The sequence below is a fragment of the Aeromonas taiwanensis genome, from assembly GCF_000820165.1.
Lineage (GTDB): Bacteria > Pseudomonadota > Gammaproteobacteria > Enterobacterales > Aeromonadaceae > Aeromonas > Aeromonas taiwanensis.
Genome location: NZ_CDDD01000096.1, coordinates 1 through 56383, shown reverse-complemented (window position 1 = coordinate 56383; position 56383 = coordinate 1). Strand labels below are relative to the sequence as shown.

The window sequence follows — 56383 nt, the reverse complement described above, 5'->3', positions numbered from 1 at the left end:
CATCAGGCCGAGGACTACGTGCACCGCATCGGGCGCACCGGCCGCGCCGGCAACAAGGGGCTGGCCGTGACCCTGTTCAGCCCGGAGGACACGCCACTGCTGGAGAAGGTGGAGGCGGTGCTCGACACCCGGCTGCCCCAGCAGTGGTTCCCGGGCTTCGAACCGGATCTCACCCGCGAGGCCCCCGTCTCGCGTCGCAACAGCAAGGGCGCCCAGAAGCAGAAGGCCAGGCAGCAGGCCCTCGGTGCCAGGGGCAAGCGACGCTGAGACCCGCCTGCCCCCTGCTCCGCCGGGGGGCTTTCAGGGGGCCAGCCCCTTGTTTCCTCCCGTCCCGCCCTTGCCACAATCTGCTACAAAAGAGGTAGTGCAAGGGCACACTTTCGCCACAAAGCGGGTGTGCAATAGGGACATGGACAAGGAGGACACCATGAAACCCGCCACCCTCGCCTGGACCCTGCCCCTGATCCTCACCCTGCTCTGGCTGTTTGGCCTTGCGCAGTGGCCCACCGGCATCTGGCCCTGGCGCCATGAACTGTTGATCCTGACCGGCGTGCTTGGCCTCGGCGCCATGACCCTCTCCCTGCTGTTGGCCCTGCGCCTGCCCAGGCTCGAAGCCTGGTGCGGGGGGCTGGATCGCATGCTGCGCCTGCACCGGACCAGCGCCCTCTGGGCCACCGGCACCCTGGTGGCCCACTGGCTGCTGGTCGAAGCGCCCAAATGGGCCGTCTCCGCAGGCTGGCTGGCCCGGCCAGCGCGCCGCGGAGCCGGAGCCGGAGCCGGAGCCGGAGCCGGAGCCGGCCACGATGCCCTCTGGCACGAACTCGGCAATACCCTGGGCGAGTGGGGCTTCTATCTGCTGCTGGCCCTGGTGGTGGTGAGCCTGCTGGCGGTGGTGCGCTACGAGCGCTTCAAGGTGGTTCACCGGCTGGCCCCGGTCATCTATCTGATGGGCTGGGTGCACGGGCTCTGCCTGCTGCCGGGCATAGGCGCCCTGACCCCGGTCGGCCTGACCCTGCTTGTCGGCGGCGGGGTGGGAGCCCTGGGGGCGCTCTACTCCCTCTCTGGCCGGGTGGGGCGCGACCAGCGCCACCACGGGACCGTGAGCGCCCTCTCCCCTCTGGACGATCGCACCCTGGAGATCCGGGTCGACCTGGCCACCCCTCTCGCTCACTACCGCCCGGGGCAGTTCGCCTTCTTCGACTTCGCCGGGCGCGGCGAGCCCCACCCCTACACCCTGGTGGACGTCTCGGCGGACCGCCGCACACTGACCCTGGCGGTACGCGCCCTCGGGGATCACACCCGCTGGCTGCACCAGCACCTCAAGGCGGGGGATGCCGTCACCGTCACCGGCCCCTATGGCGCCTTCGCGCTCCCGGATCCTGCCCCCGCGCTCTGGGTGGGGGCCGGCATCGGCATCACCCCCTTCGTCGCCTGGCTGGAGGCCCTGGTACGTCGCGGCGAAAAACGCCCCGGCACCACCTTGCTGCAATGCGCCCCCACCGCCGAGGCCGCCCCCTATCACGGCCGCCTCGCCGAGCTGTGCCGCCGGGCCGGGGTCGATTACCGCCTGCACCTGGAGGCCGAGCGCGGCCGACTGGATCTGGCCGCCCTGGGCAAACGCCAGCACACCCCGGTGTGGTTCTGCGGCCCCGAGCCCATGGCCCACACCCTGGATGCCCATCTGACATCGCCGCTGCACCGGGAGCTGTTCCGCTTTCGCTGACAGGCCAGCCCGGCGCGTTCAGTCATTGGCCTGATATTAGGGGAACTGGGAGACAGGCGGGCACGGGCCCCCTTGAGCGGGCCACGCCCCCGCCGCCCGCACGCTGCCGCCCCAGAAACTCGCCACCAGTATCAGGGCCCCGGCCAGCCCGTATTTGATCCAGGATTTCATCGTCTCGCGCCCCTCTCTTTGGCCCTCGCCACCCTGTGGCAAGCAGACCCATTTATCAGTGGGCAAAAGATAGAAGGGCTTTGTGAGGAAAAAATGAGGCTGTGTGAAGCCAGGGTGAAGTCGGGGGACGTCAGGAAAAATCAGCAGCGAGTCACGACAAAGATGGCGGTTGGCAATGCGGGGAATGGCGAGAGGTAAAGACTCGACATACGCAATCAACGCCTGATGTAGGGACGATTAGCGCAGCGTAATCGTCCGCATACCGCCGTGCACCGAGTCATGGCAAGACAGGCAGGAAACTTTGGACAACTGCGGACTCTCGGCCCCCATTCACGATCGTCCGAATACGCTTTGCTATTCGAACCTACAACTCAGATAGCGCCCCCTCACCCTCTCCCAAGGGAGAGGGGATGGCCCGTCCCAATTCCAAGCCCGGTTGCCAGACCAAATCAGAGGCGCATATTTGCTCCCTTCTCCCCTTGCGGGAGAAGGGCTGGGGATGAGGGGGAGGTAACAATAAATCCCATAATGTAGGGTCGATTAGCGCAGCGTAATCGTCCGTTTATCGCCACGCATCGAGTCATGGCAAGGCCAACAGGAAACTCTGAATATCACCTGCTTCTCGGCCACGACCTGTCCGCGATCGTCTGAATACGATTCACTATTCGAACCCATGGCACTAACTGTGAAGACAATCATGCAAGCTAAACAATGCTCAATCTATCCCGACAATAGATTAGAAAACAAATATGAAATCATATTATGATGCATGAAATTACTCACTAAAACGTGCAGGTACGGTGATGAAGAAAGAAACTTTCTACAAATACAGGGCGATGAATACTAACCTAATAGAATCTCTTTGTTGGGATAAAATATTTTATGCTTCACCCGCCACCTTTAATGACCCACTTGACTGCAAAATGTTCTCCATTGAGAATAATTCTTCAATTGAAGAGCTAAGAAAGATATATGCTAGGCTAAAGTTTCCTAGAACACTTAAAAATGCAGAACAGAACATTAGAGGTAAAGACATTGAAGCAAAAATAAAACCCTTACTAGAAGAAATGGCAAAATCTATAATAATAGATGACTTAAATAGAATGAGTTATAACTCAACCGATCCAGAGTATACCTGTACACCGGAGGATGCTGAAACTGGAATATTAACTTCAAATATACTTTCAGAGTTAAGGGAACATTACAGTAGAGGTGTTTTCTGTTTTTCGAAAGATGGGAAAAACATGCTAATGTGGAGCCATTATGGTGATGAACATAAAGGTATCTGTATTGGATATAGCGATAATAGAAAGCCTGTTCCTGATATCAAGCCTGTGATATATGGCAAGCATGGCGTGATAAAAACATCATCACTTTACAATGCATTTGTTAAAAATGATAAAGATGAACAAACCATCATAGAAAATGAAATCCTCTTAAAGAAAAGCAGAACGTGGAAATATGAAAAAGAATACAGACTGATAAGTAACATTGGTCTTCAAGACTCGCCCCTAATGTTAGAGGAAATCACGTTTGGTCTCCGATGCCCAGCTGAAATAAGGCATGCGATTATAAAAATGATGGATGGTCGACAACCAAGTATAAAGTACTATGAAATGGTATTAACAAACAAAAATGCAGGCCTAATTAAAAAACCTTACAACGAAAATTGCGAGTGGAGCGTCCACTTACCCAAGGTAGCATATTCAGGCGTGGAAATTTTTGGTGAACATAAGATGGAAATACCGAACCAATAACACATTTAAATAAAAACCACCCGTATAACGGGTGGTTTTTTCATTATCTTCGGATAAACCAGAGAGATTTAACTCACCACACAAATCAAGCCAACGGCGGCGTCCGTGGCGGCACCAGTCGCTTGCTGCCGGTGGACTCGAAGGCCGAGGCAAAGCGCAGCAGCTTGTTGTCGTCATAGGCGCGACCGGCGAAGGTCAGCCCCACCGGCATACCGATATCGGCCATCACACCCATGGGGACGGTGACGGTCGGCACACCGAGATGGCGAATGGCGAGGTTGCCGTTGGCAACCCAGATGCCGTTGCTCCAGGCGATGTCGGCGGAGGCCGGATTCACGTCCGCATCGGCGGGACCCACGTCGGCCACGGTCGGGAACAGCACGGCGTCGAGCTTGAGCCCGTCCATCCAGTCCTCCAGATCCAGCTTGCGGGTCTTTTCCAGACCGCGCAGGCCGTCCGGCACAGTGGCGATCTCGTCCCAGGATTTCAGGCCGCGCTTGGCCATATTGACGTACTCGTCCATACCGGCCGCCAGATCCCCCTCTCGGTTTGGCAGGGTGCCCGGATCGTGGGGGAAGATCTTGGGCCCATCGACATCCTCAAGCTTATTGAGCTTGGGGTCGCCGTTGGCACGCAGGAAGTCGTCGAAGGCCCAGCCGGAGAGCTCCCACAGCTCGTCGTTGAGGAACTCAGGGCTCACGATGCCGCGATTGAACACGGTCGGCGCGCCGGGTCTGTCCCCTTCGCAGTTGGAGACCAGCGGGAAGTCCACCTCGATGACTTCGGCGCCCGCGGCTTCCAGTGCCTGACGGGCCTGTTCCCACAGGGCAATCACGGAGTCGCGAGTCTGGATGCGCTGACCGGTCGGGCCGCCGATGCCGGGGCTGTCGCTGGTGCCGGCCAGTTCATCCTTGTTGATAAACATGCGCGGCACGCCGAGGCGCTTGCCCTTGAGGGCGGAGGCACCGGCGGCCAGATCCAGATAGGAAGCCGGACGCACCTCGGAGGCCTTGGGCAGTTGCACCCAGGGCTGCATGCGCCAGAGATCACCGCGAGTCTCGGCATCGTCGGCGACGACTACATCCAGCACTTCCAAAAGGTCTGTCATGGTGCGGGCGTAGGGCACGACGACGTCCATGGTCGGGGTCAGGGGCCAGTTGCCGCGCACCGAAATCACGCCACGGGACGGGGTGTAGGCACACAGACCGTTGTTGGAGGCAGGGCCCCGGCCGCTCGACCAGGTTTCTTCCGCCAGACCGAAGGCGGAGAAGCTGGCGGCGGTGGCGGTACCGGCACCGTTGGAGGAGCCGGAGGCAAAGGGCGCGGTCAGGTAGTCGGCGTTGTAGGGGCTCTCGGCACGGCCATAGACGCCGCGCTGCATGCCGCCATTGGCCATCGGCGGCATATTGGTCTTGCCCAGGCAGATGGCACCGGCGGCGCGCAGGCGCTCCACGGTAAAGGCGTCGCGCTGGGCCACCAGATCCTTGAAGGCCGGGCTGCCGGAGGCGGCAGTCAGCCCCTTGACCAGGTAGCTGTCTTTGGCGGTGTAGGGAATGCCGTCCAGCGGCCCCAGGGTTTCACCACGGGCGCGGCGGGCATCGGAAGCCTCGGCCTCTTTCAGCGCATCGGGGTTGCGCACCACGACGGCGTTAAGTTTGGTGTCTGTCTCGGGGCCGTCATAGGCCTCGATACGGGCCAGATAGGCCTTGACCAGTTCGACCGCGGTGGTGCGGCCGGATTCGAGTGCGGCACGCAGCTCGGCGATGGAAACCTCGGTCACTTCGATCATTTTTGGGATCTCCTGCAATAGGGTGACGGTGTCAGGATATGGGCCGCACGGGGATGGCTTGGCGCCGTGAGGCAGTGGTCGCAGCGGCTGCTCTGCCGATGCGACCACGATAGCAATCAGCGCCCCCCAAGACCGGGGGGCGTTACCCGGCGGCTTATTGGCCGGAGGGGATCTGCTGGGTGATGCAGTGGATATTGCCACCCCCCAGCAGGATCTCGCGGGCCGGCACGCCGACCACTTTGTGCTCCGGGAAGATCTCCTCCAGGATGCGCTGGGCCTCGCCGTCGGTGGCGGCATCCAGCAGCGGGTAGACGATGCGATCGTTGGTGATGAGGAAGTTCACGTAGGAACCGGCCAGGCGGCCTTCGGCCTCGCGCGGTACACCGGTGCCGCTCTCGACGCCGGCGGATTCCTCTTCGGTGCAGAACAGCGGGCCCGGCTGGGGCAGCTTCCACACCTTCAGCTTGCGCCCCTTGGCGTCCACGGCGGCCTCGAGCACCTTGAGGGCGGCCAGGGAGCGGGCGTACTGGGGATCGGTCTCGTCGTCGGTCCAGTGCAGGGCCACTTCACCCGGGCGCACGAAGCAGCACATGTTGTCGATGTGGCCGTCGGTCTCGTCCATGTAGACGCCTTCGTCCAGCCAGATAAAGCTGGTGACGCCCAGATAGTCGCGCAGGTGAGCTTCAATCTGCGCCTTGGTGAGATCCGGGTTGCGGTTCTCGTTGAGCAGGCACTCGGCGGTGGTCATGCAGGTGCCTTCGCCGTCCACGTGGATGGAGCCCCCTTCCAGGATCAGCGGCGCGTCGTAGCGATCCATACCGTGCTGTTCCAGCATCTGGGCCGCCACTTTCTCGTCCTGATCCCAGGGATAGTAGAGGCCGCCCTTGTGGCCGCCCCAGGCGTTGAAGCCCCAGTCCACCCCGCGGCACTCGCCGGCGGCGTTGGTGACCACGGTCGGGCCGCTGTCGCGGGCCCAGCAGTCATCGCTGTTCATCTCGACCAGGGTGACGTGGGCCGGCATCACGGCGCGGGCCTGCTCCATGAACTGGGCCGGCACCCCCATAAAGACCGGGGTGGCGCCACCGATGGCATCCGCGACCTTGGCGAAGGTGGCTTGCGCGAAGCGGCCGGCGCCCCGCCAGTTGTCCGGACGGAACGGCCAGATCATCCAGACGGCCTGCTGGTGCGCCCACTCGGCGGGCATGGTGAAGCCGTCGGCGGCCGGCGTGGTGTTCATGGTCTTGATGCTCATCGCAAGGCTCCTTGCATGGATTGAGGCCCCCGGATTGAGACGGGAACCCTGGAAAAATAAGAGTGAGCCGCAGTGTAAGAAGTTGCGCGCCCATCCATCAAATGAATAGGATGGATTGTCCCATAGATACGGCGAATAATCCCCCCATGAAACTGCACCAGCTCGACCTCAATCTGCTGCTCGCCTTTGACGCCCTGATGACGCAAGGCAGCGTGACCCGCGCCGCCGAATCGCTCTTCGTCAGCCAGCCCGCCATGAGCCACGCGCTCAATCGCCTGCGCACCTTCTTCGACGACCCGCTCCTGGTGCGCACCCCCCAGGGGATGTTGCCGACCGCCCGCGCCCAGCGTCTGCACCTGGGGGTGCAGCAGGCGCTGCGGCTGCTGGAGCAGCAGCTCAGCGAGGAGGACGAGTTCGACCCGCGCCATTCGAAGCGGCGCTTCGTGCTCTGCACCACGGACTACGTAGAGTGCGTGCTGATCCCGCCCCTTATCCAGCGCCTCAGGGGGCTGGCGCCGGGCGTCACCATCGAGATCCGCATCCTGCGCGACACCCTGCCGGAGGCGGAGCTGGCGAGCGGCGAGATAGACCTGGTGCTGGGATTCGACGAGTACATGCAGGTGCCGGGGTATCTGGGCAAGGAGACCTGGCTCACCGAGCCCCTGGCCGGGCTGGTGCGCGACACCCTGCCCCTGGCGCAGGAGCGCATCACGCTGGCGCAGCTGATCGAGATGCCCCACGTGTTCCACTCGCCGCTCGGCACCTCGGAGGCGAGCCTGGATCGCTACCTCAAGAGCCTGGGTTTTGGCCGCACCATCTCGGTCAACAGCCAGAGCTATATGTCCGCCGCCGCCATCGTGAGCCAGAGCGATCACCTGCTGGTGCTGCCGAGCATGGTGGCCGAGCTGCTCGCCCACCACTGGCCGCTCAAGAGCCTGCCCCTGCCCGAGGACGTGCCGGACTACCACCTCAACTGCGTCTGGCACCCGGTTCATGCGCAGCAGCCTGCATTGATCTGGCTGAAAGCGCTGATGAGGGAGTTGGTCAATCAGGAGTAACCCCCTGCGTCTGGCATGCCAGGTACCACGCGCAGCAGCCTGCCTTGATCTGGCTGAAAGCGTTGATAAGGGAGCTGGTCAATCAGGAACCGAGTTAGCCCAACAGACTGCATCTGGCATACCGCATGCGGGTATCCTGGCGGGCCTAGTGCAAAGAGGGATAGAGGGGAGCAACCGGAAAAGGAGCGGCGGCGCCCGGGGCACCGCCGCTGATGCCGTGATAGCCAAAGGATTAGCGGGCCTCGCTGGCCGCCTCCAGTTCGCCACAGGCGATGGCGGCCAGCAGGCGGCCATGATCCTCCCGGGTGCGCTCTCCATAGGCCACCGCGAACTCGGTAATGGCCTCGTCCATCACGTCCGACTTGCCGAGATAGCCGGCGATCCGCGCCGCATCCCCGGACTTGGCATGGGCCAGGGCCAGCGCCCAGCCGCAGAGCTGGCAATATTCCACGAAATGGCGGGGCTTGACCGTGCCTGGGGTCAGTTCCATGCCCCCCTTCATGTCCCGCAACTGGCGCACGTAGTAGTGGCGTTCCCGCAGCTCGCACCAGCCGAGGAAGATATCCGGCGAGCCCTGGATCATCCGCTGCCCCCTGACCACCCGCTGCCCCTGGTTGCCGCTGTCATCCTCGGAGGTGAAATAGGGGGCCAGCACCGAGGGCTGGGCCTCCTTGACCTGCAGGAACAGCGGGTCGTCGTCGTCGGCCCCCGTCATCAGGATCACCCAGCACCGGGTGCCCACGCTGCCGACCCCGACCACCTTGCGGGCCACGTCGACCACGCGATAGCGCTTGAGCAGGATGCGCCTGTCGGCCGGCAGGGAAGCCAGATAGGCCTCCAGCAGATCGCCGAGCACCACATCGATGGGCTCGCCGTTCTCGGTGTGGGTTTCACGGATGACGAAGGGGTGGAGCTCGCGGATCCTGTGCTGATCGTCCACCAGATCCGTCATCTTGCCGAGCACCTGCAGGTGGTTGCGCCCCCTGGCCTTGGCGAAGGCGGCTTCGACGCTGCGGTGGGCATCTTCGGAGAAGGCGTGAAGGACGGAGGCCTGATCGATGCGATCGTACCAGACATGCATGAAGCCCATCTTGCCGTACTCCCGCATCCGGGTGCGGTATCCGCTCACTATCATCCTGGCCGCCTCCCGCTGGCGGGCGGCGCTGGCCCCGAGGTAGTCCGCCGCCACCAGGGCACTCGTGGCGAGGCGCTTGAGATCCCACTCCCAGGGCCCGATGTGGGTCTCGTCGAAGTCATTGATGGCCAGCACCAGATTGCGCTCGGCACTCGCATAGAGGCCGATGTTGGCCACGTGCATGTCACCGCAGGCCTGCACCATGAGCCCGGTTCTCGGGGTGTCCACCAGATCGGACGCCATGATGGCCGCCGCCCCCCGCAGGAAGGCGAAGGGGGACTCCTGCATTCGGGCGTGACGCACCGGCACCAGCCACTGCACCCGGGTGGCGGCCTGGGCCTTGAGCACGGCAATGGGATCCCGTCCCGGATGGGGGGCTGGCAACAGGGAATGGGATTCACGAGGAACGTGTTCACGCAGCGCCTTGCCGGCGGCAAAGCGCTCTTCGATGGAGAGGCGCGGCGACGTGAAGTGCAGCAGCATCGCCTGTGACTTGGACTTTTTGGGCATTTCATCTTCCTCCACGGGATCCCCCCATCAAGATGGAAGAGGGGCGCCGCAAGGGCAAGGGGGAAGAGGAAAAATGAGCGGTAGAATAACGCGTTAGCGTGTTCTGGGCAGGGCGGCCATCACCTGGTTGACGACCCCCTCCAGCAGGGCGCGATCGGGGTGACACTGGGCGAAGGTGATCAGCCCCTGGATATTGACCTGCAGGAAGGCGGTCAGGGTGGGCACGTCGCACCCGGCCACCAGCTCCCCCTGCTCGCTCGCCTGGCCCAGCAGCCAGGCCAGGTCGCTTTCCAGCTCCCCATAGATGGCCTTGAAGCGCTGGTGCAGCTCTTCATCCTGTGCCGCCAGCTCCATCAGGGTGCGGGTCACCAGGCAGGTGCCGCAGAGGGCATCGTCCACCAGCCGGGTGAAGTAGGCGTGCAGCCCGACCAGCGGACTCCCCTGTGCAAAACAGCTGCGACGCAGGGAACCCTTCTCCTCCACGTAGTGATCCACCGCCGCCAGCAGCAGGCCGCGCTTGTTGCCAAAGGCCGCGTAGAGGCTGCCCGGGTGCAGACCGGTCGCCGCCACCAGCTCCTGCATGGTGGTCTTGGCATACCCTTTGGCGCGAAACGCCTCCATGGCGCTTCGCAGGACAAACGCCCGATCGTATTCGGCAGTGCGCATGGGGTCTCCGTTGGCTATGGTCCCGCAGGACGGTGAAAAACAGGGCGGCAAGTTTACCCCAGCAGACCTGTCCAATCCATGTTGAATGCTTGCTCAAAAAAGACTTGCACACAAACCAAAAAACGTCTTGAATGCGCATTCAAGAATCATCCCCTCAGGACAGACGACCATGGATACCCTGTTTCAGCCGTACCGCCTCAACGACACTCTCACCCTCGCGAACCGTTTCATGATGGCTCCCCTCACCCGCTGCATGGCGGGCCCGGGACTGGTGCCGACCGAACAGATGGCCGCCTACTACGGCCGCCGCGCCGACATCGGCCTCATCATCTCCGAAGCGACCATCATTCGTCCGGACGGCCAGGGCTACCCCAACACGCCGGGGCTCTACAGCGCCGAGCAGATCGAAGGATGGAAGAAGGTAACCGGCGCCGTGCACGCCAACGGCGGCAAGATCTTCGCCCAGCTGTGGCACGTGGGCCGTCTCTCCCACCCCTTCTTCCACAATGCCGAGGTGCTGGCCCCCTCCGCCGTCGCCCATGAAGGCACTGTGCCGCGCATGCGCGACCTGGTCTACCAGGTGCCCCGCGCCCTGACCGAGAGCGAGATTGCCCGGCTGGTCGAGGATTACGCCCAGGCCGCCGCCAACGCCATCGAGGCGGGCTTCGACGGGGTGGAGATCCACGGTGCCAACGGCTACCTCATCGATCAGTTCCTGCACCACTCAAGCAACCTGCGCACCGACAGCTACGGCGGCAGCCCCGAGAAGATGAGCCGCTTCGCCCTGGAGGTGGTGGATGCCATCGCCGCCCGCATCGGCGGGGATCGCACCGGCCTTCGCCTCTCCCCCGGTGCCTACGTGCACCTGGAAGGGGATGCGCGGGATCGCGCCGTGTTCGACCACCTGCTGGCCGAGCTGAACCAGCGCACCCTGGCCTATGTGCACCTCGGCATCTTCGACGACAGCCTCACCTTCGACTATCTGGATGGCCGCGCCTCCGACTACCTGCGTGCCCGCTACGACGGCCACCTGGTCGGGGTGGGCAACTACAGCGCCGAGACCGCGCTCGATGCCATCAAGGCCGAGCGCTTCGATCTCATCGCCATCGGTCGCCCGCTCATCGCCAACCCGGACTACCTCGCCAAGGTGAAGAAGGGGGAGGCGCTGACGCCCTATGCCGACACCATGCTGGCGGAACTGGTATAAGCCACGCCCAGACACCGCTCCGCAGCCGACACCTGGCTGGCTAAGCGGGTGTGGCGGGCAACGTCACTGACCAAGGATGGGATCCGCGCCCCGGCGCGGGTTTCCAATGTTTGGGCCCCCTCCCGGGCCCTTTTTTCTGCCCGTTTTTCTCCGCCCGTTCGCCCCCTTCTGCCCACCGAAAAAATAGTTGTCACAAACAACCAAAAGGCTATATTGGTTGCGCATCACAACCAACATCACCAGAAGGACACTCATCCATGGATCCCCGTCCCCTGCGCGCCCTGTCACGGGAATTGGTACGCGAACTCGGCATGCTCTCCCAACAGTGTGGCTCCCTGGCCCTCAGCCCCCTGGAAGCCCACCTGCTGATTGAGCTGGAAAACGGCCCCGCCACCAACCAGCAGTTGGCCGAGCGCCTTCGCATCGACAAATCCAACGCCAGCCGCCCCCTGGCCCGCCTCGCCGAGCGGGGGCTCATCGCCTGGCAGCCCCACCCCTCGGACGGGCGCAGCAAGGAGGCCACCCTCACCGAACAGGGCGCGGCACAGCTCGAGGAGCTGCACCGGCAGATGGACGAGACCATGGCGGGCGCCCTGGCCCAGCTCTCCCCCGCAGAGTGCGAGCAGATCTGGGAGGGGATGCGACTCTATCGCAGCGCCCTCTCCCGCGCCCGCCGTCAGCACGGCTACCTCATCCGCCCCATCCGGGCCGACGACGATCCCCGGATCGCCGCCGTGGTGCGCGCCGTCTCCGCCGAATACGGCCTCACCGCCGACAAGGGCTATGGGGTGGCGGATCCCAACCTCGACTTCCTCCACGAGACCTATCAGGGGGAGCGCAGCCGCTACTGGGTGATCGAGGGGCCTGACGGCAGCATTCTCGGCGGCGGCGGCATAGCGCCGCTGGCGGGGGCACCGGATGTGTGCGAGTTGCAGAAGATGTACTTCCTGCCCGCCCTGCGGGGGCTCGGGCTGGGGCGGCGCCTGGTGCTGCAGGCCCTGGCCGAGGCGCGCATCCTGGGTTATCAGCGCTGCTATCTGGAGACCACCGCCGTGCTACGCGAGGCCACCAGCCTCTACGAATCCCTGGGCTTCGAACACCTGCCGGGGCCCCTGGGCTGCACCGGTCACGACGCCTGCGAGATCTGCATGGTGCTGGCACTCGACGGGCAGGAGGCAATATGAATGAACCGACACGGCTCTCTGCCGGCATACGGGATGTCAGCTTCGGCGAACGGGTGAGGCTGGTTGAACCCGTCAATCTCTACGGCTGCACCCTGGCTGACGATGTCTTTGTCGGCCCCTTCGTGGAAATACAGTCGAACGTCTCCATCGGGCGTGCAACCCGCATCCAGTCCCACAGCTTCATCTGCGAGCATGTGACCATAGGGGAGCGCTGCTTCATCGGCCACGGCGTCATGTTTGCCAATGACCTCTTTCAAGGTGGCGCCCCCGACCCGGATCCCGCCAGCTGGGGCCGCACCCACATCGGGGACAATGTATCCATCGGTTCAAACGCCACCATTCTGCCGGTGCGGATCTGTCAGGGGGCCGTCATCGGTGCCGGCGCCGTGGTGACCCGGGACATCACTATCCCTGGCACCTATGCCGGCAACCCCGCCCGCTTGCTGCGCACCTTCTAGTCAGCGCGTCCTCTGTCCCTCATCCCAACCCCTTCTCCCGTTTATCTGACAAGGAGGGGGAAGGAGGCAAACAAGATCCCGCCCAGTTTCGGGCAGACACAGGATGTCTGCCCTCTCCCTTCGGGAGTGGACACTCAGGAGGGGAAATAGAACCAGGCGGTCTTGATAAGGCCCTCCTCCACCTCGAATACCGCCACGCTCTCGATGGGTTCCGGGGAGAGGCCATAAATCAGCTCGTGATCGAACACCTTGTTGCCGAGCAGGGTTCGGGTGATCAGCTCCGCCTTGAGTGTCGGGTTGTTGAAGCGATGCGAACCATAGAAGGCCCGCAGCGCCTCCCTGCCGACGAGGGAGGGGGTTTCGGTCGGCATGCGATAGCCTTTGAAATCCGTGGCAAAGCAGGCCACGAAGGCGTCGAGGTCGTGGGCATTGTAGGCGGCAAACTGCGCCTCTACGGGTTGGATGACGGACATGTTCCTCTCCATGAATGAAATTTAAATCACTTATCCTTTGTTTTTATTCACCCATCAACCCCCGGATGGGGATCGCCCCCCTTCCCAGAAAACGCCCCATAACAAAAAACCCCGCCGAAGCGGGGTCTCTCTTATTGCATCAGCCACCCGCTGGGCGCGGGCGGGGTGATCAGTGTTCGCGGGTCTGGCGGAACTGGACGTCGGCGTGACGCTCCTGGGCCAGGCGCAGGTTGACCATGGTCGGCGCGATGTAGGTGAGGTTGTCACCGCCATCCAGGGCCAGGTTGACCTCGTTCTTGCGCTTGAACTCTTCGAACTTCTTGACGTCTGTCCCTTCCACCCAGCGGGCGGTGGCGACGTTGACCGCCTCGTAGATGGCCTCGACGTTGTACTCGCTCTTAAGGCGCGAGACCACCACGTCGAACTGCAGCACACCGACCGCACCGACGATGAGATCGTTGCTGATGAGCGGACGGAACACCTGCACCGCGCCCTCTTCGGAGAGCTGCACCAGCCCCTTGAGCAGCTGTTTCTGCTTGAGGGGGTCGCGCAGGCGGATGCGGCGGAACAGTTCCGGTGCGAAGTTCGGGATGCCGGTGAACTTCAGATCCTCGCCCTGGGTGAAGGTGTCACCGATCTGGATGGTGCCATGGTTGTGCAGGCCGATGATGTCGCCGGCACAGGCCTCGACCGCCTGTTCACGGTCACCGGCCATGAAGGTCACGGCGTCGGAGATGTTCACGTCCTTGCCGATGCGCACGTGACGCATCTTCATGCCCTTGCTGTAAGTGCCTGACACGATGCGCATAAAGGCGATACGGTCACGGTGTTTCGGATCCATGTTCGCCTGGATCTTGAACACGAAGCCGGAGAACTTCTCCTCGGTCGCTACCACTTCACGGCTCTCGGCCTTGCGCGGCATGGGGGCCGGCGCCCAGTCGGTCAGGCCGTCCAGCATGTGATCGACACCGAAGTTGCCGAGTGCAGTCCCGAAGAAGACAGGGGTCATCTCGCCGGCGATGAAGGCGTCATGATCGAACTCGGGGGAGGCGCCCTGCACCAGCTCCAGCTCACCGCGCAGCTGGGCTGCCAGATCTTCGCCGATGGCGGCGTCCAGCTCGGGGTTGTTCAGCCCCTTGACCACCCGCTTCTCCTGGATGGTGTGGCCCTGACCGCTCTGATACAGATAGGTCTCGTCCTTGTAGAGGTGGTAGACACCCTTGAAGGACTTGCCGCAGCCGATGGGCCAGGTGATGGGGGCGCACATGATGTTGAGCTCACGCTCCACCTCGTCCATGACCTCCATGGGATCGCGCACTTCGCGGTCCAGCTTGTTCATGAAGGTGAGGATGGGAGTGTCCCGCAGCCGGGTCACTTCCATCAGCTTGCGGGTCCGGTCTTCAACACCCTTGGCGGCGTCGATGACCATCAGGCAGCAGTCGACTGCCGTGAGGGTACGGTAGGTATCTTCGGAGAAGTCCTCGTGACCCGGGGTATCGAGCAGGTTGACCAGGCAGTCGGCGTAGGGGAACTGCATCACGGAGGTGGTGATGGAGATACCGCGCTGCTTCTCCATCTCCATCCAGTCGGACTTGGCGTGCTGGCCCGAGCCACGGCCCTTGACGGTACCGGCGCGCTGAATGGCCTGTCCGAACAGCAGGACCTTTTCGGTGATGGTGGTTTTACCCGCATCCGGGTGCGAGATGATCGCAAAAGTGCGTCTCTTGGAGACTTCACTCAGAAATTCAGCTGACATAATTCGACGTTCTTCTATTGAGCGGCGGCACGGGCCACCGTGGGAATAAATGCGGGACAGCACCTCGGGATCAGGGCGCCCATGCAGGCAACAGCGCCACGCGGGCGGGTCAGGGACCGGCCGGTGGAAACAAGGAAGAGGGTTGCGTTACATGGGTCTTCTCGCCTGAGCCAAAGCAAAATTGCGCGGCATTATACCCGCGCGAGTGAAAAATACCCAGCCCGGCATCGACGGCGCCGGCCCGGGCGGGATCACGACGCCCTCATCACCCGGTTGCGGCCCGCCAGCTTGGCCTCGTACATGGCCTCATCGGCGCGGCGGATCAGTTCGCCCAGGTTGTCATCCTCGCGCTTGAACTCGGCGCAGCCGATGCTGATGCGGATGGCGTGATCCGCCGGCACCTCCTCGATGGCGAGACGGGCGACCTCCTGGCGGATCCGCTCCGCCACCTCGGCGGCCTCGTCGAGACGGGTGTCCGGCAGCAGCACCAGAAACTCCTCGCCGCCGTTGCGCCCCACCCTGTCCAGGCTGCGCAGCTGAGACTCGATGCACTGGGCCACGGCGGTCAGCACCCGGTCCCCGACGTGGTGGCCAAGAGTGTCATTGACCCGCTTGAAGTGATCGATGTCCAGCAGCAGCACGCACAGGGGCTTGCCCTCCTCCCGCGCCTGGATGAACCACTTGCGCCCCTTGGCCTGGATCTGGCGCCGGTTGTGGATGCCCGTCAACTCGTCCGTCATGGCGAGGCGCTGCATCTTGCGGGTGCGTCCACGCTGGTGCACCACCAGAATGCCCATCACCAGCAGCAGCAGGAACAACACCAGATATTGCCAGTAGCGCCGCTCCTGCAACTGCTTGAGCTTCTCGGCCTGCAACTGCTGGCTCGCTCTCAGGGTCTGGTTCTCCAGCTCCTTGCGGGAGAGATCGAACTCGAAGCGCATCTGCAGGGTGCGTTGCTCCCGCAGCCGCTGCTCGAGGGCATGACGGGTCTGGACGAAGCTCTTGAGGCTGGCTAGCGCCGCCTGGATGTGCCCCTGGCGCTCCAGCACCCGGGCACGCACCTCATGCACCCGGGCGAGAAAACGCAGGTTCTGCTCCCGGGTGAAGACGGGTTCCGCCTTCCCGAGGTGTTGCAGGGCCTCGGCCGGCTTGCCTTCGGCCTCCAGGGCCATGGCCATGACGATGTGCCAGTGGCCCAGGGTCACGCTATCGGCCCCTTCCCTCTGGTGCAGCAGAGCGGCGGCCTCTGCCAGCTTGGTCTTGGCCTGCGGTGTCTTGCCCTGCTTGAGCAGGATGGTGGCCATCTCGATCCGGGTCCAGGCCAGCATGGCCTCCTGCTGCTGCCCCAGGTAGTAGCGTTCCGCCTCCGCCATCAGGGGCAGCGCCTTGCCGTACTCTTCCGTCTCCATATAGAGGAGCCCCTGCTGGCTGTGGATGTCCACCAGATGCTCCTCGTCTTCGAGCTGCCGGTAGTCGTGCTCCAGATCCTTGAAGTAGCTCTCGGCCCGCTCGTAGAAGCCCATCCTGCGGTAGGTGTTGGCGATCCGGGTCAGCACCTCACGCCCCTTGGCCTCCAAGCCGAGGGACTCGTAGCGGCGGTGGGCATCGATGAGATCCATCAGCCCCTCGGCCAGCTCTCCCTGATAGGCGTACATCTCCCCCCGCAGGTTGAGGGTGTCGGCCCGCTGACGCTCATCCCCCAGCCGGCGGGCCAGGGTCAGGGCCGCGTCGTAATCCTCTCTGGCCTCGACCATGTTGCCGAGCAGCTGGCGGTGATAGCCGCGACAGGCGAGCAGGCCCGCCTCCGTGACCCTGTCCTTGCGGGCTCTGGCCTCGGCCAGCCCCTGCTCGGCAAATGCCACGGCGCGCCGGAAGTCGTCGTCCCGATCGCTCGGCTGGGCCCAGCACTGCAGACGAACGAGGCGCCCCTGCACCTCGGGCGGATATTGTGCTTCTGCGGCGGCCAGGGCGGCGACACGCTCGCGAAAGTGCTGGACGGGCAGCGACGAGTCTTCCAGCTGCTGCAATTCATGCAGCAGCTCGGGCCCGGAGAGCCCCGAGGGCTGCGCCAGGGCAGGGGTCATCCCCAGCCACAGCAGCAGGCTCAATCCCATCAGACTCTTCATGCAGATTCACTCCCCCCGTTCGCCGGCCAGGATGCCGCGTTCATCGCTCCAATCATATCCCTCCTGCCCCCCGGCCGCACAGTCGCCAGGGCATCGAGACCTTCATCGCCCACGAAACCTCCCCCGGCTATCTCCTTCTTTACAGAAGGAAAGTCTGCATCGACTATATAGGCTTTCAAACTGGGAAGGGATGGGGAATGACCTACGAGGAGCTGCGGGAGGCTTACGACAGGTTGTTGCTGGAGAACGAGCGCCTCAAGCGCATCGCCGACGACGCGCGGGAGAAGCTGGATGCCGCCATGGACGGCACCGGCCTGTGCATCTGGCAGAACCATGTGCCCACCGGCAAACTCATCATCTTCAACCGGCGCTGGGGCTCCATGCTCGGCTATCAGCCCAAGGAGCTGTCGGCCCACTTCGACGTCTGGCGCGAACACCTGCACCCGGAGGACAGGGAACAGGTGCTGCAGGCCTTCTTCGATCACCTGGCGGGCAAGAGCCCGTTTTATCAGGCGATGCACCGGATGATCGCCAAGGATGGCAAGACCACCTGGGTACTGGACCGGGGCCGGGTGGTGGAGCGGGATGAGCAGGGCAACCCCGTCCGGGTGATGGGCACCCACATCGACATCACCCACGAGAAGGAGTACGAGCAGCAGCTTGCCCAGCTCGCCCACCGGGATCCCCTCACCAACCTGCTCAACCGCACGGCCCTGCACCGCCAGTTCCCCGGCGAGCATCAGGCCATCTGCTTCATCGATCTGGACGACTTCAAGCTGGTCAACGACAACCTGGGTCACCGCGCCGGCGACGAACTGCTGATTGCCCTCGCCCAGCGCCTTCGCCACTGCTGCGGCGAGGAGGTGAGGCTCGGCCGGATCGGCGGGGACGAATTCGTGCTGTTGCTGCCCTGGCCGAGCGATGACCCCAGAACCAGTCACCTCGCCCGCCAGTGCATCGACGCCATCGCCACGCCATTCGAGCTGCCCAACGGTGACGCCTCGGTGGGGCTGAGCATGGGGATCGCCGCCATCCGGCCCCAGGACGACTTCAGCACGGCCCTGGCCCGGGCCGACCAGGCCATGTACCGGGTCAAGCGCGGCACCAAGCACGGCTTCCACATCGCCCACCCGAGCGGTCAGCCACTGCTGGATCAGGAACAGGTCAACGAGCGGGGTCTCTACCACAGGCCCAACACCTGAAGAGGGTCAAATGGGGAGCGGCCCCATCACCTTGACCGCGCGAATGGCGAAGTGGCTGCTGATGTCGTTGACCATGTCCTGGGACTGCAACCGCCGGATCCACTGCTCGTAGGCGGGCAGGTCGGACACCACCACCTCCAGCAGGTAGTCGTAGTTGCCGGAGACGGTGTGACAGCTGATCACCTCCGCCATGGCCGCCACCGCCTGCTCGAAGGCCTCCACCAGCGGCTCCCTGTGCTGACTGAGCCGCACGTTGACGAAGATGGTGATGCCAAGCCCGAGCTTCTCCCGCGCCAGCACGGCGCGATACCCCCGAATATGGCCCTCCCCCTCCAGCCGCTTCAGGCGCCGGGCACAGGGGGAGGCAGACAAGCCGACCTGCTCCGCCAGCTCCACGGTCGTGAGGCGCCCATCCTGTTGCAGCAAGCGCAGCAGATGTAAATCAATCCTGTCGAGCATCTTGGTGATATCCGGTAAAAATCCCTTTTGGATTGGCTGAAACTAGCAATTACACCCTGATTTCTCAAACAGTTTGCCCTGCAACACCCTCCCCCCTGGCGGGATAATGACCCGGGACACACCATGGAGGGAGCCCGATGTCATTCACACCATCACCCCGTTGCAGCGGCTGGGCCGCCGCCCTCGCCACCGTGCTGCTCTGGTCCGGTTTCTTTCTCTCCCTGCGCCTGGGCGCCGAGGAGAAGCTGCCGCCGCAGGCGCTGGCGCTGCTGCGCTTTGGCATCCCGGCCCTGCTGCTCCTCCCCTATTACTGGCGTCACCGCATCCGCCTGCGCCGCACGCCCCTGCGCTGGCAGCTGGCCATGCTGGCGGGGGCCGGCCTGCCCTTCTTCTGGCTCGGCGCCACCGGCATGCAGCTGGCCCCCGTGGCGCAGGGCAGCGCCCTGATCCCGGGCACTGTGCCCCTCATGGTCAGCCTGCTGGGTTTGCTGCTGTGGCGTGCCCCCTGCCCCGTGCAGCGGCGTTGGGGGCTCGTCCTCATCGCCCAGGCCACCGCCATCCTGTTGCTGGGCGGGAAACCGGGAATATGGCAGGGACAACTCTGCTTTCTGGGGGCGGCCCTGCTGTGGGCCCTGTTTACGCTGGCGGTCAGACGCAGCGGGCTGGCGGCGCTGGATGCCGCCGCGCTGGTGGCGGTGCCCTCGGCCCTGTTGCTGTTGCCGACACTCCTGTGGAGCCCCTTGCCCACCGTGAGCCATGCCAGCGTCTGGCTGTGGCAGGGCCTGCTGCAAGGGATAGGCGCCGGCTTGCTGGCGGCGCTCTGTTACGCCCATGCCATCCGCACTCTGGGCGCCGAGGTGAGCTCGGCGCTGGGCTCCCTCACGCCCGTGATGGCGGCCATGCTGGCCTGGTGGCTGCTGGGGGAAACCGTCACGCCGCCGGTGTGGCTGGCGCTTGGCCTCTTGTGTGTCGGGGTGGTGCTGGCCAGTCTGCCGGCACGGCGCGTGTCAGCTGCGCTGCCAGCGGCGCAGCAGGCGACCGCGCAGGCCGCAGTCGAGTAGCCAGCTGTTGTCGAACACCCGCAGGATGGCCGCCTTGGCGTGGCGGGACATGGCCACGGCGTGGAAGCGGGTCTGCTGCGCCCGCCGCTGGTTCATCCGCGCCAGCAGGTCGTGGGGCAGGCTCTGGGCGATGAAGTCGGAGACCACCAGCACATCGGCCTTGGCAAAGGTCGGCTGCTCCAGCTGGATCAGCGCCTGCTCGAGGCAAGGCACCAGATCGGTGCCGCCGTGGAAACTCATGGAGAGGAAGCGCTCCGCCTTCTCCAACCCGGTGTCGGCGGTGATCTCCAGGGTCGCCACCTCGGTGGAGAAGAGCATCAGATAGCAGCCGCGCTTCTCGTCCATCGCCACCTTGAGCAGCGCCAGGAACAGCGCCTTGGCGCACTCCTCGGGGTAACCCCCCATGGAGCCCGAGGTATCGACGCAGACGATGAAGGGGCCGCGGGGCTGCACCTCCTGCCCCCCCTGCTCGGGGGAGCGCAGCATCAGGCGCTGCCGCGGCAGGGTGCCCCTGGACTGGTAGCTCAGCAGGCGCCGCTCCAGATAGCGGCGATAGAACTCCAGCTCCAGCTCCGGCAGCGCCAGCATCACCGCCTCGCTCGGCAGCAACCGCATCAGATCGCTGGCCGGGTGCACCCCCACCAGATCGTCAGGCACGTCGTCGCTTTGCACCTCCTCCAGCTCATGGACGGGGATCGGCGGCTGCGTCCTGTCCTCGCTGCGCTGCTCCCGCTCGCTGCGCCCCAGCAGGGCGGCGATCTCCGCCAGCAGGGGCTCCTGCTGCAACATGCGGGCGTACTGTTTCACCAGCACCAGGCTGCGCTTGTGCCAGCTGCCCTGGGCCAGATCCCAGAGGCCGCCCGCCGAGATCTGGTGAGGATCCAGGGCATCGGCCAGGGTCCGGTTCGCCAGCAGCTGATCCTCTATCTCCTGGCGCTGCTTCTCCCGCTCTGCCTCGGCGATCTGCTGCTGCAACTGCAGCAGGCTGCCCACCAGGCTGGCGCGCCACTTCTCGATGAAGAGCTGGCGCAGGCTCTCGGTGGGCTGGGCCATTATCTGGCGCACCAGGCTGCGGGCGTCCCCGGCGAAGGGGCTGTGCTGCTCCAGGGCCTCCAGCAGGGTCGGCAGCCGCCCCACCAGCTCCGGCAGGGGCAACTGGCGATGCGCCTGATAGAGCAGGTACTCTCGCTCCAGGGCCACCGGCACCGGCTTGTGGCGCATCTCCTCACCGAGCTGCTCGCTCCAGCGCTGGATCCGCTTCTTCAGCAGCTTGCCCTGCAGGGGCGAGCGCTTGAGAAACTCGGATATCTTGGGGCTGGAGGCAAGCAAGAGCGCCATCTCTCCCGCCAGCTCCCCCTCTCCCATGAGGAGCCCCAGATCCATCATGCCTATCTCCAGCATCCGCACCTCCCGTTCAGGTGGCGCGCGGCGTCGCCGGGCCGCTCAACTTGCGGCATCCCGGTCCGGGCCATCGGCGACAGGCATCTCACCCGTCGAGACCCGGCAGGCGATCCCGCCACTGCTGCAACTCGGCCCCCAGGCGCTCCAGATCCCGGTTCAGCACGAAGAAGCTGTCCTCCACCTGCCGCAGCCAGTGCTCCCCCACGAACAGGTGGGGCTGGTGGCGCTCGAACAGGTTCCGCTGCCCCTTGAGGCTCTGCTGCACCCGGTTCACCCGGCTCGCCAGCTCCCCCAGTTCCGCCAGCCAGGGGCTCATCACCACCTCGGGGATGGGGGTCCGCTCCACCAGCATCAGGGGCACGGGCTGGCGCTGGATGTCCAGCACGTGCAGCCGCAGCTGCTCGTCCAGCACCAGCTCGTAGTGCCCCTCCTTGGGGTTGCCAAGCGGCCAGCCCACCAGCGCCTCCCCGGTGGGGTGCCAGTGGGAGAGCAGGGCGCGATCGAAGGTGAGGGTGCCGGTGAGGCGCTCCGGGTCGCTGCCATCCAGGGGCGCCGGGGTGAGCAGCTGGAAATGCACCAGCTTGCCGAACGGCCTGGCGTTGGCCAGCGGCAGCTCGGTGCCGCGGGCACGACGGCCGAACCACTGCTTGCGCTTGACCGCCTTGCAGCCGATGCGCTGGGCGACGGCCCCCTGCAACTGCTTGAACGCCTCGCGCAAGGAGAGCAGCTCCCGGGTCAGCGCCAGCTGCTGATAGCCGTAGAGGCGGGAAAACTCGCCGATCATCTCCAGCAGCGACGTGCGGGACGCCTCGTCGTGCCACAGGCAATCCTTGAACAGCAGCAGATCCAGCGGCGCCACCTCGTCGCGACCATTGAAGAAGGCGCTCGCCTTGATGAGCCGCACGGCCTTCTTCCAGCGCCGATCCGAGACATAGCAGCCGTGCCCGAGCTGGCTGTCGAGCTGCTGGCGCAGCTGGTAGATGAGCTCGAAGCAGGCGTCCGGCAGGCGCACCTGCTCTATCTCCTCCTGCCAGGCGTCGTACTCCTCCCCGCGGATCTGCACCGCCGGGATCAGGTTCTGATGGGACTGGCCATCGCTCGCCAGCATGGCCTGGAAATTGGATTTCTCCTGTACCCTGTCCATCCAGACCCGTACCAGCATGCGGTCATAGAGCGCCTCCAGCCCGCTGTCCGGGGCGGGCAGCTCGTTGGAGGCGGTGACCAGCAGCCGCATGGGGATGGGATGCTGGCTGTCGCCGTTGCGAAACTGTCGCTCGTTGATGGCGGTGAGCAGGGTGTTGAGGATGGCCGGGCCCGCCTTCCAGATCTCGTCGAGGAAGACCACCTCGGCCTCCGGCAGGTAGCCGCTGGTCAGTCTCAGGTACTTGCCGTCCTCCTTGAGTGCCTGGATGGAGAGGGGGCCGAACACCTCCTCCGGCGTGCTGAAGCGGGTCATCAGGTATTCGAAGTGGCGGGCATCCTGGAAGGCCAGCTTGAGACGCCGCGCGATCAGGCTCTTGGCGATGCCGGGGGGGCCCAGCAGGAAGACGCTCTCGCCACACAGGGCCGCCAGGAGGCCGAGCCGCAGGGCATCCTGGCGCTCGTACAACCCCTCTCCGAGGGCGGCCAGCAATCTGGGCAGACGCTCATGGATGGGGGTGGCACGAACAGTATTCTGGGCTAAAGGCGGCATAGGCACAGTTCCGAAGCTGGTATGGTCATAGGGATTCGGGGTCCGGCCTCTGGCCCCGTCCCGTCGTCATTGTCTGTCATCTCTGCCCCCGGCCGGCGTTCACCCACCATCGCCGCGAGGCGAAAAGGCAACGTCCGGGGTGCAGCAAAACCCGCGAGAGTGTACTCTGCGCATCAGAATTTACCCCAATGCAGATCAAGAGTGAGCCTTCGTCATGCAAGATCCCCTGCTGGACCCGCTGCGCCAGCGCATCCTGGCCCGTATGGGCATCGCCGTCTGGCAGCTGAGAGGCCAGGCCCTGCCGGGCCAGACGCCGGATCCGATGCAGGAAACCGAGCCGACGCAGGCAGAGACCGGGCATCCGCCGGTGGCGGCCGCGCTGCCCCCCGGCAGGCTCTGGCTGCAGGCCGACGCCCTGCCCGCCCCGCCCCTGCTCGGAGATATCTGCCGCTGGCTGGGTCTTGGCACGGACGAAGTCTCCCTGCTGACCAGTATCCCCGCGCTGCCCGAGGGGACGACGCCTCCCCTGATCTGGCTCACTGCGCCGGATGCCCGCTGGCCCGACGCCCTGATCTGCCCGCTCGCCCCGGACGCGGCGCACAAGCGCGCCCTATGGCAGCAGTGCCGGCATCGCCAGCCCGGTTGAACCGGGCCCCCTGACGCAACGACCATGGCACGGCCATGGTATCCCTCGCAAGTCCGAATCCCGCCCGGAGTAACCATGTCTGACCTCTCACCCAGCTTTCGCCCCCTGCTCGAATCCGATTTCGAGGCCATCTACCCCATAGAGCAGGCCGCCCATCGGGAGCCCTGGAGCCAGGCCAACCTGCTCTCCTGCTTCGGGCCCCGCTATCTCAACGGCCTGATGCTGGTGGGCAACCGCCCCGCCGGTTTCTATATCTCGGATCTGGTGGCGGGGGACAGCTCCCTGATGAACATCTGCGTGCACCCCGACTTCCAGGGCAAGGGGCTCGGCCGGGCGCTGCTTCGGGAGTACCTGGCCCGCAGCAAGGCCGGCAAGGCCGAGGCCTGGTTCCTCGAGGTCAGGGCCGGCAACCAGACCGCCATCAACCTCTACGAGAGCGAGGGGTTTGCCGAGTATTGCCGCCGCGCCGACTACTACGGCACCGGCCAGGATCGGGAAGATGCCGTGCTGATGTCCCGCCTGTTCGACTTCGGTTAAGAGCGCGGCATCTCAGGGTTTCGGCCACTGTTCATGGCCGGATCCCGTTATCCGCCCCCATCAGGGCAGAGGCGCATTGTCGATGGAGGGATCCTCCAGGCTGAGGGTCACCCTCATCACGGCGTCGAAGGCGGGTTCAGAGAGCGGCATGAAGAAGCCGCGACCATAGGTGACACCCGGCATCCAGATCTGTTCCAGATCCACCGCTATCTTGACGGGGCGCAGGGGCTCCCCGGGGCGCTGGACATAGATGCCCGGGGCCGTCGCCACCCTGGGGAAGCGGCGCAGGATATGTTCGCTGCCATCCCCCGCCTCCGGATTGAGCCGCACCTTGGCCAGCCCCGCCAGGGCGGACTGCATCTCGGGGGCGCGCCACAACAGCTTGTCGAGCGCCTTGCAGCGCCGACACTTGGCGCGTTCGATCACATAGAGCAGGGGATAGCCCTCGCTCAGGGCCAGGCGCTGCGCCTGCTCGTATCCCTCGGCCCCATTCAGCCAGGGATTCTCCTGCCCATCTCCCCCACCCAGCGCAAACCAGAGCGCGCCGGCCCCGGCCAGGAGCAGCAAGGCTCCGGTGAACAGACTCTTGATCCCGATGTTCATGGCTCGACTCCCTGAATGAATCCGCTCCCTGCCTTCATCATGCCTCACTCTCCCCAGATTGACGACTTTGTGATCCAGAACAAATGGCGAACACTTGTAAGCTGTAATAGTAGAGTTTAAACTCCAGCCCCGTTTTCAGTGCCCCTGCGGGCGCACAACTGTTACTTGAGGATGAGTGAGATGTCGCAGTTTCATCTGGTTAGAGTGATGCGCGAGCGTATTGCGCGCCTTGGCAACAAGGCAGCCTTGCGCGTCCAGCAGGATGGTCAATGGCGCGCCATCGGCTGGCGAACCCTGGGCCAGGCCATGGATTACTGCGCCCAGGGGCTGATCCGCGCCGGCCACCAGTCCGGCGAGATGGTCGGCATCTACGCCCGCAACATGCCGGAGTGGACCCAGGCCGATCTCGGCATCCTGGCCGCCCGCGGCGTCAGCGTGCCCATCTACCCCACCAGCACCCAGGATCAGCTGCGCTACATCGTCAAGGACGCCGGCATCAAGGTGCTGTTCGTGGGGGAACAGCCCCAGTTCGATCAGGCGCTGAGTCTGCTGCAAGCGGGCGAGATCGCCCAGATCGTCGCCCTGGACGGCACCGTCGATCTGCGCGGCTGCGCGGCGGCCAGCCATTTCCAGACCTTCCTCGTCTCCGGCAACCATCAGCCCAGCGAGCTGGTGCGTCAGGAGCGGGAGCAGAAGTACCGGATGGACGATCTGCTGACCCTGATCTACACCTCGGGCACCACGGGCGAGCCCAAGGGGGTCATGCTCGATTTCGCCAACATGGCCGCCTGCTTCGAGATGCACGATCGCCGCCTCGACCTGAATGAACAGGACGTGTCCCTCTGCATGCTGCCGCTCAGCCATGTGTTCGAGCGCGCCTGGACCTACTACGTGCTCTACTGCGGCGCCGAGAACGTCTACATCCGCGACCCGCAGAAGGTGATGGAGGTGATCGGCGAGGTGAAACCCACCGTGATGTGCGCCGTCCCCCGCCTCTACGAGAAGGCCTATGCCATGATCCAGGCGAAGGTCGCCGAGGCACCGCCCCTGCGCCGCGCCCTGTTCGGCTGGGCCACCCGGGTCGGCAAGCAGATGGTCGCCACCCGCCAGGCGGGCAAGACTGCCTCCCCCCTGCTCTACGGCCAGCTCTGGCTCGCCGAGCGCCTGGTATTTCGCAAGCTGCGCGCCCGCTTCGGCGGCCGCACCCGCTTCCTGCCGGTGGCCGGCGCCCGCCTCGCCGACGAGGTGAACCTCTTCTTCCAGGCCATGGGGCTCAACCTCAAGTACGGCTATGGCATGACAGAAACCACCGCCACCGTCTGCTGCTACGAGGACACCCGGTTCAAGCTGGGCTCCATCGGTACGGCCCTCGGCGGCATCGAGGTGAAACTCGGTGAGAACAACGAACTGCTGGTGCGCTCCCCGACCGTGATGCGCGGCTACTACAACAAGCCGCAAGCCACTGCCGAGGTGATGACCGAGGACGGCTTCCTGCGCACCGGCGATGCCGGCGAGCTGGACGGCCAGGGCAACATCTACTTCACCGAGCGCCTCAAGGAGCTGATGAAGACCTCCAACGGCAAGTACGTGGCCCCCCAGCTGGTGGAAGGGACGCTGGGCAAGGATCGCTTCATCGAACAGATCGCCATCGTCGCCGATGCCCGCCACTTCGTGTCGGCGCTCATCGTGCCCTGTTTCGAATCGCTGGAGGAGTACGCTCGCTCCATCAATCTGCAATACCAGTGCAAGACCGAGCTGCTGCGCCACTCCAGGGTGATGGAGTTCTTCGAGGCCCGCATCCAGGATCTGCAGAAGGAGCTGGCCAAGTTCGAGCAGGTGAAGAAGTTCACCCTGCTGCCGAGCGCCTTCTCCATGGAGCTCGGGGAGATCACCCCCACCATGAAGCTGCGCCGCAAGATCATCGAAGCCAAGTACCAGCGCGAGATCGAGGCCATGTACAGCCACGTCTGACACTGCCTCTGCACCGCCAACAAAGCCGCTCCATGAGCGGCTTTTTTGTTGCTCGTTCAGCGCCAGTCAGCCACGACACCGCACATTGGCACACCTGACAAGGAGCCTCCTTCGAGGAAGCGATGTATCACGCCATTCAACGCCCATTCCCATGAAGCTGACCAAGCTCGACCTGCACGGCAAGAAACACTACTACCTGCTGCTCCATGACCAGCTCGAGCTGGACCACTGGTCGCTGCAGCAGACCGACCAGACCCGCCGCCTGGAGCGCATCGCCAGCAGCCAGTTCTGGCTTCATCCCGCCAGCAACAGCCTGTGCAAGATAGTGCCCGACAAGTACCCGCGCTGGACTCTCGGCTGGTGGTGCCGGGACCAGTTCAGCAAGCGCCTGGTCGGTCATATCGACGCCCTGCGCGAGTGGCAGAGCAATCGCCGCCTGCGCAAGGCCGGGCTCCAGACCGTCCAGTGCAAGGCGGCCGGCATCGCCCTCAACCCGCTCAATCCCCACGCCTCCTTCCTGGCGGTGCACTACCTGGCGGAACACTGCTCCGGCGAGCACTACTTCGAGCAGGCCGACGAGGCGGCTCGCCTGGCCCTGCTACAACGGCTCGCCCGGGACATCTATCAGCTGGCGAGGCACGGCTACTACCACCGGGATCTGCATCTGGGCAACCTGATGCTCTCCCCTTCCGGCCACATCGTCTGGATCGACACCCATGTGCGCCGCCTGCCCGGCAACCGGGAGCGGCTGCGCAAGACAATCCTCGCCTCCCTTGAGCCCGGCAAGCTGTTCGGGCAGTGCTACCGGGATTACCTGCTGACCCAGCTGCGGCGCCTGGCGGGACTGCCTCAACCTTCCCTCATGAAGCCGGAAGCCCGCTGACCAGCCCGTGCTCCCGCCCCCAGGGGCAGGACAATGAAAAAGCCGCTCATGGAGCGGCTTGTGGCTGTCTGCCTGCGACTCAGGGCAACTTGACCAGGGGCTGCTCGCGCAGCTCGGTGGCCCGACCGCCCTGGATCTTCTCCACCCGGGCCAGGGCCTGCTTCACCTCGTCGGCATTTTGCAGCAGACGATAGGTCAGATCGAAGGTCTTGGTCTCCCCCGGCTGAATTTTGGGTACCAGCCCCAGCGGGCGCTGGTACTTGGTGCTGTAGGCATAGCTGGTGCCGGGCTCGATGCCGGTCACATAGCCCTGGGCCCGGGTGTCGGTGTTTTTCCAGAGGGTCAGCACAGGTAACTGTTTGGTGTTGTAGCCCACCGCCACCCCGGCGTTGCCGGCCTTGTTGTTCAGCACCGCCAGAGTATTGCCGTCGGCGTCGCTGTAGGGCACCAGGTTGAACACCATCTCGTCGAAGCCCTTGGTGGGCCCCAGATAGGTTTGCCAGCCCTTGAGTCCGGCCTTGGCATAGTCGTTGAACGGGGAGATCTGCTTCACCGGCGTGCTCACCCTGGCTCCCTCCTCCAGAATAGGAGCACCGAAGTTGCCGTGATAGATGATCTGGTACTCGTTCTCGTAGTCCGCGTGGTTGGTCAGCTTGTCCTGCAGGGCAAACTCCGCCTGGCCCGGCACTACGCTGAGCTGGGTCCAGGTGACCAGCTCGCTCATCTTGAAGGTACGCTCGTCCACCCGGCCCAGCACATGGATGGCATAGGGGGGCTCCTCGTCCACGGTCACGCTGACCACGGAGGCGGGTATGTTCTGCACCCGGCCGTGCAGGCTCTTGAGGCGGCCGTCGTCATCCACCCCGGGGTGACCCGTCCACTCATAGCCGCAGCGCACCAGCATCTCGTTGAAGCCGTCGAGCCAGCCGAGGCCGGCACGGCTCTCCAGATCGATGAAGGCGGGGTTGACCACCTCCTTGACCGGCGAATCCCAGCCGAGGCGCAGATCGGCCGCCTTGACCTCCTTGATCCCCATGCCACGGGTCGGTACCAGGGTGATCTTCATGACGCCGTTGTCGACGATGAGCAGATCCACCCCCTCCTGGCGGCCGCCATGCAGGCGCTTCTTCTCGATGGTGAAGGGGGTCGGGCTCTTGATCCCCAGCTTGTCGCTGGTGATCTTCCAGTCCCCCACGTCCAGTCCCTGCTGGGAGTCGGTCAGCAGGAATTCGGCGGCATGGCCTGCGGTGGTGCCCAGGGCGAGCAGCACGGCGATGGAGAGTTTCTTCAACATGGCTTTATCCTCGTGTCTCTTGTTTTTGTAGAAGCTGAATCGTTTCAGCGATCAAAAACTAGGCGTCTGACGCCCCGGACTCAAGAGACAAAAGGGGAAAATGTGAGCCGATTGACAATAAAAACGGCACTTGCCCTGCTGAAGTGAAGGCTGACTCACAGTTATGAAAGGAGGGAAAACCGGCGGGGCGCCGAGGGGGGACAGGCCCTCTCACCCCGCCCGCATCACATCAGGCAAGGGCCAGCGCCACTGCGGCCTCGGCGTGGATGGCGGTGGTGTCGTAGAGGGGCACGGCGGCCTCGCACTCCCCCACCAGCAGGGCTATCTCGGTGCACCCCAGGATCACCGCCTGGGCACCCGCCGCGGCCAGGGCGGCGATGATGGCCAGGTACTCGGCCCGGGACGACTCGCGAAGATCGCCGAGGCAGAGCTCGTCATAGATGATGCGGTGCACCCGCTCTCGCTCGGCCTCCTCTGGCACCAGCACCTCCAGCCCGAAGCGCTCCTGCAGCCGCCCCTTGTAGAAATCCTGCTCCATGGTGAAGCGGGTACCGAGCAGGCCGACCCTTTGTATCCCGTCCGCCTGCAGCTGACGCGCGGTGGCATCGGCGATGTGGAGCAGCGGGATGTCGATGGCGGCCTCGATCTCGGGCGCCACCTTGTGCATGGTGTTGGTGCCGATCAGCAGGAAATCGGCGCCGCCAGCCTGGATGGCCCTGGCCTCGGCCGCCAGCAGGCGGGCAGTGGCGGGCCAGTCACCGGCGTGCTGCAGCCGCTCTATCTCGGCGAAGTCGACGCTGGCAAGCAGCACCCGCGCCGAGTGCAGGCCGCCGAGGCGCGCTCGCACGCCCCGGTTGAGAGCCTGGTAATAGCTGACGGTGGACTCCCAGCTCATGCCACCCAGCAGACCGATACATTTCATGGGACCTCCTTGCCCCTCGGGGCACAGGGCAGTGCTCGCCTCATGGTGCACCGCCGACGGCATAAAAAAAGGCCCCGAAGGGCCAACAAGACAGCCGGTAAAGGCTCAGGCCGAGGCCTAAACCCAGATCATCAGCACGCAGGCCGCGGTGGCGAGCCCCATGCCCAGATTGAAACGACGCCAGCCCCTGGCGGTACGGATGAGACGGCGCACCTGGGCACCGAACAACACCCAGAAGGCGCCGGTATAGAGGCCGGTCACGAAGAAGATGCCGAGCACCCAGCCGGCAGACGGCCAGTAGGACTCCCCCGCCAGGGTGAAGCCGCTGATGGCGGAGAGCGCCATCATCCAGGCCTTGGGGTTGAGCAGCTGCAGCATGGCCCCCTGATGGGCCGGGATGAGCGGCCGGTTGCCCTCCGCCGGGCCACTGGCGTTGGCCACCTTCCAGGCCAGCCAGAGCAGGTAGGCCGAGCCCACCAGCTTGAGGCCGTCATGCAGCAGCGGCACCTGCTCGAACACCACTCCGAGCCCCAGGGCCGTGGCCAGGATCATCAGGTTGATGCCTCCCACCACCCCCACCAGCAGGGGCACGCTGCGGCGAAATCCCTGGGCGGCCCCGGCACTGGTGAGCAGCATGTTGTTGGGGCCCGGCGTGCCACAGGTGATGAGGGCAAAGCCTGCCAGGGGAAGCAACCAGTTCAGATCCATCTCAACCTCTTTCAGATACGGCAAGCCTCCTAATATGCAGAGCCGGCGCCCTGACGACAAGGCCGGCAATGCATTTTCTTTGCATGAATAGTCAGGCAGGCATCAATACCAGAGCATCACCACACAGAGGGCGGTGAGCGCCCCCAGGCTGCCATTGAGCCGGCGCCACCCCTTGTCCGAGTTGATCCAGCGGCTGAGCTGATGACCGAACACCACCCAGGCAAAGCAGACCGGCAATCCCGCCATGGGGAAGACGGCCATGATGCCCCACATGCTGGGCCAGTAGTCACTCCCCGGCAGACTGAACAGACTGATGGCGGAGATCCCCATCATCCAGGCCTTGGGATTGAGGAACTGGAACCCCAGCCCCTCCAGCAGGGTCAGCGGGCGGGCACGGCTGGCCGGATCACCGGGAGCCCCGGCCACGGCGATGCGCCAGGCCAGCCAGAGCAGATAGAGGCTGCCCAGCACCTGCAGGCTGAGCTTGAGCAGGGGCCAGCGCTCGAACAACGGATAGAAGCCCAGCGCCAGCACCAGTTGCAGCACGGGCTGGCCCACGGCCACCCCGATGAGGTGGGGCAGGGTGCGGCGCACCCCGAAGTTCGCGCCGGACGCGGTCAGCATGAGATTGTTGGGGCCTGGTGTGCCGCAGGTGAGCAGAGCAAAGCCAAACAGGGTGGCATACCATTCGATCGTCATCTTCTTGTACTCCTGAATCGCCACATTGTATCGATACAATGTGCCGTACTTGATTGTTATTCGGTCTGAATTCACGCTATATTGCCGATACACTTCGATCAATGGATTTATTGTCACCATGACAATCTGGACTCCGGACCTCACCCCCTTCGCCGGCCCCCTCTACCTCAAGCTGGTGAAGGCCATCGAGCAGGCCATTCAGGACGGCACCCTGCCGCCCGAGACTCGACTGCCCACCCACAGGGCGCTGGCGGACAAGCTGGGGGTCACCGTCGGCACCGTCACCCGCGCCTATGGCGAGGCGGAGCGGCGCGGCCTGCTGGCCGCCCGGGTGGGGCACGGCACCTGGGTCAAGGGAGAGAGCGAGGATCCGGCCAACGCCTGGGTGATCCGCAAGGAGGAGGGGCACCGCATCGAGCTGTGGCAGAACCTGCCGGTGCAGCTGGACCGGGCCGCCATCATCCGCCCCATGCTGGCGGAAGTGGCGGACGGGGATCTCAACGCCCTGCTCGGCTACGACAAGGAGGCGGGCCAGCCCGCCCAGCGCCAGCTGTTCATCGACTGGCTGGCCGAGCAGGGGGTGGCGGGCCGCGAGGAGTACCTGCTGTTCAGTCACGGTGCCCAGCACGGCATCATGCTGGCCCTGCTGGCCACCGGCTGCGTGGGGGAGACCCTCTTCTGCGAGGGGCTCAGCTACCCCGGCATGCTGGGCAATGCGCGCCAGCTGAAGAACCAGGTGGTGGGGCTGGCGATGGACGAGGAGGGACTGTTGCCCGAGGCGCTGGAGGCGGCCTGCCGCACCCGTCGCGCCAAGCTGCTCTACCTGACCCCCACCCTGCAGAACCCCACCACCGCCACCATGAGCCGGGCGCGGCGGGAGGCCATCGTCGCCATCGCCCGTCGCCACGACCTGCTCATCATCGAGGATGACGTCAACGGCCTGCTGCCCCAGCAGCCGGTGACGCCCCTGGTCAACCTGGCGCCGGAGCGGGTCATCTACCTCGGCAGCCTGGCCAAGATCGCCTGCGGCGGTCTGCGGGTCGGCTTCGTGCTGACCCCGCCCCACTTGCGCGGCGCCTTCGCCCAGGCGATGCGACTGTCGAGCTGGATGGTGAGCCCGCTCCTCATCGAGCTGGCCTGCAAGCTGGTGAGCCAGCGCCAGATCATGCCATTGGTCGAGCAGCAGCGGCAGATCCTGGCACGTCGCGGCGAGCTGCTACGCCATCTCTTGCCGGGAGCCCGCTGGCAGGCGGGCTCCATGCACGCCTGGTTGCCGCTGCCGGAGCCCTGGCGCAGCCAGGAGTTCGCCGAGGCCGCCAACACCCTTGACGTCGGGGTGGCGAGCGGAGAACACTTCGCCGCCGGCCAGTTCGCCGCCCCCCAGGGGGTGCGCCTGAGCCTGAGCCAGCCCGCCACCGACGCCCGCGTCGCGGAAGGGCTGGAGCGGCTCGCCAGCCTGCTGCGCGCCACGCCGCCCACCAATCCCCTGCTATAGTCATCGACCCGGCCCCAAGGAGTGAACATGTCTGCCATCCGCCCCGCCCTGCTGCTTGTCACCCTGTTGCTGGGAGGCTGCGCCTCCCCCGCCCATCAACAGCTGGGAGCAGCCCTGAGCGGTCTGGAGGGGGAGCTGACGCGGCTGGAGGAGGAGCTGGCGGCCATGAACGGGCTGCACTACCAGAAAGCCATAGATGCGCCTGTGACCCTGCGCCGCCACCTCCAGGCCCCCGCCCCGACGGCGGAAGGGCTGGTGCCCGTGCAGAGCCGGCTGCAGGACGGCCCCCTGCTGCGCTACGACTACCGCCTGCCGGCCGGCATGACCAGCCTGCCCCTCGACGAGCCCTGCCTGCGCTACGAGTTCGAGCTGCGCCACCTCGGTCGCCTCGGTCAGCTAGAGCTCGCCTGGCAGGGAGAGGACCAGCCGGGCAGCCGCCTCATCCTGCAGCGCGACTGCCCCTTCTCCGCCAGGGGCCCTGGCCTGCAATAACCCGCCAGAACAGAAGAGGGGTTGGCCCAGGCCAACCCCTCTTGTCTATCTGAATAAGCAACACACCGCGCAAGGGACAAGGTCTCCGTTATGCGGCCCCGGATCACAGCAGACCGCGCACCAGGATCCCGGCGATCAGCAGCGGCGCCACCAGACGCCAGCACCAGAGCAGGGCCAGGCGCAGCCCCGGCGAGAGATCCGCCGGCACCATGCTGTCCCCGAGCCGCCAGCCCAGCAGCAGGGTCAACACTAGGCCGAACATCGGCATCATCAGGTTGGAGGTGAGGTAGTCCAGCAGATCGAACAGGGTCTTGCCGAACAGGGTGTACTCGGCCCAGGGGCCGAACGACAGACTGACCGGGATGCCACAGGCCATGATCAGCAGGGTCAGCACCCGGCAGGCACTGCGGCGCGACCAGCCCCACTCCTCGGTGGTGAAGCGCACCAGGTGCTCCAGCATGGAGATGGAGGAGGAGAGCGCCGCCACCAGCAGCAACAGGAAGAAGACCACCGCCAGCCCCTGCCCGAACGGCAGGTGGTTGAACACCGCCGGCATGGTCATGAAGGTGAGGCCGGGGCCGGCGGTCGGATCGATGCCGGTGGAGGCGAGCACCGGGAAGATCATCAGCCCCGCCAATACAGAGATGAGGCTCGCCAGCGTCACCACCCAGACCCCGGAGCGCAGCACGCCCTCACTGTTCGGCAGGTAGGCGCCGTAGGTGGTGTGTACCCCCAGGCCAATGGAGAGGGAGAAGAAGGCCAGCCCCAGGGCATCGAGCACCCCCTGGCCGGTGAGCTGGCTGAAGTCGGGCAGCAGGAACTGGCGCACCCCGGCCATGGCCCCCGGCATGGAGAGACCGGTCACCACCAGCAGCAGCATCATCACGAACAGGGCCGGCATCATCCAGCGCAGCGCCCGCTCCACCCCCTTCTGCAGGCCCCCCTGCACGAACCACCAGGTGAGCCCGGCGAAGATGAGGTGGGTGATGGCCGGCCAGAGGGGATCGCTCACGTAACCGGTAAAGAGCGCGGTGAGGGCGCTCGCCTCACCGAGGTTGAGCTCGCCACCGATGGCCAGGGCCGCGTACCCCACGGTCCAGCCCCCCACCACGCTGTAGAAGCTGTAGATGAAGAAGCCGCACAGGATCCCCATGTAACCCATCCAGCGCCAGTTCGGCCCTACCAGCTTGTGGAAGGCGCCAAGCACCCCGCGCTGGCTGCGGCTGCCGAGCAGGGTCTCCCCCACCAGCACCGCCACCCCCAGAGTGAAGCTGAACAGCAGAAACACCAGCAGGAAGGCACCACCGCCATTGGTGGCGGTCACATAGGGAAACTTCCAGATGGCGCCAAGACCGATCGCCGAGCCGGCGGCAGCCAGCACATGACCGAGACGGGAAGACCACTGAACCTGGCTCATACAACCTCCGGGCAAGACAACATCACATCGATACTCCATGGGTAGACGCGCTCTGCGTCACAACAAAAAAGGCCGCCTGGCGGCGACCTTTGCAATGGGCATTCAGACAAACGGCACGTGCAAGGTCACCTCTCTTGCGAGCGTAAAAATCGGCCAAAGAGGGCGATGAGGGGTGACATGATACGCGCCGCCTGCACGGGAAAAGGGGCCACAGCCTAAACCATGGCAAGAGAAGTTGACAGTTATTCGTCAATAAAGGCACTAAAAATGGAATATAAAAACAAAAAACAAAGATATTCCTGACGAATACTTCGAATATTCTCTATTTTACAGACTTTTATATAGTGTCAATCCCGCAGGAGACATGCCCGGTCTGGCGCAATCCCCCGGAGATGCCCTGATGGCGGGCTCCGGGCCCGCCACTTGCCCAGCCTTACACCAGCCCGCGCACCAGGATGCCGCCGATGAGCAGGGGGGCCAGCCAGCGCCAGCAGCCCATCAGCAGAGTCCGCCAGTGCGGTGCCAGCCCGGCGGGCAGCGCCCGGCGACCGAGCTGCCAGCCCAGCAGCAGCGTCAGGGCCAGCCCGAACAGCGGCATCATCAGATTGGAGGTGATGAAATCCAGCAGCTCGAAGATGTTCTTGCCAAACAGGGTCAGGGTGGCCCAGGGACCGAACGACAGACTGACCGGGATGCCGCCCGCCATCACCAGGGCGATGACGAAGGTGCATGCCGCACGGCGCGACCAGCCCAGGCTCTCGCACAGGAAGCACTGCAAATGCTCCAGCAGGGAGATGGAGGAGGAGAGTGCCGCCACCACCAGCAGGGAGAAGAACACCACCGCCAGCCCCTGGCCGAAGGGCAGTTGCTGGAACACCGCCGGCATGGTCATGAAGGTGAGGCCCGGACCCGAGGCGGGATCGATGCCGGTCGCCGCCAGTACCGGGAAGATCATCAGCCCCGCCAGCACGGCGATGACGCTCGCCAGCAACACCACCCAAAGGCTGGAGCGGCCGACCCCCTCGCTGGAGGGCAGGTAGGCGCCGTAGGTGGTGTGGATGCCAAGACCGATGGAGAGGGAGAAGAAGGCCAGCCCCATGGCGTCCAGCACACCTGACATGCCGAGCTTGCTGAAGTCGGGCATCAGGAAGTGGCGCACCCCGGCCATGGCGTTGGGCAGGGTGAGGCCGAACGCCACCAGCAGCAGGATCATGATGAAGAGGGCCGGCATCATCCAGCGCAGGGTGCGCTCCACCCCTTGCTGCACGCCGCCCCGCACGAACCACCAGGTCAATCCGGCAAACAGCAGGTGGGTCAGCACAGGCCAGAGGGGATCACCGACGTAGTCGTTGAAACGGGCGGTCAGTGCCGCGCCGTCGCCGTGCTGCAGCTCGCCCGCCAGGGCCATGCCCGTGTATCCCAGGGTCCAGCCCCCCACCACGCTGTAGAAACAGAAGATGAGCAGGCTGCACAGCAAGCCCATGGCGCCGACCCAGCGCCAGCGCGTGCCCATCAGTTCGCCAAAGGCCCCCACCACCCCGCGCCGGGTCAGGCTGCCGATCAGGGTCTCCCCCATCAGTACCGCTACCCCCAGGGTAAAGCTGAACAGCAGAAAGACCAGCAGGAAGGCGCCGCCACCGTTGGCGGCGGTCACATAGGGGAACTTCCAGATGGCGCCGAGACCGACCGCGGAACCTGCGGCGGCCAGGATGTAACCGAGCCGGGATGACCATTGGGACTGCTTCATAAGAACTCCACGCGAGGGGCCTGCCAGCGAGGCCCGAAATGGCGCTCAGAGTACGCCCGCGGGCACGCAATCACTCGGCGTATATCCGATATAAAACTCATTTCTTGGCATCATTAACCAATAAAATTCGGATAAACCACCAATCGTGCCACAAAATAAAAACCGGAGCGGGGATGCTCCGGTTTGTTGTCTGCCTGGGTCTGGCGGGATTAGATGACCCCCAGCTCCCGCAACCGCTCCATCAGATAGCTGTGGGCGGTGTGGCGCTCCGAGAGCACCACATCCGGACGGGGGTGCAGGAAGAGCGGCAGGGAGATGCGCGACTTGGCGGCACTGCCCCCGGTCGGGTTGATGACGCGGTGGGTGGTGGAGGGGTAGTAGCCGCGGGAGGCCTCCTGCAGCATGTCACCGATGTTGATGATGAGGGTGCCAAAATCGCAGGGCACATCCATCCACTCGCCATCGGACCCCTTCACCTGCAGGCCAGGTTCGTTGGCGGCGGGCAGAATGGTCAGCAGGTTGATGTCTTCGTGGGCGGCGGCGCGGATGGCACCCGGCTCCTCGGTACCGTCGAACGGCGGGTAGTGCAGCACCCGCAGCAGGGTCTTCTGACTCTCTTCAATCATGGAAGAGAGCGGGCAGCTGTAGTGGGCGGCGATGTCGCCCGGGGTGTACTGCTCCACCCAGCCCAGCAGCTCGGCGGCCAGACCGTTGGCGAGGCGGTAGTACTCCATCGCCTGCGCCTTCAGCTCTTCCGGCATCTGGCCCCAGGGGTAGATGTGGAAGTACTCCTTGATGTCCTTCTGGCTATGACCCTTGGCCACCTCGGACACCGAGGGCGGGAAGTAGCCGTCCTGGGTCTCGCGGTTGAACAGGAAATCCTGCTTCTGCTCGCTCATGAAGAAGCGATACCAGTTGTCATAGATGGACTGCACGAGTTCTTTCGGGATGGGGTGATTGGTCAGCACCCCGAACCCCGTGGTCCGCAGGGATTCGGTGAAACGCTCGGCCGCGTCGGGGGAGCGGTAATCGACGGTCAGGACTTTCATTGTTTTTTTGTTACATGCCAGTTAAAAGTAGGCGCAGTTTACCCTGCCTCCCCCGGCAAGAAAAGGTTGCCGACAGTCCATTCGCAACGGTTTGAAAATACTGACAAAAACATCATGACACCGCCTGGCAGCCCGCCCCTTGTCCCGGGCAGGCCTCCTCTTCTAGAATGCCTCTCCACCCTTACTCTCGGAGCCCCTTCATGTCCCCCAAGATCCTGCTGTTGACCCTCCCCTTGCTGCTCGCCGGATGCAGCGCCCTGTCGGAGGAGGAGTGCCGTGCCATGAGCTGGTACAACCAGGGCTATCAGGACGGGGAGCAGGGCAAGACCCGGGCCGCCACCGGCGATTACAAGAAAACCTGCGGGGAGTACGGCCTCAGGGTGGACGAGGCGGAGTGGCAGCGCGGCTACGCCAAGGGGCTGGAGCTCTACTGCATCCCCGAGCTCGCCTACACCAAGGGGCGGGGGGGAAGCGAATACCTGGGGGTCTGCCCCAATGACACCAGCTTCCTCACCCAGTTCGAGCGCGGTCGCAAGGAGTACCTGCTGGAGCAGCGTCTCTCCGAACTGCAACAGGAGCTGGATCGCACCGAGCGAAGCATCTACCAGTTCGATCAGCAGATCCGCAGCGAGAGCGACAGCAAGCAGCGCGACTACTACCGTGCCCAGCGCGAGCGCGCCATTCGCCATTACGAGGGAGTGCGCCGGGAGTACAACCGCATCCGCTTCCCGGATCGGGTGATCCAGTTCTCCTTCGGGAGCTGACAAACAGAAAGGGGCCGATATGGCCCCTTTCTGTTTCTGCCGCTGTCTGTTTCTTCCCCTCAGGCGGGCAGGACCCAGCGCTGCAGCGCCAGCGCGATGCCATCCTCGTTGTGGTCGGCGGTGACCCGGTCGGCATGGGCCTGGATCTGGGGTGCCGCGTTGCCCATGGCCACCGCCAGCCCCACCTGTTCGAACATGCTGATGTCGTTGTTGTTGTCACCAAACGCCACCACGTCCTCCATCGCAATCCCTTCGCTCGCCGCCCACTGGGCCAGCCGGTTGCCCTTGCTGCAGCCGGGTTGCACCAGCTCCACCGCATAGGGGGCAGCCCAGTCCTGGGTGAAGGGCAACCCCTGCACTACCTCCCCCACGAAACGGTGCAGCCGACCGGGATCCTGGTGGAACAGCTCCAGCTTCCAGATGGGGTGTTGCAGCCAGGCGTCGATATCCTGGGCCGGCAACAGGGAGACCTTGAGGTGATCCGGCTGGTTCGCGGACCAGCGCCGCATCCGGCCCACGTGCTCCTCGCAGCCGAGGTAGCCGATGCCGTCCCCCAGATGGAAGAGCGCCCCCATCTCCTGGGACTGCACCTCGGCCAGCAGGGCGGTGAGCGGCGCCACCGCCAGGGGATCCCCGGCGAGGATCCTCTCCTGCGCCGGATCATAGAGGTAGGCGCCGTTGCTGCAGATGATGGGGGTCTCGAGGGCCAGTTCGTGGTGGAAGGGGCGCGCCGTCATGAAGTGACGGCCGGTCACCAGCAGTACCTTGATGCCGTGAGCCCGGGCCTGGGCCAGGGCGGCCCGGGTGGCAGACGAGATCTTGTGATCCCGGGTCAGCAGAGTGCCATCCATATCCAGAGCAATGGCCTGATATTGACTCATATCACCTCCGAGAGTGTCGAAACGGCTGGGGTACCATACTGTCCCGCTTCCAGTGCAATGGCCTGATAACGGCTCATATCACCTCCAAGCGTGTCGAAACGGCTGGGGTACCATACTGTCCCGCTTCCAGTGCAATGGCCTGAAAACGACTCATATCACCTCCAAAGAGTGGGCATCGCGGGGCGCATGATGGAGAAAGCGGTCGCCGGGCGACGGGGTAAATCGGAGCAAGAAGTCATACCGTCCCAGACTCGGCGCCGCGATGCAAGCCCGGGCTGCCGCCCCGGCGCCAATCTGTGATCCCGCCGCGTCGGGATCAGCCAGCCTCCGCGCACCCGGTGACGGCCTCTCTCCTGTCCGCCCGCCGGCGCAGGCCATAAAAGCCGAGGGCACAGAGCACACCGCAGAGCGTCGCCAGGTAGAAGGGCCACTCGGTGCCCGCCAGCAACACCAGGCTGCCCAGCACCACCGCCAGGATCTCGCTGCCCACCGCCAGGCCGCGATAGATCCCCATCGCCTGCCCCTGCTGGCTGGCATCACTGCGGTTGGAGACGGCCACCGAGGTGGCGAGCTCCCCCAGGCTCATGCCGATGCCGGCCGGGATGAAGGTGAGCGCCAGCCCCCACCACTGGGTCGGCAGGATGAACATCAGCATGCCCGCCGCCATCACCAGGTGGCCGACGATGCCAAGGGAGCTGCCGCGCCAGTGGCGTGCCAGCTGCTCCCCGATCCAGGAACCCAGCATCATGGGCACGCTCACCAGCACGGCGGCCTGGGCCAGCTGCACCGGATCCCAGGCGAGCCGCTCCACCAGCCAGACGTTGAAATAGGTGAAGTAGAGCTGCACCGCCCCGTAGCTTGCCAGGGTCAGCGCGAAGTAGGGCAGGAGGCGAGGTTGCAGCAGCAGCTGGCGGGTCGTGAGGGGAACCTCATCCCGGGTCGCCGACAGAGGGGGGCGATTTGGCAGCAGCCAGAGCACCAGCAGCAGGTTGATCACCGTCATCCCCACCGCCAGCCAGGCCGCCAGGCTGTAATCCCCCGACACCACGGCCGCATAGCCCCCTATCATGGGGCCCAGCACCCAGCCCAGATTCATGCCGATGTTGATGCGGGCAAAGTTGCGCGCCTTGGTTTTCGCCGTGCTCATGTCTGCCGCCATGGCCTGCACGATGGCGATGTCGCCGTTGAAGAAACCCTCCACCACCCGGCTCAGCAGCAACAACGGCAGGGAACGCCAGGCGATCCCCAGCGCCATCAGCACATACCCCGCCAGCACGCCCACCAGGCAGAGGGTCAGCACCGGCTTGCGGCCATGCCGATCCGACAGCTTGCCGAGCCAGGGGGCCCCCAGCAGTTGAAACAGCGGGTACAGCCCCATGATGACACCGAGCCACACCTTGCGGCTCCAGTCCGACGCTTCCGGCGTCAGCATGCCCTGGGCCGGATCCAGCATCAGCGGTGCCAGCACGGGGGACGGCAGGCTGAATCCCGCCACCGCCAGCGTCACCGTCATGACCAGCACCCAGAGGGTCGCCTGTCCCTTGATCCCTTCCATGTCAGCCTCATTAAATAAAGTTATTTGTTTATTTATATTGTAAGGACTCGGGCATTAAGTAAAGCATATCGTTGATTTAAATGGGGCCCCTGCCCATAATGACCCTAGCCGGGCCTCTCAGACCCGATCTCCACAACCAGAGTCATTCCATGAACGCCAGCACCGACAAGATCCTCCACCTCCTGAAGACCCGGGGCCCCCAGAGCGCAGCCGCGCTCGGGGAGCAGCTGCAGATGACCTCCATGGGGGCGCGCCAGCATCTGATGACCCTGGAGTCCGAAGGCTGGGTGAGTTTCAGCGACGAGGCCCGCGGCCGTGGCCGTCCGGTACGCCTGTGGCAGCTCACAGAGCAGGCCTGGCAACGCTTCCCCGACACTCACGGCGAGCTGACTCTGCAACTGATCGACGACGTCAGGCAGTTGTTTGGTGAGGAGGGCATGGAGCAGCTCATTGCCCGACGGGAGCAGCAGATGCTGCACCGCTATCAGGCCAGATTGACCCAGCCGGCACTGGCGGATAGGCTCGCGGAGCTCAAGGTGATGCGCAGCCTGGAGGGCTATATGGCAGACATGTCACAGGAGGAGGACGGCAGCTGGCTGTGGTGGGAGAGCCACTGTCCCATCTGCAGCGCGGCCAGGGCCTGCCGGGGCTTCTGTCGCAGTGAGCTGGCGATGTTCCGCGCGCTGCTGGCGCCGGCCGAGGTGGAACGGGAGCAGTATCTGCTGGACGGGGACAGGCGCTGCCTCTATCGCATCCGGCCGCCGCAGCCCTGAGTGAGCGGGCAGCAAAAACAACAAAGCAGGCGCCGGGATGCCTGCTTTGTTGCCTTCGGGGAGAGGGTGCTCTCGTTCCAGCCCGTCGCTTCCCGGTTGGGTCGAACGGCTGATGGGGTTGGTGACCCGGTAAGGTCCTTCACCACAGGCGCCGGGTTGGGCATCTGTCTTGCCACCGGAAGATGACACCATAGTACCCCCGGTCATGCGGTGAGTGGTTGTGAAGTAGCAGGTATTTTCAGTTGTTTTTGCAATAGTTCACCCTTAATCTAGGAAAAGTGGATTAGTAATTGCAACGAGGAACGGAGAATGCTGAAACTTGATCGTATAGACAGGCATATTCTGGAGTTGATGCAGGAGAATGGCCGCATCAGCAACCTGGAGCTGGCCGAGCTGGTCGGCCTCTCCCCCTCCCCCTGCTCGCGCCGGGTCAAGGCGCTGGAGGATGCCGGTCTCATCGACACCCATGTGACCCTGCTCAACGCCCGTCAGCTGGGGCTCACCCTCACCGCCTACATCCATATCTCCATGGACAGGCACACACCGGAGCGCTTCGAGAACTTCGATCGGGCCGTCAAGGATCTGCCCGAGGTGCTGGAGTGCGACCTCATCACCGGCAACGACGCCGACTACCAGCTCAAGGTGGTGGTGCGGGACATGGAACACTACCAGCACTTCCTGCTGGACAAGCTGACCCACATCTCCGGGGTGACCGGGGTGCGCTCGAGCTTCGTGCTGCGCCGCATCAAGCACAAGACGGCCCTGCCCCTCAATCACCTGGGCTGAGGGCCCGGCACCTAGGCTGACAGACACAAAATGCAAGAGGAGGCCATGGCCTCCTCTTTGTCGTCTCTGGCGCCGAGAGCCCGCTGTCAGGCCTCGACGGGGCTGACGTCCTGCACCTGCAGCAACCAGCCATTCTGCTCCTGCAGGGGTTCGCCACTCAAGCGCAGGCGCTCGCCGGTGGAGACCCACTGCCCTTTGGGCAGGGCGATCTCCAGGCTCTCGCTGCCGTTGTCGAACACCCAGCGATCCGCCCCCAGGGACGCGATCAAATATCCTTCCATCTCCACTCTGGACTCGGCTTGCCAGGACGGGACCACGGTCTCGCGACTCTCGATGAAATCCCCCTGCACGCCAAAACTGGCCAGTCCCCACAGAATGGAGAGCCCCACGATGGATGACTGCATCTCTCTCTCCTTTTCGTTTGGCACTTGAGGGCCAGTATGGGAAGAGAACAATGAGCGCACCATGAACAAGGCACCAAAGTGCTGGCGAGATCGCGAAAAAAAACCGACCCCAGGGTCGGCTTTGTCATTTTATGGCGTCTTGATCACACTATTTGGCCGCTTCTTCTGCCATCCGCACGGCCCTTGGTTTATTCATCCACATGGCCACGCCGCGATGCGCCGCACAAATACCCTCGTCGGTGATGGCCCTGACGCGAACGCCATCCTTGCAGACGGCCTGCCAGGCATCGGCATCGTCGATGCGCAGTTCGGAGGGGCCCTTGCCGGTGCCGGCACAGGCGCCCAGCAGAAGTGCAAACAGGGGGATCATGATCTTCATCAGATGACTCCAGACAGGAAAAGGGATCAGCGCCCCAGCTGAGCCGATACGCGATCGCAGAGCTGCTTGAGCTGGGCCAGCTCAGCATCGGCCAGATCCACCTGGTTGCGCAAGCTGTCCCCCAGGCAGCAGGCCCTGACCTCCTGTTGCAGCTGGCGCCCCGCCTCGGTCAGGCGGATGCATTTTTGCCGCTCGTCCTCGCGGGAGACGGTGCGGGTCAGCCACCCCTTGGTTTCCAGACGTTTGACGATGGGGGTCAGGGTACCCGCATCCAGCCCGGTCTCCTGGCCAATCTCCTTGAGGCTCACGTCGTCCCGGGCCCAGAGCGCGAGCATCACCAGGTACTGGGTATAGGTCAGGTCCAGCTTGTCCAGCAGTGGCCGATAGGCCCGCATCACCGCATTGGAGGCGCTGTAGAGGGCAAAACAGACCTGCTTTTTCAATTCACTCATGGGGCACCCCGCTGACGACTGGGGGTAGTATACCCCATGAGCAGTGAGGGCTGAATAATTTGCACGCAAGACAGTTGGCCCACCAGCCCCCCATCCGGATGGGTGGTGGACAATCAAGATCCCCGGGGCCATTGCTTGCGAAACGCCCTTATCCGTCCTAAGGTGGGCCCGTTTTTTTGGGTGGAGCCATCGTGCAGCGCCAGGATCCCCCTCGTCGTACAACCACAGCCAGGAGCGTCCCCATGTCTACTCCCTATCCCCGCGTCGGGGTCGGCGTCATCCTCACCAACCGCCAGGGCCAGGTGCTGCTCGGCAAGCGCAAGGGAAGCCATGCCCCCTACTGGTCCATCGCCGGCGGCCATCTGGAGCTGGGGGAGACCTTCGAGTCGGCGGCCATCCGGGAAGTGGCCGAGGAGACGGGCTTCGTCATCCACCATCCCCGCGTCATCGCCGTCACCAACAACCTGGAAACCTGGCGCGAGAGCGGCCTGCACTACGTCTCTGTCACCCTGCTGGCCGAGGTGGAAGGGGAGCCGCAACTGCTGGAGCCGGAGAAGTGTGAGGGCTGGGTCTGGTGCGACCCCGAGGTCCTGCCCGAACCTCATTTCGATGCCAGTCGCCAGTCCATCGCCTGCTGGCTGGCTGACCGCTGTTATCTGCCAACACCGAGCCAGCCCACCCCATAAGCCATCGTTCGCGGGGCGACACACTGTGCAAACGGGATAGCCCGAATAGTCATAACAGGTTCATCCCTTTGTCATATCATCCCGGCAGAGCCTTTGATAACGAGACAGGAGTGGTGGCGTGGGGCAGGTGTTTATTCAGTTTCTGTGGCTGGGGTGTGTCAGCTTTGGCGGGCCCGCAGCCCATATCGGCTATTTTCAGCGCACCTTCGTCGAGCGCCTGCGCTGGCTGACCCAGGCCGAGTTCGCCCAGTTGCTGGCCCTGTGCCAGCTGTTGCCCGGCCCCGCCTCCAGCCAGCTTGGCTTCGCCATCGGCCGCCACCGCGCCGGGTTCGGCGGCGCCCTGGCCGCCTTCGTCGGCTTCACCCTCCCCTCCTTCCTGCTGCTGCTGGCCGCCGCCATCGGCGTGGGCTATCTGGGCGCCAATGTCTGGCTGGATGCCGCCCTGCACGGCCTCAAGCTGCTGGCGCTCATCGTGGTGGCCGATGCCGTGCTCACCATGAGCCGCCAGTTCTGCAAGACGGGGCTGCAACAGGGGATCATGGTGGTCACCGCCGCCGCCCTCTGGTGGCAACCCGGCCTCCTGACCCAGCTCGTCATGCTGGCGGGGGCGGCCCTCATCTGCGCCCGGCAGGAAGGGCGCGGGGCCGCTGCACAGGCCGGCGCGCGGCGCCAACCCCACTGGCCCACCCTGCTGCTGTTCGCCCTGCTGTTCCTCGGCCTGCCGCTGCTGGGTGGCCCCCTCGGCCAGCTGGCCGCCGACTTCTATCGGGCGGGCAGCCTGGTGTTTGGCGGTGGCCACGTGGTGCTGCCCCTGCTGCAGGAGAGCGTGGGACACGCCCTCAACCAGCAACAGTTTCTGACCGGTTACGGGCTGGCCCAGCTGGTGCCGGGCCCCATGTTCACCCTGGCCACCTACCTCGGCGCCCAATTGCTGCCCACCACGCCCCTGGCCGGGGCCCTGCTCGCCACCCTGGCGCTCTTCCTGCCGGGGTTCCTGCTGCTGTGGGCCCTCGGGCCCTGCTGGCAGAGCTGGCTGGCCAGCCCCAGGCTGGCGGGGGCGGTGACCGGGATCAACGCCGCCGTGGTGGGGTTGCTGCTGGCCGCCCTCTATCAGCCGGTGTGGCTGAGCGCCGTGCTGGCCCCCACCGATCTGGCGCTGGCCGCCCTCGGCTTCTACCTGCTGCGCGTGCAGAAACTGCCCATCCTGATCCTCGCCGGCCTGTTGGCGGGGGCCGCCCTGCTGCAGGTCTGAATACGGCCACAACGAAAACGGCGCCCCTGCTGGCAGGGGCGCCGTTGTTGTCTCTATGCCGGGCAAAACCTCAGGCGTCGGGATCGAAGTCCAGACTCAGGCTGTTCACGCAGTAGCGCTGGCCGGTCTCGGTCGGCCCGTCAGGGAAGACGTGGCCGAGGTGGGAACCGCACTGGCTGCAGGTGATCTCCACCCGCTTCATGCCGTGACTGTTGTCTTCGGTGTAGGTCACCGTCCCCTCGATGGCCCGGTCGAACGAAGGCCAGCCGCAGCCGGAGTCGAACTTGGCATCCGAGTGAAACAGCACGCTCTTGCAGCAGACGCACAGGTAGTCGCCACTCTTGCGGTTGTGCAGCAGGGCACCACTGTAGGGACGCTCCGTGCCTTTCTCCCAGCAGACGTGATACTGTTCGGCGCTCAGCTTGTCGCGCCACTGTTCGGGGTTGTTACTGCTCATTCCGACTCCTCACCACTGATAACGGTGGCCAGCATACCCACTCCGGCCGCTTCCCTCTACCCCGCCAGCGGGAACTGTGATCCCGTTGGCAACACGGCGGCAACATCCGCCGTGGTGGTCGCCTCTTCCTTGGCCAGGGCGACCGCCGGCAGAGCGATCCGCTTGAGCAGCTTGAGGGAGTGGGCGCGCCCCACCGCCACCTGCCGCTTGATGTCGTCAGGCAAGAAGGGCAGACCGTCGTTGGTAGCGGTATCTATGGTCTGGATCCACTCCATGCCTTCCCCCGGAGGCGGCAGGCGGAACTGGATGTCGTAATCGCTGGCGTTGAACAGTACGCACCAGCGTTCACCGGCACAGCCGATCATGCCGATGTCCATGGCGAACGCCTGCCCCATGGGGGCATGCCAGTCCTGATCCGTGAGCTGGTGACCGTCCGGGTGGTACCAGTTGACCTGGTGGCAGCTACTGGGGGCACCGTTCCAGCTGTCGTCACTCAGCTGCAGGTTGGAGAAGACCCCCGATTCCGCCCGCAGCGCCATCATCTGCTGGGTGAAAACGAGCAGCCGCTCATCCTCCGGGCGCAATTGCCAGTTGACCCAGCTTATCTGGTTGTCCTGGCAGTAGGCGTTGTTGTTGCCGAGCTGGCTGCGCCCCATCTCGTCCCCCGCGAGGAAGTGCGGCGTCCCCTGGGAGAGCAGCAGGGTGGCGATCAGGTTGCGCTTCTGCTGCTGGCGCAGGTTGTTGATGCGCGGATCCAGGGTCGGCCCCTCCACCCCGTGGTTGCTGGAGAGGTTGTTGCCGTGGCCGTCCCGGTTGTCCTCGCCGTTGGCCTGGTTGTGGCGCTGGTTGTAGGAGACCAGATCCTCCAGGGTGAAGCCGTCGTGGTAGCAGAGGTAGTTGACGCTGGTGTGCGGAGCGCGCCAGTTCTTCGGGAAGAGATCCCGCGATCCGACCAGCCGGGTGGCGAAGTCCCCCATCTTGCCCGCATCCCCGCGCCAGAAGGCGCGCACCGTGTCCCGGTAGCGGTCATTGATCTCCAGCCACTGGCTCGGGAACTGGCCGAGACGATAGCCGAAGGGGCCGATGTCCCAGGGCTCGGCGATGAGCTTGACCCGCGCCAGCACGGGATCCGCCAGCATGGCCTTGAAGAAGGCGCTCATGGGGTCGAACTCCCCCGCTTCGCGCGCCAGAGTCACCGCCAGATCGAAGCGGAATCCATCCACCTGCATCTCGGTGACCCAGTAACGCAACGCATCGAGCACCAGCCTCAGGGTGTTGGGGTGATCCAGGTTGACGCTGTTGCCGCAGCCGGTGACGTTGGCGTGGCGGTGGTAGTCCGGGCCGTGGGCCCCCGCCTCGAAGGCATAGTAGCCCGCGTTGTCAAAGCCCTTGAAGGAGAGCATGGGGCCATCGAAACCGGATTCCGCGGTGTGGTTGTAGACCACGTCCAGGATCACCTCGAGCCCGGCCCGGTGCAGCTCGCGCACCATGGTCTTGAATTCGGTCACCGCCTCCTCGGCCCCGTAGCGCGGCTCGGGGGCGAAGAAGGCGACGGGGTTGTAACCCCAGTAATTGCTGAGGCCGAGCTGCTCGAGCCTGGGCTCGGACATGAAGGCCGCCACCGGCATCAGCTGCACCGAAGTGACCCCCAGCGCCTGCAGGTGCTCGATCATCAGCGGATGGCTGATCCCCAGGTAGGTGCCCTGCAGCGCCTTGGGGATCCCGGGGTGCTGGCGGGTGAAGCCCTTGACGTGGGCCTCATAGAGCACGACCCGCTCGGGCGGAATGCCGGGTTTGCCAACGCCCTGCCAGTCGAAGGCATCGTCCACCACCACGGATTTGGCCACCATGGCCGCACTGTCCCCCTGATAGAGGGCGTCATCCCAGCGGGTGGGGCGGCTGAGGGCCCGGGCATAAGGGTCTATCAACAGCTTGTCCGGATCGAACAGCAGGCCGTCCTGGGGCTTGCCATGGACCCGATAGCCGTAGCGCTGACCGGCCTTGACGCCGCGCACATGGCCGAACCAGTACTGGCCGCGCCGACCGGGCAAGGCCAGTCGGGCCAGCTCGCGCTCCTGCTCGTCGAACAGACAGAGCTCCACCTTGTCCGATTGGGGAGCCCAGACACAGAAATGGCAGCCCGTCTCGTCGAGACGGGCGCCCAGCGGGTGATCCACCCCGTTTTCCATTGTGAACATCAAGACTCCTGTTTGATGAACAAGGTCGCGAGCGGCGGCAAGTCCAGCACTATGCTGTGCGCCATGCCCTGCCAGGGGGTCGGCTCGGCGACGAAAACCAGACCTACATCGTAATTGCTGCCCCAGTAATGCTCGCTGTCGGTGTTGAGCACCACCCGGTAGTGACCGGCCGCCGGCACCCCCAGGCGATAGGCGATGCGCGGCACCGGGGTGAAGTTGCAGGCCACCACCAGGGGGTTAGCCCCCAGCTTGTCGGCGCGCAGCCAGGCGAAGATGCTGTTGTCGGCGTCGTTGTGATCCAGCCAGCGGAAGCCGGTCTGCTCATAGTCGGCCTCGTACAAGGCAGCTTCATGACGGTAGAGGTGGTTGAGATCCCGGATCAGCCGCTGCTGACCGCCGTGCTTGGGATACTGCAGCAGGTGCCAGGGCAGCTGGGCATCGTGGTTCCACTCGTTGCTCTGGGCGATCTCGGTCCCCATGAAGTTCAGCTTCTTGCCGGGGTGGGCATACATGAAGCCCATGTAGGCGCGCAGGTTCGCCGCCTGCTGCCACTCGTCGCCGGGCATCTTGTAGAGCAGGGAGTGCTTGCCGTGGACCACCTCATCGTGGGAGAGGGACAGAATGAAGTTCTCGTCATAGTGGTACACCATGGAGAACGTCATGTCGTTGTGGTGGTAGCGGCGGTGGATGGGCTCTTTTTGCATGTAGCTGAGGGTGTCGTGCATCCAGCCCATATTCCACTTGAAGCCGAACCCCAGGCCCCCCAGGAAGGTGGGACGAGAGACACCGGCAAAGGCGGTGGACTCCTCGGCGATGGTCATGGCGTGGGGATACTTGCCGTACACCTCCTCGTTGGTCCACTTGAGCAGGCTGATCGCCTCGTAGTTGTGGTTGCCACCATCGACGTTGGGGACCCACTCGCCGGCGTTGCGCGAATAGTCCAGATAGAGCATGGAGGCGACAGCATCCACCCGCAGGCCGTCCACGTGGAACTTGTCGAGCCAGAACAGGGCGCTGGCCACCAGGAACTGGCGCACGGTGTCGCGACCGAAGTCATAGATGTAGGAGTTCCAGTCCGGGTGCCAGCCACGGCGCGGATCCTCGTATTCATACAGCGGCGTGCCGTCGAAGCGCGCAAGGCCGTGGGCATCGGACGGGAAGTGGGCGGGCACCCAGTCCAGGATGACGCCGATCCCGGCCTGGTGGCACTGATCCACGAAATATTTGAAATCATCAGCCGTGCCGTAGCGACTGGTGGGGGAGAACATGCCCACCGGCTGGTAGCCCCAGGAGCCGGTGAAGGGGTGCTCGGAGACCGGCAGCAGTTCGATGTGGGTGTACTCCATCTCCTTGACGTAGTTCACCAGATCCACCGCCAGCTCGCGCCAGTTCAGGCTGTCGCCGTTGGGGTGGCGCTTCCAGGAGCCGACGTGCAGCTCGTAGATGGAGAGCGGCTGCTCCCGCTTGTCATTGCGCTGGCTCTCGCGCCAGTCGGCATCCTGCCACTGGTACTGATCGTGGTCGTACACCACGGAGGCAAAAGAGGGGTACTGTTCACTGTAAAAGCCCACTGGGTCGCTCTTGTGGGGCAGCCGGTTGCCCATGGGGTCTTTGAGTTCGAACTTGTAGCGATCCCCCGCCTTCAGGCCCGGCACGAACAGCACCCAGTGGCCGCACTGGCTGCGTTGCATGGGGTGGCGACGGCCGTCCCAGAAGTTGAAGTCGCCGATGAGGCTCACCGCAGTGGCGCTCGGCGCATAGACAGCAAAGCGCACCCCTTCTACCTGCTGGCCGAGGTGTTCAACGGTGCGCAGCTGGGCACCGAGGGTGTGGTAGAGGTTCTCCGGTTGCCAGGTCAGCTCTGCCAGTCCTTCCCAGGCGGCAGCCTGGAACTGGTAGGGATCGATGATGTCGACACTGGCGTCGGCGTAGCGGGCGATGAGCTGGTAGGGGAAGGGATTCTTGCGGCGGGTGAAAACAGTTTCAAAGAGGCCCGCTTCATCAGCGGCGGTCAGGGTGGCAACTATCTTGCCGGACTTGAGGTCTCTGACCCGGACCTCGAGCGCATCGGGCAACCAGGCGGTGAGTTTCAGGCCTGGCCCATCCGGATTGGCCAACAGGCCTAGATGGGAGAAGGGATCGGCACAGCGGGCGGCAACCAAACGTTCAACGGGCATCGACATTTCCTTTGATGGCTGAACATCCGCTTCGGCCTGGGCCGAAGCGGATGAAAGTGAGTCACATGTTGGCGATTAAGGCTCAACGGCTGGCCTCGTCACGGGCCCGGCTCATCTTGCCCGCCAGATTCTTGAGCGCCTCATCGGCAAAAATATCCTCCAGATCCCGGGAGAGCTTGCGACGCCAGTTGGGGTATTCATAACTGGTGCCCGGCACGTTCACCGGCTTGTCCATCTCCAGCCAGTCTTCCAGCTGGGTGCTGAACAGGGCACAGCTGCCACGGGACATGTGCAGTTGCAGACCGTGGTTGAGTTCGGTGTTCATGCCGACCCAGTTCACGTCGTGGCTGATATTGTCAGAGATGACCCCATGACCGTGCAGGCTGTCAAGGATCCGCTGCTTGGCCTGGTGGCGATCAGCATACAGAGTCTTGAGCACCTCTTCATCGGGGTAAAGCCCCAGTTCGCGCCCCAGCGCCAGATCGTCACAATGCCAGAAGCCCTTGAGGGTCGGCATGTCGTGGGTGGTCAGGGCGGACATCGCCTGCTCGGCGTAATGGGCAGGCGAGATGAAACCGCCATCGTCCTTGGAGCGTTCGAAGAAGAACACCTTGTAGGAGTGGACACCGTTCTCCTTGAGGGTCACATCGATCCCTTCCGGTACGGTGCCGAGATCCTCGCCGATCAGCAGGCACTGGTTGCGGTGGGATTCGAGGGCCAGGATCCCCAGCAGGTCGTTGACCGGATAATAGATGTAGGCCCCCTTGGCGGCGGACGCTCCGGGCGGCACCCACCACAGACGCAGCAAGGCCATCACGTGGTCGATACGCAGCGCACCGCAGGAACGCATGTTGGCGCGGAACAGATCCACCATGGGCTGGTAGGCAGCCTCGAACAGCTGGTTCGGGTTCATGGGGGGCAGGCCCCAGTTCTGACCCAACGGGCCGAGAATATCGGGCGGCGCACCGACCGATGCTTTCGGGCAGTAGAGATCCCGGTTCGCCCAGATCTCGGTGGAACCTTCGGAGACGCCCACCGCCAGATCCCGGTAGATCCCCATCACCATGCCGGCGGCCTTGGCGCGGGCATCGGCCCGGGCCAGCTGTTCGTCGGCCAGGAACTGCAGGTAGAGGTAGAACGCCACGTCCTGACTGTGCTCGGCCATCCAGGCGGCAACGGCCGGGTTGTGGTAGTCACGGAACGGCTCAGGCCACACCGGCCAGCCCCAGGCATTGTCGCCCAGGCCATAGAAGTGGGCCTGCAGGGCGTCGAAGGCGGCCTGCTGCTGCAGGCTGTCGCCACCGGCGGCCACGAAGGCATCGAACGCCGCCTGACGCTCGGCACTGAAGCTTGCCTCGTCAAACACCTGGCGCAGCATGCCGATCTTGGTCTGGATGACGCCGGTGTAGTCCACGTTGTCCTTCACCCGCAGGGAGGTGAGGTGCTGCTGGAAGGCCGGGCTCGCCACCTCCGCTTTCAGGCGCGCGTTGCCCAGGAATTCGGGCACCGCTTCCACATCGATATAGGCGACGTTGAGCCAGCGACGGGACGAGGGGCTGTAGGGGCTGGCACTCTCCGGGTTGGCCGGATAGAGGGCATGAATGGGGTTGAGACCGACGAAGTGGGCACCCCAGGCGGCGGCTTTCTCCACCAACTGGCCGAGATCGCTGAAATCGCCGATGCCCCAGTTGTGGCGGCTGCGCAGGCAGTAAAGCTGCACACTCGGACCCCACACCTTGCGGCCGTTGGCGATGGGCGCCTGCTTGTAGCAGGACTTGGGGGCGACGATGAGACGCATGGAGGCCAGCGGTTCGTCATTGCCCTCTTCCAGCAGCTGCAACTGGTGATACCCCAGCGCAGGCTGCACATCCAGGGCAACCCGGTAGGCCTGGCACTCCATTTCTTCGAACTCGGCGACACCGACCAGCTCCCCTTCGATGGGAGTCAGCTGGCCGGACAGCCGGGAGCCTTGCTCCAGCGCGATCTGCCAGTGGAGGGCGTCGTTGACGAATTCGATGGGCAGACGGACTTCAAGGCTGATGGGTTCGCCACTGCGCACCACCATCACGGGATCCAGTGGCCGCAGCCAGTGCTGGCGATGCTCCTGCTCCAGCTGCTCGGTCAGGGCGGCCTCGTCATCGACGCGGTAACCCATGGCGCCCAGCATGGCGGCCTTGCTCTCTTCGGATACCAGGGCCGACTGGCCCCAGGCATCGACATATTCACTGGCAATGCCTTTGGCGGCAGCCAGCTGTTCAATCAGGGTGGTCATAGTTTGAGAATTCCCGCTGTGGATTCTGTCTACGCTATTTTGTGATTAATTTTTATGGTTGGTACTTGAACAGTGGCTCTTTGGCCATGCTAAACCGGGCACATTTTTACATATCTCCCCGGCTGGATGTGTGACCGGGCAGGCACTATTGTTGTTCTCTGCGCCCCACTTTGCTGATGATGCATTCAACAAAAGCTGGTAGCCAGTTACATAAACCGAAAATAAATTTCACAGTTTTTCATGATATAGCGCAATTTCGCGCAGAATGTTGGTTGACTCACAGGTGAGTTCTAGTAAATTTACAAACGGAATTTTCTTTGACTACTGAACAGTTAGGTAACCAATTATGACTATCAAAGTAGGTATTAACGGTTTTGGCCGTATCGGTCGTTTCGTATTCCGTCTGGCCGCTGAGCGTTCTGACATCGAAGTGGTTGGTATCAACGACCTGATCGACGTTGACTACATGGCTTACATGCTGAAATACGACTCCACTCACGGTCGCTTCAAGGGCACTGTTGAAGTCAAAGACGGCAACCTGGTCGTTAACGGCAAAACCGTACGTGTTACCGCTGAACGTGACCCGGCCAACCTGAAATGGGGCGAGATCGGTGTTGACGTTGTTGCCGAAGCTACCGGCCTGTTCCTGACCGACGAGACCGCTCGCAAGCACATCGCTGCCGGCGCCAAGAAAGTCGTTCTGACTGGCCCGTCCAAAGACGCCACTCCGATGTTCGTCATGGGTGTTAACCAGGATTCCTACGCTGGCCAGGACATCGTTTCCAACGCTTCCTGCACCACCAACTGCCTGGCCCCGATCGCCAAGGTTCTGAACGATACCTTCGGTATCGAATCCGGCCTGATGACCACCGTTCACGCTACCACCGCTACCCAGAAGACCGTTGATGGTCCGTCTGCCAAAGACTGGCGCGGTGGCCGCGGCGCGGCTCAGAACATCATCCCGTCCTCTACCGGTGCTGCCAAGGCTGTTGGCGTGGTCATCCCGGAACTGAACGGCAAGCTGACCGGCATGGCCTTCCGCGTTCCGACTCCGGACGTGTCCGTTGTTGACCTGACCGTCAACCTGAAGAAAGAAGCTTCCTACGCTGAAATCTGCCAGGCCATGAAGGCTGCCTCCGAAGGCGCCATGAAGGGCGTTCTGGGCTACACCGAAGACGAAGTGGTTTCCACCGACTTCCTGGGTGAGCGTCAGACCTCCGTGTTCGATGCCAAGGCTGGTATCCAGCTGAACAAGACCTTCGTGAAAGTCGTCTCCTGGTACGACAACGAAATGGGCTACTCCAGCAAGGTTCTGGACCTGATCGCTCACATCTCCAAGTAATTTGGGATGCGCAATCGCGTAGCGTGAAAAAAGGCGGCCATTGGCCGCCTTTTTTGTATTCTGAATCCCAGGCATTCCTTCCGAACTACCGAGCACAGGACTCTTTATGACACCGACACGCACTCTGACCGCTCACTGTACTCTCAGCCATCGTGCGGATGGCCAACCGCAACTGACCATCGACAACCAATACGCCAGGGCCGAGATCAGCCTGTTTGGCGCCCACGTACTGAGTTATCAGCGCCATGACGAGCCCGCCTCCATCTGGCTCAGCGACAAGGCCATACTGGATGGCAGCAAGCCCATCCGCGGTGGTATTCCCCTCTGCTGGCCCTGGTTTGGCCCCTCCCCCGCCCGGGTCGGCAGCGGCAAGCCCGCCCATGGCTTCGCCCGCACCAGCCTGTGGACCCTGGATGGCGTCTCCGACCACGGGGATGGCACGCTCGTCCACCTGTCTCTGCGCGATAGCGATGCCAGCCGCGTCCTCTGGCCCCACGCCTTCGAACTGGAGCTGGACGTGCTGGTAGGCAAGGAGCTCTCCCTGGTGCTGACCACCCGCAACACCGGCAAGGCCCCTCTCACCTACAACGCAGCCCTGCACACCTATCTGCAGATCAGCGCGCCGCACGCGGTAGCCGTGACCGGTCTGGGCGAACCTTATCTGGACAAGCTGACCGGCCAGACCGAGCGTCAGCAGGGCCCCCTGAGGGTGACGGCGGCCATGGATCGCATCTATCGCCAGCCCGACGCCATGGTCAGCGTACAGGATGGCGAGCGCACCACCCGGGTGGTGAATGGCAACCACGACAGCGTGGTAGTCTGGACACCCTGGCTGGAAGGCGCCAGCGCCATGGCCGACATGAGTGACGATGGCTATCTCACCATGCTATGTGTCGAGGCGGCCATCTCCGACGAGACCGGTGTCACTGTGGCGCCGGACGAGGAGCACAGCTTCTCCACCGTCATCATCTGATGGGTGTGACAATCCCATAAAAAAAGAGGGCTCCCGCAGGAGCCCTCTTTGCATCTTGTTCTCGGAGACGATCAGGCGTTGCCACTGGTCTTGAGCCTGAGCTCGGCGGCAAAGTTGAGCATGCGGTCCAGCGGGATCAGGGCCTTCAGGCGCAGCGCTTCATCCACATGGATCTCGTGACGCTCGGCGCCGTCGGTCAGCGCTTCCTTGATCGCCACCAGACCGTTCATCGCCATCCAGGGGCAGTGGGCGCAGCTGCGGCAGGTGGCGCCATCACCGCCGGTCGGCGCTTCCACCATCTCTTTCTCCGGGCAGGCCTGCTGCATCTTGTAGAAGATGCCGCGATCGGTCGCCACGATCAGCTTCTGCTGGGGCAGCTCTTTGGCTGCCTTGATGAGCTGGCTGGTGGAACCCACCGCATCCGCCAGTTCGATGACGGAGGCCGGGGACTCCGGGTGCACCAGCACGGCGGCATCAGGGTTCTGGGCCTTGAGCTCACGCAGCGCCTTGGCCTTGAACTCGTCGTGCACGATGCAGTGACCCTGCCAGCGCAGCATCTCGGCCCCGGTCTTCTTCTCTATATAGGCGCCGAGGTGCCTGTCCGGTCCCCAGATGATCTTGTGGCCCTGGCTGTCCAGGTGCTCGACGATCTCCAGGGCGATGCTGGAAGTGACCACCCAGTCGGCTCTCGCCTTCACCGCCGCCGAGGTATTGGCATAGACCACCACAATGTGATCGGGGTGGGCATCGCAGAAGGCGGAGAACTGGTCGATGGGGCAGCCCAGATCGAGGGAGCACTCCGCTTCCAGGGTCGGCATCAGCACCCGCTTGTGGGGGCTCAGTATCTTGGAGGTCTCCCCCATGAAGCGCACCCCGGCCACGATCAGGGTCTGGGCGGCATGGTCACGCCCGAAGCGGGCCATCTCGAGGGAGTCGCCGACGAAGCCGCCGGTGGCTTCGGCCAGGGCCTGGATCTCGGGATCCGTGTAGTAGTGGGCAACAAGCACGGCCTGGCGTTCCTGCAGCAGCGTCTTGATCTCGGCGATCAGGGTCGCCTTCTGCTCGGAGGTCAGGGGCTTCGGCTTGGCCGGAAAGGGGTAGTCCATCTCGACTACCGGCGGGACATTGTTCAGTGCATTGCTCATTGCGACTGTTCCATCAACGCTCGGAAAGGCCAAAATTATAACCAGAAGCCGTGCACAAACCCATCAGCAAATCCATCTCAGCCCCACTCTCGACGCCTGCATGAGCAATCTGTTCTCATTCCGGCCCGAAGGTATTGCCGGATGGCACCGGGCTTGCTCACGCCGGGCTGCCTCTAGGGGAACTCTCTCGCTGCGGGATCACGGCTCCATGGCGCAGTCAGATGGTATGGAGAGGGAAGTGACGCCGTCGTCGGCAAGTCAGTCGATGGCGAGAGCACTGGCAAACAGCAACAAAAAAGCCCGCTGGCTGCAGGCTTTTCAAGATGGTGGTCGTTACTGGGCT

General features: G+C 64.1%; 50 protein-coding genes and 1 pseudogene (1 of these 51 cut by a window edge). 22 read left to right on the top strand and 29 right to left on the bottom strand.

Annotated features, from left to right (window positions below; all coding sequences use genetic code 11):
• Together BN1136_RS16630 and BN1136_RS16625 are read left to right on the top strand one after the other, a co-directional pair.
• A protein-coding gene (locus BN1136_RS16630; protein WP_043758073.1) for a DEAD/DEAH box helicase crosses the window boundary here: on the top strand, positions 1–267 show its final stretch. The gene continues 972 nt to the left of window position 1, outside the view; the window shows 267 of its 1239 coding nt (coding positions 973–1239); its start codon lies beyond the left edge, outside the window; it ends in the stop codon at positions 265–267.
• 142 nt (positions 268–409) lie between these two features.
• On the top strand, positions 410–1723 hold the full coding sequence (locus BN1136_RS16625) for a ferredoxin reductase family protein (protein ID WP_082035005.1): 1314 nt from the start codon (positions 410–412) through the stop codon (positions 1721–1723).
• Positions 1724–1813: 90 nt separating this feature from the next.
• On the opposite strand, the pseudogene BN1136_RS20690 reads toward BN1136_RS16625, so the two are convergent.
• Positions 1814–1894 (bottom strand): annotated as a pseudogene (locus BN1136_RS20690) (subclass B2 metallo-beta-lactamase); the annotation flags it as partial.
• An 803-nt stretch (positions 1895–2697) separates the two neighbouring features.
• On the opposite strand from BN1136_RS20690, the gene BN1136_RS20020 reads away from it, so the two are divergent.
• Positions 2698–3651, top strand: coding sequence for a DUF2971 domain-containing protein (locus BN1136_RS20020; RefSeq protein WP_081843612.1), 954 nt, complete (start codon positions 2698–2700; stop codon positions 3649–3651).
• A gap of 85 nt (positions 3652–3736) precedes the next feature.
• On the opposite strand, the gene BN1136_RS16615 is transcribed toward BN1136_RS20020, so the two are convergent.
• Complete coding sequence (locus BN1136_RS16615) at positions 3737–5440, bottom strand: amidase (protein ID WP_043758066.1); 1704 nt, start codon at positions 5438–5440, stop codon at positions 3737–3739.
• 154 nt (positions 5441–5594) lie between these two features.
• Complete coding sequence (gene aguA, locus BN1136_RS16610) at positions 5595–6692, bottom strand: agmatine deiminase (protein WP_043758063.1); 1098 nt, start codon at positions 6690–6692, stop codon at positions 5595–5597.
• Between the two features lie 146 nt (positions 6693–6838).
• Here aguA and BN1136_RS16605 point away from each other — a divergent pair, with 146 nt between their 5' ends.
• Positions 6839–7750: a LysR family transcriptional regulator gene (locus BN1136_RS16605; RefSeq protein WP_043758060.1), complete on the top strand. Its 912-nt coding sequence runs from the start codon at positions 6839–6841 to the stop codon at positions 7748–7750.
• Positions 7751–7982: 232 nt separating this feature from the next.
• On the opposite strand, the gene BN1136_RS16600 is transcribed toward BN1136_RS16605, so the two are convergent.
• Positions 7983–9395, bottom strand: a complete 1413-nt coding sequence (locus BN1136_RS16600; RefSeq protein WP_043758057.1) for a DUF2252 domain-containing protein — start codon at positions 9393–9395, stop codon at positions 7983–7985.
• A gap of 93 nt (positions 9396–9488) precedes the next feature.
• Positions 9489–10061, bottom strand: coding sequence for a TetR/AcrR family transcriptional regulator (locus BN1136_RS16595; protein WP_043758054.1), 573 nt, complete (start codon positions 10059–10061; stop codon positions 9489–9491).
• Positions 10062–10230: 169 nt separating this feature from the next.
• Here BN1136_RS16595 and BN1136_RS16590 point away from each other — a divergent pair, with 169 nt between their 5' ends.
• From BN1136_RS16590 to BN1136_RS20625, 3 genes are all read left to right on the top strand, one after another.
• Positions 10231–11268, top strand: a complete 1038-nt coding sequence (locus BN1136_RS16590) for an alkene reductase (protein ID WP_043758050.1) — start codon at positions 10231–10233, stop codon at positions 11266–11268.
• Positions 11269–11525: 257 nt separating this feature from the next.
• Positions 11526–12452: a bifunctional helix-turn-helix transcriptional regulator/GNAT family N-acetyltransferase gene (locus BN1136_RS20015; protein ID WP_043758048.1), complete on the top strand. Its 927-nt coding sequence runs from the start codon at positions 11526–11528 to the stop codon at positions 12450–12452.
• Complete coding sequence (locus BN1136_RS20625) at positions 12449–12910, top strand: acyltransferase (RefSeq protein WP_043758045.1); 462 nt, start codon at positions 12449–12451, stop codon at positions 12908–12910. Before BN1136_RS20015 ends, BN1136_RS20625 begins: the two co-directional genes overlap by 4 nt.
• A gap of 134 nt (positions 12911–13044) precedes the next feature.
• Here the strand turns inward: BN1136_RS20625 and BN1136_RS16575 are convergent, their stop codons facing one another.
• The 3 genes from BN1136_RS16575 to BN1136_RS16565 all read right to left on the bottom strand — a co-directional run bounded on the left by BN1136_RS16575 (position 13045) and on the right by BN1136_RS16565 (position 17265).
• Complete coding sequence (locus tag BN1136_RS16575) at positions 13045–13383, bottom strand: nuclear transport factor 2 family protein (protein ID WP_043758041.1); 339 nt, start codon at positions 13381–13383, stop codon at positions 13045–13047.
• Positions 13384–13552: 169 nt separating this feature from the next.
• Positions 13553–15142 (bottom strand): peptide chain release factor 3, encoded by a 1590-nt coding sequence (prfC, locus tag BN1136_RS16570; protein ID WP_152552594.1) that lies wholly within the window; start codon positions 15140–15142, stop codon positions 13553–13555.
• Positions 15143–15390: 248 nt separating this feature from the next.
• A complete protein-coding gene (locus BN1136_RS16565) occupies positions 15391–17265 on the bottom strand; it encodes a GGDEF domain-containing protein (RefSeq protein WP_043758038.1) in 1875 nt (624 codons plus the stop codon).
• Between the two features lie 197 nt (positions 17266–17462).
• Here BN1136_RS16565 and BN1136_RS16560 point away from each other — a divergent pair, with 197 nt between their 5' ends.
• Entirely contained in the window at positions 17463–18467 is a 1005-nt protein-coding gene (locus tag BN1136_RS16560) for a sensor domain-containing diguanylate cyclase (RefSeq protein ID WP_043758035.1), read from the top strand.
• A gap of 6 nt (positions 18468–18473) precedes the next feature.
• Here BN1136_RS16560 and BN1136_RS16555 read toward each other — a convergent pair whose 3' ends face one another.
• Complete coding sequence (locus tag BN1136_RS16555) at positions 18474–18926, bottom strand: Lrp/AsnC family transcriptional regulator (protein WP_043758031.1); 453 nt, start codon at positions 18924–18926, stop codon at positions 18474–18476.
• 137 nt (positions 18927–19063) lie between these two features.
• Between BN1136_RS16555 and BN1136_RS16550 the strand changes: the two genes are divergently transcribed.
• Entirely contained in the window at positions 19064–19987 is a 924-nt protein-coding gene (locus tag BN1136_RS16550; RefSeq protein WP_043808930.1) for a DMT family transporter, read from the top strand.
• Here BN1136_RS16550 and viaA read toward each other — a convergent pair.
• The gene (gene viaA / locus BN1136_RS16545; RefSeq protein ID WP_043758029.1) at positions 19934–21388 is read right to left on the bottom strand and encodes an ATPase RavA stimulator ViaA; all 1455 of its coding nucleotides are present in this window, start codon (positions 21386–21388) and stop codon (positions 19934–19936) included. The two genes, BN1136_RS16550 and viaA, sit on opposite strands and share 54 nt — an antisense overlap.
• Before the next feature lie 85 nt (positions 21389–21473).
• The gene (locus BN1136_RS16540) at positions 21474–23081 is read right to left on the bottom strand and encodes an ATPase RavA domain-containing protein (RefSeq protein WP_043758028.1); all 1608 of its coding nucleotides are present in this window, start codon (positions 23079–23081) and stop codon (positions 21474–21476) included.
• A gap of 214 nt (positions 23082–23295) precedes the next feature.
• Here BN1136_RS16540 and BN1136_RS16535 point away from each other — a divergent pair, with 214 nt between their 5' ends.
• Complete coding sequence (locus BN1136_RS16535; RefSeq protein WP_043758025.1) at positions 23296–23727, top strand: DNA polymerase III subunit psi; 432 nt, start codon at positions 23296–23298, stop codon at positions 23725–23727.
• Positions 23728–23802: 75 nt separating this feature from the next.
• Positions 23803–24264, top strand: a complete 462-nt coding sequence (rimI, locus tag BN1136_RS16530; protein WP_043758024.1) for a ribosomal protein S18-alanine N-acetyltransferase — start codon at positions 23803–23805, stop codon at positions 24262–24264.
• A gap of 60 nt (positions 24265–24324) precedes the next feature.
• On the opposite strand, the gene BN1136_RS16525 is transcribed toward rimI, so the two are convergent.
• The gene (locus tag BN1136_RS16525; RefSeq protein ID WP_043758022.1) at positions 24325–24867 is read right to left on the bottom strand and encodes a thioredoxin domain-containing protein; all 543 of its coding nucleotides are present in this window, start codon (positions 24865–24867) and stop codon (positions 24325–24327) included.
• A 180-nt stretch (positions 24868–25047) separates the two neighbouring features.
• Here BN1136_RS16525 and BN1136_RS16520 point away from each other — a divergent pair, with 180 nt between their 5' ends.
• Both BN1136_RS16520 and BN1136_RS19520 read left to right on the top strand, forming a co-directional pair.
• Complete coding sequence (locus tag BN1136_RS16520; RefSeq protein ID WP_043758019.1) at positions 25048–26838, top strand: AMP-dependent synthetase/ligase; 1791 nt, start codon at positions 25048–25050, stop codon at positions 26836–26838.
• A 151-nt stretch (positions 26839–26989) separates the two neighbouring features.
• Positions 26990–27721, top strand: coding sequence for a lipopolysaccharide kinase InaA family protein (locus BN1136_RS19520; RefSeq protein WP_052365656.1), 732 nt, complete (start codon positions 26990–26992; stop codon positions 27719–27721).
• Between the two features lie 79 nt (positions 27722–27800).
• Here the strand turns inward: BN1136_RS19520 and BN1136_RS16510 are convergent, their stop codons facing one another.
• From BN1136_RS16510 to BN1136_RS16495, 4 genes are all read right to left on the bottom strand, one after another.
• On the bottom strand, positions 27801–29015 hold the full coding sequence (locus BN1136_RS16510) for an aldose 1-epimerase family protein (protein WP_043758017.1): 1215 nt from the start codon (positions 29013–29015) through the stop codon (positions 27801–27803).
• 229 nt (positions 29016–29244) lie between these two features.
• Positions 29245–29937 carry an aspartate/glutamate racemase family protein gene (locus BN1136_RS16505; protein ID WP_043758014.1) on the bottom strand — a complete coding sequence of 231 codons (693 nt, stop codon included), beginning with the start codon at positions 29935–29937 and terminating at the stop codon, positions 29245–29247.
• Positions 29938–30054: 117 nt separating this feature from the next.
• Positions 30055–30645 (bottom strand): LysE family translocator, encoded by a 591-nt coding sequence (locus BN1136_RS16500; RefSeq protein WP_043758011.1) that lies wholly within the window; start codon positions 30643–30645, stop codon positions 30055–30057.
• 102 nt (positions 30646–30747) lie between these two features.
• Positions 30748–31344, bottom strand: coding sequence for a LysE family translocator (locus tag BN1136_RS16495; RefSeq protein ID WP_043758009.1), 597 nt, complete (start codon positions 31342–31344; stop codon positions 30748–30750).
• A gap of 118 nt (positions 31345–31462) precedes the next feature.
• Between BN1136_RS16495 and BN1136_RS16490 the strand changes: the two genes are divergently transcribed.
• Both BN1136_RS16490 and BN1136_RS16485 read left to right on the top strand, forming a co-directional pair.
• Positions 31463–32839, top strand: a complete 1377-nt coding sequence (locus BN1136_RS16490; RefSeq protein WP_043758006.1) for an aminotransferase-like domain-containing protein — start codon at positions 31463–31465, stop codon at positions 32837–32839.
• 27 nt (positions 32840–32866) lie between these two features.
• Positions 32867–33331 carry a hypothetical protein gene (locus tag BN1136_RS16485; RefSeq protein ID WP_043758001.1) on the top strand — a complete coding sequence of 155 codons (465 nt, stop codon included), beginning with the start codon at positions 32867–32869 and terminating at the stop codon, positions 33329–33331.
• 103 nt (positions 33332–33434) lie between these two features.
• On the opposite strand, the gene BN1136_RS16480 is transcribed toward BN1136_RS16485, so the two are convergent.
• The 3 genes from BN1136_RS16480 to BN1136_RS16470 all read right to left on the bottom strand — a co-directional run bounded on the left by BN1136_RS16480 (position 33435) and on the right by BN1136_RS16470 (position 37544).
• Positions 33435–34748, bottom strand: a complete 1314-nt coding sequence (locus BN1136_RS16480) for a sodium-dependent transporter (protein ID WP_043757998.1) — start codon at positions 34746–34748, stop codon at positions 33435–33437.
• A gap of 433 nt (positions 34749–35181) precedes the next feature.
• Entirely contained in the window at positions 35182–36495 is a 1314-nt protein-coding gene (locus BN1136_RS16475; protein ID WP_043757994.1) for a sodium-dependent transporter, read from the bottom strand.
• Positions 36496–36704: 209 nt separating this feature from the next.
• Complete coding sequence (locus tag BN1136_RS16470; protein ID WP_043757990.1) at positions 36705–37544, bottom strand: isopenicillin N synthase family dioxygenase; 840 nt, start codon at positions 37542–37544, stop codon at positions 36705–36707.
• A gap of 200 nt (positions 37545–37744) precedes the next feature.
• Between BN1136_RS16470 and BN1136_RS16465 the strand changes: the two genes are divergently transcribed.
• On the top strand, positions 37745–38308 hold the full coding sequence (locus BN1136_RS16465; protein WP_043757987.1) for a DUF2799 domain-containing protein: 564 nt from the start codon (positions 37745–37747) through the stop codon (positions 38306–38308).
• A gap of 59 nt (positions 38309–38367) precedes the next feature.
• Here the strand turns inward: BN1136_RS16465 and BN1136_RS16460 are convergent, their stop codons facing one another.
• Positions 38368–39189 carry a Cof-type HAD-IIB family hydrolase gene (locus BN1136_RS16460; protein WP_043757984.1) on the bottom strand — a complete coding sequence of 274 codons (822 nt, stop codon included), beginning with the start codon at positions 39187–39189 and terminating at the stop codon, positions 38368–38370.
• 316 nt (positions 39190–39505) lie between these two features.
• A complete protein-coding gene (locus BN1136_RS16455; protein ID WP_043757981.1) occupies positions 39506–40744 on the bottom strand; it encodes an MFS transporter in 1239 nt (412 codons plus the stop codon).
• Between the two features lie 149 nt (positions 40745–40893).
• Here BN1136_RS16455 and BN1136_RS16450 point away from each other — a divergent pair, with 149 nt between their 5' ends.
• The gene (locus BN1136_RS16450) at positions 40894–41517 is read left to right on the top strand and encodes a helix-turn-helix transcriptional regulator (RefSeq protein ID WP_043757978.1); all 624 of its coding nucleotides are present in this window, start codon (positions 40894–40896) and stop codon (positions 41515–41517) included.
• A 309-nt stretch (positions 41518–41826) separates the two neighbouring features.
• Positions 41827–42303: an Lrp/AsnC family transcriptional regulator gene (locus BN1136_RS16445; protein ID WP_010672894.1), complete on the top strand. Its 477-nt coding sequence runs from the start codon at positions 41827–41829 to the stop codon at positions 42301–42303.
• Positions 42304–42389: 86 nt separating this feature from the next.
• Here BN1136_RS16445 and BN1136_RS16440 read toward each other — a convergent pair whose 3' ends face one another.
• The 3 genes from BN1136_RS16440 to BN1136_RS16430 form a co-directional block, all read right to left on the bottom strand.
• Positions 42390–42707 carry a hypothetical protein gene (locus BN1136_RS16440; protein WP_043808926.1) on the bottom strand — a complete coding sequence of 106 codons (318 nt, stop codon included), beginning with the start codon at positions 42705–42707 and terminating at the stop codon, positions 42390–42392.
• A gap of 148 nt (positions 42708–42855) precedes the next feature.
• A complete protein-coding gene (locus BN1136_RS16435; protein ID WP_043757966.1) occupies positions 42856–43086 on the bottom strand; it encodes a hypothetical protein in 231 nt (76 codons plus the stop codon).
• Positions 43087–43112: 26 nt separating this feature from the next.
• Positions 43113–43538: a MarR family winged helix-turn-helix transcriptional regulator gene (locus BN1136_RS16430; RefSeq protein ID WP_043757962.1), complete on the bottom strand. Its 426-nt coding sequence runs from the start codon at positions 43536–43538 to the stop codon at positions 43113–43115.
• Positions 43539–43780: 242 nt separating this feature from the next.
• On the opposite strand from BN1136_RS16430, the gene BN1136_RS16425 reads away from it, so the two are divergent.
• Both BN1136_RS16425 and chrA read left to right on the top strand, forming a co-directional pair.
• A complete protein-coding gene (locus BN1136_RS16425) occupies positions 43781–44224 on the top strand; it encodes a nucleotide triphosphate diphosphatase NUDT15 (protein WP_043757959.1) in 444 nt (147 codons plus the stop codon).
• Between the two features lie 118 nt (positions 44225–44342).
• Entirely contained in the window at positions 44343–45476 is a 1134-nt protein-coding gene (gene chrA / locus BN1136_RS16420; protein ID WP_043757958.1) for a chromate efflux transporter, read from the top strand.
• Between the two features lie 70 nt (positions 45477–45546).
• On the opposite strand, the gene msrB is transcribed toward chrA, so the two are convergent.
• From msrB to malQ, 4 genes are all read right to left on the bottom strand, one after another.
• Positions 45547–45933, bottom strand: a complete 387-nt coding sequence (gene msrB / locus BN1136_RS16415; protein WP_043757956.1) for a peptide-methionine (R)-S-oxide reductase MsrB — start codon at positions 45931–45933, stop codon at positions 45547–45549.
• Positions 45934–45989: 56 nt separating this feature from the next.
• Entirely contained in the window at positions 45990–48131 is a 2142-nt protein-coding gene (gene glgX / locus BN1136_RS16410; protein WP_043757953.1) for a glycogen debranching protein GlgX, read from the bottom strand.
• Positions 48131–50308: a 1,4-alpha-glucan branching protein GlgB gene (glgB, locus tag BN1136_RS16405; RefSeq protein WP_043757946.1), complete on the bottom strand. Its 2178-nt coding sequence runs from the start codon at positions 50306–50308 to the stop codon at positions 48131–48133. The genes glgX and glgB overlap by 1 nt, the downstream gene beginning before the upstream one ends.
• A gap of 82 nt (positions 50309–50390) precedes the next feature.
• Positions 50391–52580, bottom strand: coding sequence for a 4-alpha-glucanotransferase (gene malQ, locus BN1136_RS16400; protein ID WP_043757943.1), 2190 nt, complete (start codon positions 52578–52580; stop codon positions 50391–50393).
• Between the two features lie 346 nt (positions 52581–52926).
• On the opposite strand from malQ, the gene gap reads away from it, so the two are divergent.
• Together gap and BN1136_RS16390 are read left to right on the top strand one after the other, a co-directional pair.
• Positions 52927–53922: a type I glyceraldehyde-3-phosphate dehydrogenase gene (gap, locus tag BN1136_RS16395; RefSeq protein WP_043757940.1), complete on the top strand. Its 996-nt coding sequence runs from the start codon at positions 52927–52929 to the stop codon at positions 53920–53922.
• Between the two features lie 106 nt (positions 53923–54028).
• Entirely contained in the window at positions 54029–54895 is an 867-nt protein-coding gene (locus BN1136_RS16390) for a D-hexose-6-phosphate mutarotase (protein WP_043808924.1), read from the top strand.
• 71 nt (positions 54896–54966) lie between these two features.
• Here BN1136_RS16390 and nadA read toward each other — a convergent pair whose 3' ends face one another.
• On the bottom strand, positions 54967–56040 hold the full coding sequence (gene nadA / locus BN1136_RS16385) for a quinolinate synthase NadA (protein ID WP_043764280.1): 1074 nt from the start codon (positions 56038–56040) through the stop codon (positions 54967–54969).
• Between the last annotated feature and the right edge of the window lie 343 nt (positions 56041–56383).

Bases quoted from the DNA above. Each gene is read 5' to 3' on its own strand.
- BN1136_RS16450 (WP_043757978.1), top strand. From the start codon at position 40,894: ATGAACGCCAGCACCGACAAGATCCTCCACCTCCTGAAGACCCGGGGC.
- BN1136_RS16440 (WP_043808926.1), bottom strand. From the start codon at position 42,707: ATGCAGTCATCCATCGTGGGGCTCTCCATTCTGTGGGGACTGGCCAGT.
- BN1136_RS16495 (WP_043758009.1), bottom strand. From the start codon at position 31,344: ATGACGATCGAATGGTATGCCACCCTGTTTGGCTTTGCTCTGCTCACC.
- msrB (WP_043757956.1), bottom strand. From the start codon at position 45,933: ATGAGCAGTAACAACCCCGAACAGTGGCGCGACAAGCTGAGCGCCGAA.
- BN1136_RS16555 (WP_043758031.1), bottom strand. From the start codon at position 18,926: ATGCTCGACAGGATTGATTTACATCTGCTGCGCTTGCTGCAACAGGAT.
- BN1136_RS16510 (WP_043758017.1), bottom strand. From the start codon at position 29,015: ATGTTGAAGAAACTCTCCATCGCCGTGCTGCTCGCCCTGGGCACCACC.
- BN1136_RS16565 (WP_043758038.1), bottom strand. From the start codon at position 17,265: ATGAAGAGTCTGATGGGATTGAGCCTGCTGCTGTGGCTGGGGATGACC.
- BN1136_RS16505 (WP_043758014.1), bottom strand. From the start codon at position 29,937: ATGAAATGTATCGGTCTGCTGGGTGGCATGAGCTGGGAGTCCACCGTC.
- malQ (WP_043757943.1), bottom strand. From the start codon at position 52,580: ATGACCACCCTGATTGAACAGCTGGCTGCCGCCAAAGGCATTGCCAGT.
- viaA (WP_043758029.1), bottom strand. From the start codon at position 21,388: ATGCTGGAGATAGGCATGATGGATCTGGGGCTCCTCATGGGAGAGGGG.
- BN1136_RS16590 (WP_043758050.1), top strand. From the start codon at position 10,231: ATGGATACCCTGTTTCAGCCGTACCGCCTCAACGACACTCTCACCCTC.
- BN1136_RS20625 (WP_043758045.1), top strand. From the start codon at position 12,449: ATGAATGAACCGACACGGCTCTCTGCCGGCATACGGGATGTCAGCTTC.
- BN1136_RS16490 (WP_043758006.1), top strand. From the start codon at position 31,463: ATGACAATCTGGACTCCGGACCTCACCCCCTTCGCCGGCCCCCTCTAC.
- rimI (WP_043758024.1), top strand. From the start codon at position 23,803: ATGTCTGACCTCTCACCCAGCTTTCGCCCCCTGCTCGAATCCGATTTC.
- glgB (WP_043757946.1), bottom strand. From the start codon at position 50,308: ATGCCCGTTGAACGTTTGGTTGCCGCCCGCTGTGCCGATCCCTTCTCC.
- BN1136_RS20015 (WP_043758048.1), top strand. From the start codon at position 11,526: ATGGATCCCCGTCCCCTGCGCGCCCTGTCACGGGAATTGGTACGCGAA.
- BN1136_RS16535 (WP_043758025.1), top strand. From the start codon at position 23,296: ATGCAAGATCCCCTGCTGGACCCGCTGCGCCAGCGCATCCTGGCCCGT.
- BN1136_RS16615 (WP_043758066.1), bottom strand. From the start codon at position 5,440: ATGATCGAAGTGACCGAGGTTTCCATCGCCGAGCTGCGTGCCGCACTC.
- BN1136_RS16485 (WP_043758001.1), top strand. From the start codon at position 32,867: ATGTCTGCCATCCGCCCCGCCCTGCTGCTTGTCACCCTGTTGCTGGGA.
- BN1136_RS16475 (WP_043757994.1), bottom strand. From the start codon at position 36,495: ATGAAGCAGTCCCAATGGTCATCCCGGCTCGGTTACATCCTGGCCGCC.
- BN1136_RS16425 (WP_043757959.1), top strand. From the start codon at position 43,781: ATGTCTACTCCCTATCCCCGCGTCGGGGTCGGCGTCATCCTCACCAAC.
- BN1136_RS16500 (WP_043758011.1), bottom strand. From the start codon at position 30,645: ATGGATCTGAACTGGTTGCTTCCCCTGGCAGGCTTTGCCCTCATCACC.
- nadA (WP_043764280.1), bottom strand. From the start codon at position 56,040: ATGAGCAATGCACTGAACAATGTCCCGCCGGTAGTCGAGATGGACTAC.
- BN1136_RS16625 (WP_082035005.1), top strand. From the start codon at position 410: ATGGACAAGGAGGACACCATGAAACCCGCCACCCTCGCCTGGACCCTG.
- BN1136_RS16460 (WP_043757984.1), bottom strand. From the start codon at position 39,189: ATGAGTCAATATCAGGCCATTGCTCTGGATATGGATGGCACTCTGCTG.
- BN1136_RS16455 (WP_043757981.1), bottom strand. From the start codon at position 40,744: ATGGAAGGGATCAAGGGACAGGCGACCCTCTGGGTGCTGGTCATGACG.
- BN1136_RS16600 (WP_043758057.1), bottom strand. From the start codon at position 9,395: ATGCCCAAAAAGTCCAAGTCACAGGCGATGCTGCTGCACTTCACGTCG.
- BN1136_RS16560 (WP_043758035.1), top strand. From the start codon at position 17,463: ATGACCTACGAGGAGCTGCGGGAGGCTTACGACAGGTTGTTGCTGGAG.
- BN1136_RS16520 (WP_043758019.1), top strand. From the start codon at position 25,048: ATGTCGCAGTTTCATCTGGTTAGAGTGATGCGCGAGCGTATTGCGCGC.
- BN1136_RS16435 (WP_043757966.1), bottom strand. From the start codon at position 43,086: ATGAAGATCATGATCCCCCTGTTTGCACTTCTGCTGGGCGCCTGTGCC.
- BN1136_RS19520 (WP_052365656.1), top strand. From the start codon at position 26,990: ATGAAGCTGACCAAGCTCGACCTGCACGGCAAGAAACACTACTACCTG.
- BN1136_RS16540 (WP_043758028.1), bottom strand. From the start codon at position 23,081: ATGCCGCCTTTAGCCCAGAATACTGTTCGTGCCACCCCCATCCATGAG.
- BN1136_RS16595 (WP_043758054.1), bottom strand. From the start codon at position 10,061: ATGCGCACTGCCGAATACGATCGGGCGTTTGTCCTGCGAAGCGCCATG.
- BN1136_RS16575 (WP_043758041.1), bottom strand. From the start codon at position 13,383: ATGTCCGTCATCCAACCCGTAGAGGCGCAGTTTGCCGCCTACAATGCC.
- glgX (WP_043757953.1), bottom strand. From the start codon at position 48,131: ATGTTCACAATGGAAAACGGGGTGGATCACCCGCTGGGCGCCCGTCTC.
- BN1136_RS16525 (WP_043758022.1), bottom strand. From the start codon at position 24,867: ATGAACATCGGGATCAAGAGTCTGTTCACCGGAGCCTTGCTGCTCCTG.
- BN1136_RS16550 (WP_043808930.1), top strand. From the start codon at position 19,064: ATGTCATTCACACCATCACCCCGTTGCAGCGGCTGGGCCGCCGCCCTC.
- aguA (WP_043758063.1), bottom strand. From the start codon at position 6,692: ATGAGCATCAAGACCATGAACACCACGCCGGCCGCCGACGGCTTCACC.
- BN1136_RS16470 (WP_043757990.1), bottom strand. From the start codon at position 37,544: ATGAAAGTCCTGACCGTCGATTACCGCTCCCCCGACGCGGCCGAGCGT.
- BN1136_RS16465 (WP_043757987.1), top strand. From the start codon at position 37,745: ATGTCCCCCAAGATCCTGCTGTTGACCCTCCCCTTGCTGCTCGCCGGA.
- BN1136_RS16445 (WP_010672894.1), top strand. From the start codon at position 41,827: ATGCTGAAACTTGATCGTATAGACAGGCATATTCTGGAGTTGATGCAG.
- BN1136_RS16605 (WP_043758060.1), top strand. From the start codon at position 6,839: ATGAAACTGCACCAGCTCGACCTCAATCTGCTGCTCGCCTTTGACGCC.
- BN1136_RS16480 (WP_043757998.1), bottom strand. From the start codon at position 34,748: ATGAGCCAGGTTCAGTGGTCTTCCCGTCTCGGTCATGTGCTGGCTGCC.
- BN1136_RS16390 (WP_043808924.1), top strand. From the start codon at position 54,029: ATGACACCGACACGCACTCTGACCGCTCACTGTACTCTCAGCCATCGT.
- BN1136_RS20020 (WP_081843612.1), top strand. From the start codon at position 2,698: ATGAAGAAAGAAACTTTCTACAAATACAGGGCGATGAATACTAACCTA.
- gap (WP_043757940.1), top strand. From the start codon at position 52,927: ATGACTATCAAAGTAGGTATTAACGGTTTTGGCCGTATCGGTCGTTTC.
- BN1136_RS16430 (WP_043757962.1), bottom strand. From the start codon at position 43,538: ATGAGTGAATTGAAAAAGCAGGTCTGTTTTGCCCTCTACAGCGCCTCC.